This window comes from Micromonospora sp. SCSIO 07396 (assembly GCF_053667945.1).
This window is the reverse complement of sequence record NZ_CM132210.1, coordinates 3,573,653-3,631,323: the sequence shown is the minus strand read 5'-3', so window position 1 is coordinate 3,631,323 and position 57,671 is coordinate 3,573,653. Positions and strand designations below refer to the sequence as shown.

The following is a 57,671-nucleotide window of genomic DNA, read 5'->3' as shown; positions in this document are numbered from 1 at the left end:
AAGGCTTCGAGCCCCGCCCCGGACAGCAGGCCGTGCGCGGTGCGCAGATACGGGCGGCACTCCCGCCTGCGGCCCTCGCGCCGCAACCACTGTCCGTACAGCAGATGGGCTCTGGCCCGGTAGGGCACCAGCGGGCTCCGCTGGAGGTGTTCGACGGCGTTGCGGTACTGCTCCTCGGACCCGGTCACCAGCCCTCGGGCCAACGCCGCGACGCCCAGGCCCGTGGCGGTGCCGCTGGCTTCGGCGCGTTCGGTCAGCGATTCCAGGGCGGTTGCGGCGACGGCGGTCTCGCCGCAACGGACCGCGGCCTCCACCAGTTCGGGCAGTGCGAAGCTGGCCAGGAAGAGGTCGTCTGCGGCGACGGCCTGCCGGGCGGCGTCCAGGGCGGCCGGGTGGTCGGCGAGGCCGTTGTGCAGTACCGCCGCCGCCCAGTGGATGTTGGCGACCAGGAGGCCGCTGCCCTTCGCCGTCGCCGCGATCATGGAACTCTCGAAGAGTTGCAGGGCCTCCTTCCGGCGACCGCGCATCGCGGCCAGCTGAATCCGGTGGAACGGCAGCGGTGGGCCGCCGATCACCTCGGCGATCGCCTCCTCCTCGGCGATCGCCGCCATCGCCGAGCCGAGGTCGCCGGCGAACACGCTGTGCGAGCCGGTGTGGGCGAGACCGAGTCGCAGAAGCAGTGGCGAGCCGGACTCGCGGCCGGTCCTCGTCAGCCACCCGGTGATCGTCGCGTGTAGGTGCGGGTCCCACATCTCACCCGCGAGCATGAGGGCGAGCGCGGGTCGTTCGATCCACAGCGGATTGTCGGGTCCGTCGAGGACCTGCCGGATCAGCGGAACGGCGACCCGGTGCCCCTCATCCTTCAGCAGGATCAGCAGATCCAGGGCATCGGGTGGGCGCGGCGTCGACACCGAGGAGCGGGCCGCGGCCAGGACCGTCTCCATCACGCCGCTGGCCCGGCCGACGAGCAGGCTCATCTCGAGTGCGTCGAGGAGGCACCTGCGGGACCGGTCCGGGTCCAGGTCCGCGAGACGGCGCGCGGCACGGATCATGAACGCCGGTCCGTTGTGGTCGTGGTGGCTCTGGAAGGCCACCTGCCCCCGCAGCAGATCGGCGTACGCCTGCTGCGACTCGTCGAGCACCGCGTTCTCGACGGCGCCGAGCAGTGCGGCGGCCCGCTGGGGGTCACCCGCGCCGAGCCTGGCCTGTGCCGCCTCGAGCGTCCGCTGGACCCGTCCGGTGGCGTCCTGCGACAGCTCTCCCGCACGTTCGAGGAAGGCTGCTGCGGCGACCACGCCGCCCCGCGCCCGGGCACGGTGGGCCGAGCGGGCGAGTTCGGCGGCCACGTCGTCGTCGGGACCGGCGGTGCCCTGGGCGCGGTGCCACGCGCGCCGGTCCGGGTCCGAGACCGCGCTGGTGACCTCGGCCAGCACGCGGTGGGCCGTGTACCGCTCGCCGGCCCGCGCGGCCCGGTAGACCGCCGACCGGGCCAGCGGATGGCAGAAGCGGATGCGGGTGGAGAACTCGATCAGTCCCGTGGCGGCCGCGGCCACGCTGGCCGTCGGTACGTCGACGCCCAGCCTTCCTGCGGCGGGCCACAACAGGCCGGGGTCGCCCGTCGGATCGGCGCTCGCGACAGTCAGCAGGAGACGGACCTCGTCGGACAGGTGCGCCAGCCGGGCCTGGAACCCGCGCTCGATCCGGGCGGGCACCGACGACGTGTCCGGTGGGCCGTAGCCACCCGACCTCGGCAGTTCGAGCAACGCCAACGGGTTCCCCCGCGCCTCGGCGACGAGCCGGCCGAGCACCTGCTCGTCGATCAGCAGGTGACTGTGCGCCGCGAGCAGCGCCCGCGCGTCGACGTCACTCAAGCCGCCGACGGGCAGGACCGGCAGTTCGTCGAGTCCGCCCGGGGTCGGCGTCCGGAGCGCGAACAGCATGGCGACGGGCTCGGCGGACACCCGCCGGCCCACGAAGCTCAGCACCGACGCCGACGCCGCATCCAGCCAGTGGGCATCGTCGACCACACACAGCAACGGGCGGTCCCGGGCCGCGGAAGCCAGCATCTCCAGGGTCGCCAGACCGATGCGGAACAGGTCCGGTGTGCCTGCGGTCAGCCCGAAGGCGGTCCGCAGGGCGTCGGCGTGCCGGACGGGCAGGTCGGCGAGATGGCCCAGCACCGGCACGCACAGCTGGTGCAGGGCGGCGAATGGCAACTCCCGCTCGAACTCCGCCCCGGACGCCAGGAGCACCCGCCACTCCGACGCCGCCCCCCGGGCGTGATCCAGTAACGCGCTCTTGCCGATGCCCGGTTCGCCGCGCAGCACCAGCGCCCCGCCCCGGCCCGACCGTGCGGCGTCGGTCAGCTCGTCGAGCAGTCTGAGTTCGTTCTCCCTGCCGACCAGCGGGCCGCGAGGCGCAGCTGTGGTTCGCACCCAGGCAGGTTAGCCGTGCGGGCCCCGACCCCGGCCGCCCGAGGCCGCGTTCGTCCTCGATGTGCCCGACGCGGGCCGCACCCTCGTCGCCGCCGGACTCGTCTCACTGCTGACCGAGCCCGCAGGCGGTGTCCGGCGAGGACTCCGCGGCGAGGAGGGCGAGCAGCTTCTCGATGCGTTCCGTGCCCGGCTGGTGGCCGGTCCGGGCGTGCGACCGGGCCGCCAGTCGCGCGCTGCGCCGGGCGGCGGCCACGTCACCGGAGCGGTACTCGGCCGCGGCGCGGGCGGCCAGCGCCCGGCCTTCGAGCAGCAGGTAGCCGCACTGCCGGGTGATGGACAGCGCCGCATGACACCAGGACGGTGCCGAAGCCTCGTCGATCTCGGCGAGGCTGACGGTGACATCAGCCTCGATGTACCGGTCCGCGGTCGAGCGCGCGGTCCGTAGGGCGTCCAACAGGGTGCCGGTCCTGCCCTCGACGACGCCCAGGACGTGCAGAGCGAGCGCTTCGACCCGGGGCTCGACCGGCGCACGCGCCATGTCGAGCGCCTGCCGGGCGAGACCGGCGGCCTGTGGCTGGTCGCCCCGGTCGCAGTGCACCCGGGCCAGCGCGCACAGCGTCGTCGCACGACCCCGGCTGCCCGTCTGCTCATGCAGTTCCAGGGCCTCGGTCAGCGTCCGCAACGCCTCGTCGGACCGGCCGAGAAGGTGATGGACGACGCCCAGGTTGCTCAGGATGAGCGCCCGGCTGGAGGGTGTCCCGCCCTGGTGTGCCAGGGTGAGCGCCGCGTGGTGGTGGTCGGCGGCTTCGCGCAGCCGTCCGAGGTCGGCGCAGACCAGTCCGAGGTTGTTGTGGTTGACGGCGACGCCTGCGGTCCGGCCGTTGCGCCTGTTGAACTCCAGCGCCTGCTCCATGACCCGCAGTGCTTCACCCGGCTGGCCGGTCATCCGATGGACCGGGCCCAGGTTGCCCAGCGCGGCTGCCTCGCCGTCGCGCCATCCCGAACGGTTCGCGCAGCGCAACGCGAGCCGATAGTCGTCGATCGCCTCGGCGAACCGTTCCAGCCGCCAGTGCAGGGCGGCGAGACTGAGCCGGGCCGCCGCCTCGGCCTGTCCGTGCCGGTCGGCCTGAGCGGCGCAGAGACCGGTCTTCGCGACCTCGGACCACTGCGTGGTGTGCATTCCCAGCCACAGGTATCCGCGCAGCGCGTCCGCCAACGACCAGGCGACGGTGTGCAGTTCCTGGTGCGCCGCGTGCCGGGTCACGGCGACGAGGTTGTGCCGGTGCGCGTCGAGCCAGGCGAGGGCGTCGACGTGGGTGGTGAACCGCATCGGTGGGCTGGCGGGCGCGGGTAGCTGGGTGGGCACGCGCAGCACCTGCGGATACAGCCGGTCGGCTGCGGCGGACACGCTGAAGAGGTACCAGGACAGCAGTTCGACGAGTGTCTCCTGATCGTCATCGATCTTCGCCAGTTCGGTCACGTACCGGCCGAGCAGGTCGTGGGTGCCGAAATGACCGGGCGTCCGCTCCTGGGCCAGGTGCGCGTCGGCGATACGGGAGAGCATGTCCGCCGCCTCGTCGACCCCGCACCGCAGCATCGCGGCGGCCGACTCCGCTGTCACGTCGCAGCCGGGCACCAGCCCGAACAGCCGGAAGAGCCGCTGGAGTCGCGGCGGGAGCGTCCGGTAGGAAGCGGCGAACGCCGAACGTACCGCCAGCTGTTCGTCGTCCCGGACGGTCAGCACGGTCAGCGGGTCGCCCGCCCGAAGCCGTGCCAGGTACCCGCTGACCTTCTCGTTGGGCCGGCCGTGCAGGTCCGCTGCGGCGATGCGCAGGGCCAACGGCAGGTGCGCGCAGTCACTGGCCAGTTCCGCGAGGGCGTCCCGCTGCGCGGCGACCCGTTCCGCGCCGACGACGCGGGTCAACAGCTCGGTGGCCTCGTGCGGCGCGAGCACGTCCAGGGACAGCCGCTGCGCGTCGTGCCGGGCGGCCAGCCCACCGAGGCGGTCACGGCTGGTGACGATCACCAGGCAGCCGGCGCCGCCGGGCAGCAGCGGCCGGACGTGTGCGGTGTCGCGGGCGTTGTCGAGCAGGATCAGCATCCGCCGGTCGGCGAGCACGCTGCGGTAGAGATCCGTCGCCTCGTCGACGTCGTCAGGCACCTGGGTGGGCGGCACACCGAGCGCGCGCAGGCAGCGTGACAACGCGTCCAGCGGCGCGACCGCGACGCCGGGCGAGTAGCCGCGTAGGTCCAGGAAGAGCTGACCGTCGTCGAAGAGGGGCCGTACCCGGTGCGCCCACCGGACCGCCAGCGCCGTCTTGCCCACCCCGGCCGTGCCGATGACCGCGACGACCGCCAGTGCGCCGTTGTCCCGGGCCCGGCTCAGCATCGTGTCCAGCGCGGCGAGCGCGTCGCCGCGGCCGGTGAATGTGGCCAGGCCGGCGGGCAGTTGGGCGGGCCGCTGACCGGTTCCGGTCTGGGGGGCCGGTGGCGTGGGCCTGCCCGGCGGGAACTGTTGCCGCAGCACCCGCACGTGGGCCTCCGCGAGCCGCGCGCCCGGCTCGATGCCCAGTTCGTCGGCGAGGAGGCGACGGATCCGCTCGTACACCCGCAGCGCCTCGGCCTGGTGCCCGGACCCGGCCAGTGCTGTCATCAGCCGTACGGCGAGACCCTCGTGCCACGGGTTCGCGGTGACCAGCTCGCGCAACGGCGCCACCGCGGCGGCGTGCCTACCGAGCGCGAACTCGGCGTCGAACAGGTCCTCGGACGCGGCCAGCCGTTTGTCGTGCAGGCCGGCGGCGGCGGCCGGTACGAACGCGGCGGACGCGCCCGCGAGTGCCGGGCCACGCCACAACGCCAACGCCTGGCGTAACAGGGTGGTGGCCCGATCGTGCCGGCCGGAGTCGGCGTACCGACGCGCGGTCTCGGCAAGCCCGGCGAAGACCGCCACGTCCAGGTCGTCGCCGGCCAGTTCAAGCCGGTATCCCCCGGAGTCCGAGTAGATTGTCTCGGGTATGCCGGCCGCGCGGGTCAGCCGGCGTAACCGGGAGACGCAGACCTGGACCTGTGCCCGTGCGCGGGTGGGCAGAGCTCCGCCCCACAGCGCCTCGGCCAGCTGTTCCGCCGACACCACCACGTTGGCGTTGAGCAACAGGTACGCCAGTACGGCGCGTTGTTGGGGTCGTCCCAGCGGCACTCGCTCGCCCCGCACCACGGCCTCGACCGGGCCGAGCAAGCGCCATGTCATCCAGCCCCCACATCGACGTATCGATAGTGATTCTAGGCGTTGCGGCCAGGGCGGCTATCGGACGGCTAGCCGATGGCAAGCCGGGCCGCGCAGCCTGATGGAGCCGGGCGGACGGCCCGGAACATGAGGTGAAGGAGCTTCAATGAGACGAAGAATCCGTGCGGCTCTCCTCGCGGTGACGACGCTGGGCATGGTCGTCGCGTCGGTCGGGGTCGCACAGGCCGGCGAATCGGCGCAGCCGCCGCAGTCGTCCCAGTCGTCGCTGCGCGACGCACGGGCCGCCGCAGCGGCGTCGAACGGACTGGGCCCCGCCGCGAAGGGCGGGATCGGCACCGCCGCCGCGTGGTTCACCGGCACCGTCGCGGCCGGCGGCACTCAGGGCTGGACCTGGACCAACGCCCCGGCCGACGCCGCCTACGTGGTCGGCTACAACCCGGCGGGCGCCACCACGTCGGCCACCTGCCAGTTCGAGACGATCAGCAGCCGGTACGTCCAGCTGTCCAGTGGGGAGCGGCAGTTCCAGTTCACCCTGAAGAACGTCGGCTCGATCGCCTGTGGCGCGACGGTGCAACTGGCGGCGGTGACCAGTTCGTCCCTGGTCTCGACCGGTGGCGTCAATCCGGGTGGCACCCAGACGTACCTGTGGAACGTCCCCTGGAACACCATCTGGGTGGCCGGTCTCAACCCGAACGGGGCCACCAGCTCGGCGGCCTGCCAGTTCCAGGTGACCCGCATCTGGACCGTGCAGCCGGGCAGCTCGCTCCGGCAGATCTGGGTGGAGGTCAAGAACGTCGGGACCATCACCTGCCAGGCCGACGTCCGGCTCGGCTCCACCACCATCGGGTCGCAGTTCTCCATGGCGACCGTGAGCCCCGGCGGCACCTGGTCCACCACCTGGAACAACGCGAATCCCGTCAGCTCGGCCTACGTGATCGGCCCGTCGCCCCAGGGCAGTGCCCCTACCTACTGTCAGTTCGAGGTCACGCGCGTGGTCTACGTCCAGCGCATCAACAGTGACGGATCCTCCCAGCGTCAGCTCGCGATGTGGTTCAAGAACCTCAGCACGCTCTCCTGTGGAGGAATCGCCTACCTGCAAACCATCGCGGCCTGATCCCGCACCCGTCCCTGCGGTCACCGCGCGACGACCACCGTCGTCGCGCGGTGACCGCGCCCCTTTCCGTCACCACTCGTGCCCGGGCTCCGGGCGGACCACTCCGCCGGGGGCATCGGCCCGGGTCCGTCACCGCACGCACCTGGTCGGCGGTGGCTGCCCACCTGACACCTAGCGGCGCAGCCAGGCCCGGACCGCGCTGTCGGCACCGACGATCAGGTAGTCGGCGCGGCGGTCACCGTTGACGTCGGCCAGGCGGACCTGGTCGCCGGAGGCACCGATGCCGGTGGCGATCTCCCCCGCGAGGGTCCACCCGCCGGCGGGATCGTTCAGCCAGGCCCGCACCCGGCCCGCATCGTCGACGGCCAGGTAGTCGGCGCGGCGGTCACCGTTGACGTCGGCGAAGCGGACCTCGGCATCCGTGACCCCCACCCCGGTGGCGATCAGGCCCAGATCGCCCCAGGGCGCCCCGGAGCCGCCGCGGTTGTTGTGCCAGGCCCGAACCCGGCCTGCGGCATCGACCACCAGGTAGTCGGCCTTGCGGTCACCGTCCACGTCGGCGAAGCGCACCTGCGAACCGGCGACGCCCACCCCGGCCGCGATCTCGCCCACGGAGTTCCAGACCCACCGGCCGTTGCCGTCCTTCCCGCCGTTGAGCCAGGCCCGGACCCGGCTGGAGTCGTCCACGACCAGGTAGTCGACGCGGCCGTCACCGTTGATGTCGGCCAGCCGTACCCGGTCACCGGTCGACCCCACCCCGGGTGCCGCGATGCCCTGGTAGACCCAGCCCCAGTTCTGGTCGCCGTCCCGGCCGGCGTTCAGCCACGCCGCGATCCGGCCGGTCTCGTTCACCACCAGGTAGTCCTCGCGGGCGTCCCCGTCCAGGTCGGCGAACCGTACCTGGGCCCCGGGCACGCCGGCACCGGGCGCGACCGTTCCCTGCCACGCCCACCGGTCGACACCGCTGAACCGGTCGTTGAACCAGGCGGTGATCATGCCGTTCTCCCGGATCGTCAGGTAATCGGCCCGGCCGTCCCCGTTGATCTCGGCCATGGCGACCCCGGACCGGGCCACCCCGACACCGGAGGCGATCTCACCCTGGTACTTCCACCCGCCGACGCGGGTGGCGAAGTCGTTGAGCCAGGCCTTGATCCGACCGGCGTCGTCGATGAAGAGGTAGTCGTCGCGGCCGTCGGCGTCGAGGTCCTTGAGCACCAGCCCGTCCCGGGTGACTCCGGCGGCGGTGGCGACCTGTCCCTGACCGATCCAGGCCGACCCCGTGCCGCCCCGGTTGTTGAGCCAGGCAGTGACCGTGCCTTGGTCGTCGACCACGAGGTAGTCGTCGCGGCCGTCGCCGTCCAGGTCGGCGAACCGCACCCGGTCCCGGGTGGCGCCGACACCGGTGGCGACGACGCCCGCCCCGATCCAGCGTGAGCCGGTGCCGGGCTGGTAGTCGTTGATCCACGCGCTGACCCGCCCGGCGTCGTCGACCACCAGGTAGTCGGCCTTGTGGTCGCCGTTGAGGTCGGCGAAGCGCACCTGGTCGCGTGTCGCGCCCACTCCCGAGGCGACGACGCCGGCGTACTTCCAGCCCCATCCGTTCGGTCCCGGAGCGTTCAGCCAGCCCGAGACCTGGCCGCCGGCGTCGACCACGAGGTAGTCGTCGCGGCCGTCCCCGTCCAGGTCGGCCAGCCGGACGTGGTCCCGGCTCGCCCCGACGCCGGAGGCCACCACGCCGGCCCAGTTCCAGCCGTCGTCGCCACCATCGCCCGGCGACGGCGTCTCGGCGGCACACGCCTTGGCGGTGCCGGACACCGTGGCCGGCGGGGCGATCCAGTGCTCGTGTAGCGCGTCAACGATCGCCGCCCGCCACGCGGCGGCCATCTTGCCGAACCCGGCGGCGTTCGGGTGGAGGTTGTCGGTCATGTCGGCCGCGGTGACGGCGGACATGTCGACCGTGCGTACGTACCTGCCCTGCGCGCGCAGGTTCGCGACGATCCCCGGGATCTGCCGGTTGTAGTCCTGCACCCGCGCGTTGACGGCCGGATCGTTGGACAGGATCAGGGTCGCCACCAGCACGGTGGTCTCCGGGGCCTGGTCGAGCACGTCCTCGATCAGCGCGCGCAGGCGCTTCGGGGCACCCTCGGCGCCCTCGGAGCTGCGCATGTCGTTGGTGCCGATGTGCAGGGTCACCACGTTCGGGCGGTAGGACGGGATGGAACAGCTCGTCGCCAGCTTGTCGATCTGGTCGATCCGCCAGCCGGGGTGACCCTCGTGGTCGGGGTCGGCGAAGTCGCCCTGGCGCATGGAGCCGACGAAGTCGAGCGATGTCGTCACCGACTGCAGGGAGTCGAACAGTTCGCGCCGGTACCCGTTGTTTCCCGCCGCGCCGACGCCGTAGGTGATGGAGTCGCCCAGCGGCATCAGCCGCAGGTCGGTGCTGGGATTGGAGCGTGGCGGCAGCCGGGTAGGGCGCGGCGACGGGTCACGGTCCGGCGGCGTCGTCGGACCGGGTCCCGGGGCCGGGCTCCGCGGACCGATGCGCCAGCGTTGGGAGTGGCTGTCGTCGCAGACGGCGGCGATAGCCGGGGCCTCGGCCCGGTCCGAGGCCTCCAGGCACAGGTGGGTGGCCTCGTTGCGGAACGTCACCTCGGTCGGGAGGTTCGGGTCGTCCGGTTGGGAGTCGGCGATGTACTCCACCCGCCAGCGGTGCCCCTCGCCATCGTTGGTGGATCCCGGGTCGTCGCAGCGGTAGACCACCGCCTGCTTGGGCTGCGCGTCGTCGTCGCTGCGGTAGACGTCGAGGCAGTCCTCGGTGGCGTGCTCGGGCCGCAGCCGGACGAGGTTGTCCCCCTGGTCCACGGTTTCGAGCCGCCAGCGCTGGTTGCTGACGTCCCGGGGCGGATAGGTGATCACGGGGGAGTCGTCCCCCGACAGCCCTCGGAAGACGTCGAGGTAGCTGCCGGAGGTGACGGACTGGATGGTCTGGTTGGTGACCGTCGTCTCCCACTGGCTCTCGGGGATGCGGGCGGTGACCTCCCAGATCCGCTGCGGCCTCTTGTCCGGGTCGCAGTACTCGGTGACCATCGGCTGACCGTCGAGCTCGGGCATGCTCAGGCAGGCGTCCGGGTAGGAGACGTTGCGCCACATGGCCGGGCCGCCCTCCGCCGGCGGGTCCTCGATCGCCCACCGGGCCCCCGGGTCGTCGCAGTCCACCGGCAGCACCGGGTTCAAAGTCCGGTCCTCCAGCGGCTTCGCCATGCCCACGCACTGTTTCGTGCGGCGGTTGCGCAGGACGTTCCAGAAGTCCTCGGCGAGCAGGTGCTCGAACACCTGGTTCTCGTTGTTCTGCCGCCGGTAGGCGACGAAGGTGCCGTTGGCGGTCTGATCCAGGAACTCGCCGTGATCACTACGGATCAGCACCGGGTTGACGTGGATCGGCCGGACCGGTGCCGGCGGGATGGGTACCGTGTTGTAGAAGACCGGGCGGTGGTCCGACCGCGGTGTTTCGGGCGACCAGGCGACGAAGAGCAGGCCGGGAACGTTGCTGACCGCGAAGTCGAGTTCGCTCCGGCTACCCGTGCCGGAGTCGACGTGGGTCCACTGTCCGGTGCGGAAGAGGTTCTCGTTCGGCTCGAGGTGCAGGCTCAGGTCCCGCGCCTCCTGGGTGGTGCGGTTGATGATGTTGACGTTGTAGTCACCGGCCATCACGAAAGACTGCCCGGGCCCCATTCGGGCCCGCGCCCGGGCCAGCAGGTCCTGCACGTCACTGCCGCGCGCGTGGACGTTGAAGTACCAGACGTTGCCGAACCGGAGCCCCAGCAGCGGCCGGAAGCGGTAGGCGTTCGGGTCGCCGGTAACAGGGTCCGCCCGGAAGCGGGGGTTCTCGACGACCATCACGTCGTCGGCGGGCTGGTCGGTGATCGTGACGAGGTTGACCCGGCCGCCCTCCCAGAGCATCACGTTGGTGTGTTCGATCCATTGGGGGTCGGTCTGGAAGAAGTAGACGTGGTGGAGGGGGCCGCGTGAGGAGCCCTGCGGGGCCCACCGGGAGTGCTGTACGTACTGGACGCCGCGGGGCACGCTCGGCCGTCGGATCGCTATGTCCTCCACTTCCCCGTTGAAGGGAACGGGGAGACTCGGGCCGGCCTCCTGGATCATGACCACCGGGAAGCGGGCCGCCATGTCGGCGACCTGGTGGCGCCACCGGTTGCCGTTGTCGCTGCCCTGCATGTTGTAGCTGACGAAGGGCGACAGGCCGTTGGGGTCGACGGCGTGTGCCGGCGCGCCACCGCCGATCGTCACGGCGAGGCCGGCCAGCAGGGCGGCGACCAGACCGCCCGCCAGACTACGACGGGAGGACCCGTTCCGCCGGCCGGTTCGGGTCGATACCGATGGATGCTGGGACGACGACATGGACGCCTCCGCCTGCCGGGCCGGTCACGGACGGCCACCCGCTCGGCGCTCCTGCGCCGTCAGCGGGGAAGGCGGACGGCGTAGGGCCGGCGCGGTTCCCTGCCGCCGGAGAGCGTATCGCCCGTCGGGTGGTCAAGCTGACCCGCAAAGCCCGGCTCCGTGGTTGAAACGGACCACGGCGACCGGGCCGTCCGCAGGTCCCGTCGTCGGGGTTGGCCGGGAGCCGGTAAGGCTACGCTGCAACGAACGTGATTTCGATGAACCCGAACCTCACTCGATGACGCGAGGCCGAGAGCGAAGCGGGGACCGTCGTTGCCATCCCGGCCGGTGCGGCTTTGCCACAATGGACGGAGCGCTAACTACTCCGAAGGGACCCCGGTGAAACGGCGACTTCTGTCCGTACTGACGATCGCGGCTGTCAGCCTCACCGGCGTGGCCGTGGTGGCCGCGCCGGCCCATGCCAGCGACGCGCCCGGCTTCGTCTGCAACCTGACGCAGAACACCTGGCTGCGGGCCGCACCGCACGGCTACGTCCTGCGTACCCTGACCGCCGGTCGAGGGTTCCGCGCGCACGCGGGCTGGGGCGAGGACAACGACAACTGGGTCTACGGCCACGGCGCCGAGGACCCGTCGCTGGACGGCTGGGTCCCGCTGGGCAACACCACCTGCTGAACGGCCACGATCGGGCGGATCGTCCAGGAACAGCCGGTTGGATGCCCGCAGTTGCGGGTCGAGCCGCCCGGCGGAGTCGATGACGAGCTCGATGGTCACGACCTGGGACGGCCCCGGGACGGGTTGACCACGAAGCCGCACCCCGCCTGTGAACAGGGCCGCAGGCCGTTGCCAACGGTGCTCACCCTCGGACAACGCGGGGACAGCCCTTTCCGCAAGACAGCACTGACGAGGACAGTGTGACCCTTGCCTCACCATCGATCAGTCCCTATGGTTGATGGAAAGCGCTTTCCCGTCCCCGTGCTCATGCTCGAAAGGGTGAACCCAGATGAGACGCAAAGTCGCCTCGCGGTGGCTGGCCGGTGGTGCCACCGTGGTCGCAGGTGCCGTCGTCGCCCTGGCGCTGCAGATCCCCAGCGCCTCGGCCGGCACCAACCTGAGCCTCGGTGCCGGCGCCGACGGCTCCAGCAAAGCCAGCGGTACCAGCTACGGCAACGTGATCGACGGCAACGCCAGCACCTACTGGTCGCCGGCCGGCTCGACCGGCACGGTCTCGGTCAAGTGGGACAGATCCACCACCGTGTCCTCGGCCGTCATCGTGCAGGCATCGGGCGGCGGATCGATCAGCGGCTGGCAGCTCAAGAACTATGACACGGGCGCCGTCCTGGCCAGCGGCAGCAGCGCCCCGGGCACCGTCAACTTCTCCTCGACGTCGCTGAAGAAGATCTCCTTCGTCATCACCGGCGCGTCCGGCACCCCGCGGATCGCCGAGTTCGAGACGTACGCAAGCGGCGGGTCGAACCCGACCACCAGCCCGACCTCTGGCCCCACCAGCGGTCCGACGGCCAGCCCGACCAGCAACCCGGGTACGCCGACCGGCGCATGGCCGTCGTCGGCCGGCTCGGTGAGCATCTCCGGCACGGTCAACGTCTCCGGCACCTTCGACGGCGGGATGAAGACCTACTGCTGCATCGGCGACGGTGGGCAGAGCGAGTCGCAGGACCCGATGTTCAAGATCGCCAACGGCGGCACGCTGCAGAACGTCATTCTCGGCTCGCCCGCCGGCGACGGCGTGCACTGCGAAGGCACCTGCACCCTGCGCAACGTGTGGTGGAACGACATCGGTGAGGACGCCGCCACCTTCAAGCAGACCAACGGCGGCACCTCGTACGTCATCGGTGGCGGCGCGCGCAGCGGCAGCGACAAGACCTTCCAGCACAACGGCAACGGCACGGTCAACATCTCCGGCTTCTACCTGAAGGGGTCCGGCAAGCTGTACCGCGGCTGCGGCAACTGCACCACCTCGTACACCCGGCACGTGCGCATCGACAACGTCCTGGTCGACGACATCGACATGCTCGCCGGCATCAACAGCAACTGGAACGACACCGCGACCATCACCCGCGTGGTGGTGATCGGCTCGGCCACCATCTGCGGCAAGTACAAGGGTGTGCCCAAGGGCAGCGAACCCAGCTACCTCGGTGAGGGCTGGAACGACGCCAACTGCAAGGTCAACAGGAGTGATGTCATCTTCCGGTAGTCACCCCGGATGCGCTGCGGCGAAGAGGGGCACCCGCCACCCGGGCGGGTGCCCCTCCCGGGGCGTGGTGGGTGCACGGGTGCCGGCCTGCACGCCTGCGACCGTCAGGTCAGCAGCGGCAGCGCCCGCTGGCGGACGTCGACGTAGCGCTCGTACACCCCGGGGGTGCCGGCAGCGGTGATCTCCTCGGCCGCGACCGGCCACGGCGGCGGCTCGGCGTCGCCGGACAGCGCCCAGGCCGCCTGCCGCGCCGCGCCGAGCGCCACGTACTCGGCGGGGCGCGGCACGCTCACCGGCGCGCCGAACAGCGCCGGCGCGACCGCCCGCACCGCGCGGGACCGGGCCGCGCCGCCGATCAGCAACACCCGGTCGATCGGCACCTCCTGGGCGCGCAGCGCGTGCAGGGCGTCGGCGATGCCGCCGAGCATGCCCTCCACCGCGGCCCGCGCCAGGTTCGCCGCCGACGCGTTCGCCCGGGTCAGGCCGGCGAGCACACCGCGCGCGTCCGGCAGGTTGGGGGTGCGTTCCCCGTCCAGGTACGGCAGCAGCGTCAACCCGCCCGCGCCGGGGTGCGCCGCGAGCGCCAGGTCGTCCAGCTCGGCCAGGGACCGGCCGAGCAGGTCGGCGACGGTAACGAGCACCCGGGCCGCGTTGAGCGTGCACACCAGTGGCAGGAACCGGCCGGTCGCATCGGCGTACCCGGCCACCAGGCCGCTGGCGTCGGCGGTCGGCACGTCACCGAGCCCGTACACACACCCCGAGGTGCCCAGCGAGACCGCCACGTCACCCGGCCGCAGACCGACGCCGAGCGCCCCGCCCATCGTGTCGCCGGTGCCCGCCGAGAGCAGCGCGCCGGCGGCGGTCTCCCCGACCACCTCGGCCGGGCCGGCGACCCGGGGGAGTGCCACGTCCCGGCCGAAGGCCAGCCGTACCAGGTCGTGCCGCCAGGTGCTGGCGGCCGGTGACCAGTAGCCGGTGCCGGACGCCTCGCCCCGGTCGGTGGTCGGCGCGCCGCCGTCCGCGCGCAGCCGGTGGGTGAGCCAGTCGTGCGGCAGCAGCACCGTGGCGGTGCGGTCGGCGAGGTCGGGCTCGGCGCGGGCGAACCAGCGCAGCTTGGTGACGGTGAAGCTGGCCACCGGCACCAGCCCGACCGCGTCGGCCCACGCCTTCGGGCCGCCGAACTCGGCGGTCAGGTCGACGGCGTCGCCCGCCGAGCGGGTGTCGTTCCAGAGGATGGCGGGCCGCACCACCTCGCCGGCCTCGTCGAGACAGACCATGCCCTGCTGCTGCCCGGCGACGCCGATCGCGGCCACGCCGTCCAGCAGGCCGGCGCTGGCCTGCTGGTAGGCGGCCCACCACGACCGTGGATCGACCTCGGTGCCGTCGGGGTGCGGGGCGCGGCCCGTGCGGAGCACCTCGCCGGTCTCGGCGTCGCAGACCACGACCTTGGTCGACTGGGTCGACGAATCGACCCCGGCGACGAGGGTTCTCCCGCCAGCCATGGCGATGCCTCCGTAGCTCGGTGGGCCCCGACTCTACGTCCAGCGGAGTGATTAGTTCAATGGCCTTACATAATTCGACGTCGCTGTTGCCGTCGTCGTGCCGAGCGGGCAGCCGGAGGCCGTCAGCGTCGTCGGGGGTTCCGACGAACTCGATGGTCGTTCTGGCGTTCCGGGCCGTACCGCTCGACGAGCACGGTGCCGATCGCGGCCAGGTGGTCCAGCACCCCCGCCGGGCCGGTCACCTCCAGGTAGTCGACCAGCCCGGCAAGCTCACCGGCGAGTTTGCGTTCGTCGTTGCCCCGGATCACGACCTCGACGCGGCCGTCGGTCGTGGCACCTCCCACGTCGAGCCGGGTGCCGAACCCCAGCCGGAGCACGCCGATCCCGTGGGGCGCGCACCTCGCGTACGCCTCGACGGGTGTTCGCCTGCGTTCGACCTCGTCGGCGATCTCGCGCCAACTGCGGGCAAGGTCGAAGTCCCCGGGCCGGTGAACGGGATCGGCGGTCGGGCCGACGGACGACACGCGGTCGATCCGGAAGGTCCGCCGGCCGGCCTCCGTGCCGGCGACGAGATACCACGACGGGCCCTTGGCGACGACGCCCAGCGGGTGGACGGTCCGTCCGGTGGCGGTGCCGTCGCGGTCGACGTAGCCGAGCCGGACCTGAACGCCGCGGATCACCGCATCCTGGAGTTCGTCGAGGAAGCGCGGCGGTCGGGGCTCGACCCGGCTCGACCCCCATCGATGCGGGTCCGTGACGAGCGACGACGACGCCGTTTCGGCCTGCGCCCGCAACGGCTCCGGCAGGGCGTGGACGAGCTTGCGTAGGGCCGCTTTCACCGTCGGCGTGACGGCCGAGGCCGGACCGGCGACCAGGAACAGGGCGCGGGCCTCACCCGCGGTCAACCCGGACAGGTCGGTGCGGGCGCCACCCACGAGCCGCCAGCCGCCGCCCCGACCCTGCACGGAGTACACCGGCACGCCGGCCATACCCAGGGCGTCGAGGTCACGGCGGGCGGTGCGTTCGGAGACCTCCAACTCCCGGGCGACCTCCGCCGCGGTCACCTGTTCGCGCTGTTGCAGCAGAAGGAGGATCGCCACCAACCGGTCGGCTCGCACCCGGACAACCCTGCCACGGAAACCGGTCAGGAGGTGACCGGTATCGGTCGCCAGGATGCCGGCATGACAATCGAATTTCCCGAGCCCACCCGCGTTGCCGTCAACGGTGTGGAACTCGAAGTCTTCGAAGCCGGCCGGCAGAACGCGGGGAACCCCGTCGTGCTTTGTCACGGCTGGCCGGAGCACGCCTTCTCCTGGCGCAACCAGGTGCCGGCCCTCGCTGCGGCGGGCTACCACGTCATCGTCCCGAACCAGCGGGGCTACGGCAATTCGTCCCGTCCCGCCGACGTGACGGCCTACGACATCACGCACCTGTCGGGTGACCTCGTCGCCCTGCTCGATCACTACGGCTACGAGGATGCCACCTTCGTCGGCCACGACTGGGGCGCGTTCGTCGTCTGGGGTCTGGCCCTGCTGCACCCGGACCGGGTCAACGGCGTGGTGGCGCTGAGCGTGCCCTACCAGGAACGTGGAGAAACGCCGTGGATCGAGGCCATGGAGGCCGGGCTCGGGGGCGACTTCTACTTCGTGCACTTCAACCGGCAGCCGGGCGTCGCGGACGCCGTGTTCGCGGAGAACCCGTTCCGGTTCCTGCGGAACCTGTACCGGAAGAACCTGCCTCCCGTAGCGCCGCAGCCGGGCAACGCGCTGATCAACCTCGCCCGGATGGAAACCCCACCGGGGGAGCCCGTGATGAGTGACAGCGAACTGGCCGTCTTCGTCTCCGCCTTCGCGTCGACAGGCTTCACGGGCGGAATCAACTGGTACCGGAACCTGGACCGCAACTGGCGGTTGCTGGCGGACGTGGACCCTGTCATCCGACAGCCCGCCCTCATGATTTACGGCGATCGCGACCCGGTCGCGAGGGCGGAAAGGCTGACGACTTTCGTGCCGAACGTGGACGTGGTCAGTCTGGATTGCGGTCACTGGATCCAGCAGGAAAAGCCGCAGGAGACGACCGAGGTGATTCTGACGTGGCTGGACCAGCGCAGCAGCACGCCTTAGGCGGTGCCGCTTCGCGTTCTTCAACTGCCCGTCAGTGCGTTGCGCAGATGCCGTACGGCGTAGTGGGCGCGCGATTTGACGGTGCCGGCAGGAATGTCGAGCAGGGTGGCCACCTCGTCGACGGAGAGTCCTCTGACGTACAGCTGCAGCAGGACCGACCGGTGTGCATCGCCGAGTTCGCCGATGGCGCGTCGCAGGGTGAGCGCGGCGACCGCCGTGTCCGCCGTGGCGTGGGGCGAGGGGGGCAGGTCCAACTCGGCGAGGTCGACCTCGACCGGCCGCCGCTGCCGTTTGCGGTACGCGTCGACCGCGAGGTGTCGGGCGACGGTGAACAGCCAGCGCCGCTGCGGCTCCCCGCCTGCGGGGAGCCGCTCCCGGCTGCGCCAGGCCCTCAGCATCGTCTCCTGTAGCAGATCCTCGGCGGTGCAGGGAGAGCCCGGTGGCGTCAGCCGCCGGAGGTAGTGCAACAGCGCGCCGCCGTTGTCGCGGTGGAGTTCCCGCATGTGGGCGTCGACGGCGGTGGTTGTCGGCATCGTATTTCCCCTCGTTGTCCAGCGCGGTGCCGAGAGCGTAGGGGGCCGCCGGTAAATTCCTACTCCATTGCCAGTTAATTAGCGCTCAATCAGTCGTTCGAAAGCTCTGCCGATTGGGCCGAAAGGGCGTCACGCAGCCCAGCCCGTGCCGAGACGCCCAGCTTCGGGAAAATTCGGTAAAGGTGTGCGCCGACCGTGCGGTGCGAAATGTAGAGTCGCTCGGCGATCTGTTTGTTGGTCAGGCCGCTGGCGGCCAGGCCGGCGATTTCGAGCTCCTGGCCGGTGAGGCCCGCAGCCGGTTGCTCGGCGACGACGGGCTGGTAGCCGGTGGCCCGCAGCTCCGCGGTGGCGCGGACCAGCCACGGGTCGGCGCCCATCGCGGCGAAACCGCTGCGTGCGGCGAGCAGATGGGTGCGGGCGGCCGAGAGGTTCCGTCGGCGGCGCAGCTTCTCGGCGAAGGCGAGCCGGATCCGCGACGCCTCGAACAGCCAGCGCTCGGAGGCTGGGTCGTCCAGGGTCTGTTCGAGCCGTGTGCCGGCGTCGTCGCTGTCGAGCACGAGCGCGTCGACGCCGTATTGAAGCAGCCTCATGCGGGAGGACAGGGCGGCCACGTCCGCCTCCCGCATGGCGTCGGCGTGTGCCCGGGCCTCGGCCGCACGTCCGGTGCGCAACGCGGCTTCGACCAGGTCGAACATCACCCACGTGCAGTTCGGTACGTTCGCGGCGAGGACGCCGGCGGGACTGGACGCGGCAGCGTGCCGGAAGGCCGACTCGAAATCGCCCGTCGCGGCGGCGGCCAGCGCACGCGGGTGGTGGGCGATGGCTGCGGCTCCGGCGACCCCGCGCGGCAGCGCCCAGTGGGTGATCTCGTCGGCCAACTCGTACGCTTCGTCGGACCGGCCGCGGCCGGCCGCGACGATCGCCCGGGTGTAGAGGAAGTACCACCTCAGGAAGGTGAGGCCGCTGTCGCCGCAGACCTGCTGCGCTTCGACGGCCAGGGCTTCGGACTCGTCCCACCGGCCGGTGAGGAAGCCGTCCAGGCAGAGATGCATCATCGCGGACAACTGCCGCCGTGGCGCCCCTCCCTCCCGCCCCTGTCGCACGAGCCGCCACGAGTACTCGCGGTTCTCGCCCAGCCGGTCGAGATAGATCGAGGCGGTGCCGATCCGCATGACCCGGGTCAGGTCCGCCTCCTCGGGCAACGTGGTGATCAGCGCCTGGAGGTCGGGCAGCGCCGCGGCGCCGGTGCGTACCGGATCGGGGAAGGTCCTGCTCATCACCGACAGGAGGTCGCCGGGGCCCGGCCGGAGCAGGCCCAGGAGCCGGTGGAAGGTGGCCCAATGATCGGGACTGCCGGCGTACCAGGACAGCAACAGCAGCGTGTGCATGGCCTCGTCGAGTGCGGGGTCGTCCGCGCGCCAGCCGTGCGCGCCCGTCTCGATCGCACCGGCGAGAAGGCGGTGGGCGGTGTGCACGTCACCGTCACCATTGATCATCAAGAGGGCCGCAGCGCCGGCCGCGTGCAGGGTGCCGGCCGCGTCGACGCTCATCTCCCGGGACCGGGCGAGCAGGGTGGTGGCGTCCCCCGAGCCGCCGGCCTCCGCGCCGATGTACGCCGCCTCCGCGAGCCGTCGTGCGGCATCCTCCCGGGTGCCGCTGAGGTCCGCCGCGCGCACCAGGGCAGCGATGGCGGCCAGGGCGTCACCCCGTTGCAGGACTCGGTGGGAGGCGCGTTCGAGTTCCGCCGCGACCGCCTCGTCCGGCCCGGCGGTGGCCGCGGCGAGATGCCAGCTCCGACGTTCCAGATCTCCCGGCAGGGCCTCGGCGATGCCCAGGTGCGCCCGGCGGCGCTCCTCGTGCGTGGACATCGCGACGATCGTCGACTGGATGAGGGGGTGCCGGAAGGTGAGGCGACCGGTCGTGTCGTCGACCCGTACCAGTTGGGCTCGTTCGGCCGGTGCCAGCGCGGTGAGGTCGGTCATGCCGCGCAGGGTGCGCACGTCGCCGCTGCCTTCGAACGTGGCGAGCAGCAGCAGCAGGCGGGTGGCGTCGGGCAGGCCGGCGATGCGGTGGGCGAAGCTGGCCTGCAACCGGTCGCTGAGGGGCACCACGTCCGAGACGTTCGCGGGATATGTGGGACCGGCCAGGGTGGCCGGCAGTTCGACCAGGGCCAGGGGGTTGCCCTGGGCGAGGTCGAGCAGGCGTTGCCGGGCGCGCGCCGTCATGGTGGGGAAGCGGACATCCACCAGTCGGGCCGACGCCTCGGTGCTCAGGGGCTCGACGGTGACCCCGGTGAGGCCGCGGTGGTCGAGGAAGCTCTCGGTGCCGGTTCTCCGGGCGGCGATGACCCCGACGGATGATCTCGGAACCCGTCGGGTGATGAAGCCGAGCACCACCGCGCTGGACCGGTCGGCCCACTGTACGTCGTCCACGATCAGCAGCACGGGCGCCTTCCTGGCCACGGTGGTGAGCAGGGACAGGGCGGCGTTGCAGACCAGCAGTGCCGCGGGTGCCGGGCCGGGGCCGAAGCCGAGCGCCACGGTGAGCGCGTCGCGCAGCGCCGGCGGCAGCCGCTGTATCTCGCCGTACAGCGGCAGTAACAGTTGGTTGAGCAACGAGTAACTGACGTCCGCCTCGAACTCGGAACCGGACCCGCGCAACACCCGAAAGTCGGCGGCCTCGGCCATGTCCGCCGCGGCGGCGAGCAGCGCCGACTTGCCGACACCGGGTTCGCCCCGGACCATCCGCACGTTCCCGTCGTGCCGCACGGACTCCAGGAAACGACCGATACGCGCCAGTTCCACGTCGCGTCCGAACAACAGTTCGCGGGATGCCGTCACAACTGGCACTACGCGTTCGCACCGCGCGGGTTCAGCTGCCCCCGCCGGACGGACTCTAAGCTGGGAGCCGTGATCGTCGACCGCTCGCCATGCTGACGGCACCCGGCACACCGGCCGAGGGTCCGCCGGTACGCTTCGCCGTGCTGGGCCCGGTGCAGGTGTGGCGTGACGGAGTGGAACTCGATCCGGGCCCGCGCCAGCAGCGGCTGATCCTGGCGCTGCTCCTGGCGCGGGCCGGCCGCCCGGTCGGCATCACGGATTTCGTCACGCTGTTGTGGGACGAGCGGCCACCCCGCAGCGCCGTGAACATCGTGCACCTGCACCTGGGCAGCCTCCGGCGACTGTTCGAACCCGGCCTGCGACCCCGCGCGTCCGGTCGTTGGCTGGTGGGCGACCCGGCCGGCTACCGCATGCTGGTCGACGCGTCCGGGCTGGACCTGCTGCGGCTCCGCGACCTGGTACGACGGGCGCGCACGACCGACGACCCCGCCGAGGCGTTGGCGGCCTACGTCCGGGCGCTGGAGCTGTCGCGTGGGCCGCGCGCCGGCGCACCGGATCTGATCAGCCGTCCGGTCGTCGATTTCGAGGCGGTCGACAACGAGTACGCCGACCTGGTGGGCGAGGCCACCGATCTGGCACTGCGCACCGCAACGGCACGTGTGGTGCTGCCCATGCTGCGGCGTGTCGCCACGCAGCGTCCGCTGGACGAGGCCGTGCAGGCCAGACTGTTGCTGGCATTGTCCGCGGCCGGGCAACAGGCCGAGGCGGTGGCCCGGTACCAGGAACTCCGCGGCCGGCTCTCCGGTGACCTCGGGATCGATCCGGGCCGTGAGCTCCAGGAGGCATACCGGCAGGTGCTGCGACGCGGCGCTGCGGGCAGCACCGGGCCCTCGGCGGATCCGCTACGCGACGAGGGCCCGACGGCGGGCAGCCCTTTCGTCGTTGCGGCCCAGCTCCCGCCCGACCTGCCCCACTTCGCCGGCCGGCAGGCGAGCCTGCGCCGGGCAGGTGCGCTGATCCACGGCCGTGCCGCGGCCGGTGCGCTGCGGATCGTGGTCATCGAGGGCATCCCCGGTGTCGGAAAGACCACCCTGGCGACCCACCTCGCCTACCGGGTGGCCGACGAGTTCCCCGACGGTCAGCTCTACGCGGACCTCAGGGGACTGGACCCGGACGCCGCGTTGGCGCCGGGAGACGTGCTGCAGGCGTTTCTGCACGCGCTCGGCGTTCGTGGCCCGGACATCCCGGCGAACGACCTGGCCCGGTCCGGGCTCTACCGCAGTCTCCTGGCGGAGCGCCGGGTGCTCATCGTGCTGGACAACGCCCGCGACGCCGAACAGGTCCGGCCGCTGCTCCCCGGTGCCCCGGGAAGCCTTGTCCTGATCACGAGCCGGTACCGCCTGGCCGGTCTCGCCGCGACACACGGGGCTGACATGTTCACGCTCGACGTTCTGCCGAACGACGAGGCACGTGACCTGCTGGTCGCACGCCTCGGGCCCGTACGTGCTGCGGCGGACCGGCAGGCGTTGGACGACATCGTCAGCCTGTGTGGAGGCCTTCCGCTGGCCCTCGCCGTGGTGGCGGCCCGGACCCTGGCCCGCCCCGGCTGTGGGCTACCGGCCGTGGCCCGTGAGCTGCACGACACCCGGGGCAGCCTCGACGGGTTCGGCGTCGACGATCCGGACACCGACCTGCGCGCCATCTTCTCCTGGTCCTACCGTGGGCTCACTGCTTCGGCGGCCCGCCTCTTCCGGCTGCTGGCACTGCATCCGGGACCGGACGTCACGCTCCCGGCAGCGGCGAGCCTGGGCGGCCTGCCCGCGCGCACCGCCCGCAGCGTGTTCGGCGAACTGGTGCGCAGCAGGCTGGTCACGGAACGCCAGCCCGGTCGCTACGGTTCCCACGACCTGATCGCCGCGTACGCGCGGGAGCTGTTGCTCGACACCGACACCGTCGCGGAGCGGGACGCGGCCGTGGACCGGTTGCTCGGGTACTACCGGCAGGCGGCCTACGCGGCCAATCGTCACATCAACCCCGAGATCGACGCGGATCCGCCCGCGATCCACGACGGGGTGGTCGTCGAGAGCCCGGACACCGACAGGGCGGCTGCCGACTGGTTCGCCGCCGAACGCGAGGTGCTCAAGGCCGTCATGCGTCAGGCGAACGACAGCGGCCGGGTGTACGACGCCTGGCAGCTGGAGCTCACGGTGCAGGGGTACTACCAGCGGGCCGGCTGGTGGCAGGAGTGGGCGACCGTCGTAGGCGAGTGCCTGGACGCCGCTGTCGACGCCGGCGACTCGGCCGGAGCGGCGGAGATGCTGCGCAGTCTGGCCGGTGCCCGTTTCTACCTCGGCGACAGCGCGTCTGCGCTGGACCTGCTCGAACGTGCCCTCGTGATCTTCACCGAGCTGGGCAACGCGTCCCGGGAAGCGCTGACGCTGCGCAACATCGGCGAGGTGAGCTTCGCGGTCGGCGATTACGACCGCTCTGTCGCCTGCCATCACCGGGCGCTGCGCATCGCGGAGTCGCTCGGGGAGCAGATGACGCAACTGGATGTGCTCTGCCGGCTCGCCGACACCCAGTACGAACTGGGCGAGCGTACGTCGAGTTTCGAGACCATCGGGCGTGCTCTCGCCATGAGCGAGCAGCTCGACCACGACGGCCGGCGCAGCGAGTGCCATCTCCGGCGGGCCAACCTGTATCTCCGCGAGCGACGGTACGCCGAGTCGCTGGCGGACTGGACCGCGGCCGACGAGCTGGCCACCGCCATCAACCATCGCGTGCGGATGGTCCGGGCGAAGCTGGGCCTCGGGGACACCGCCTATGCGATGGGCGACCGGTCCGCCGCGCGGACGGCCTGGCTGGCGGCTCTCGTCGTGGCCGACGACGCGGACCCGGACCAGGAGGCCGGGATCCGGCGTCGCCTGGCGAAGCTGGGCCACCGCACCGACGACGCGCGGGCGTAGCGGGGCGGGCGGCTGCCGGCCCATCCGTCGAATGACCTAACCGGGACGTCCGCCGGCCTCGACCGCCCCGTGCTCCGAAGTCGTGGGGCGATGGCCGGTACCGACCCCGAAACCAGGGTGATTCGGATATTCAGGGCCAGCTTCTGCCCCGAGCGGCGCGACCGACCGCGCCTGACCGCAGGCGAATGACTGATTCGGTGCGCCGTGCGGGAGGCGACTCTGGGTTCACCGGCGGCCCGCCGTCAGATCGCCTCGAACATCGAAAGCAGCGCGCACATGAAACCCACAGTCGTCCTGGTCCATGGGGCCTTCGCGGAGTCCGCCATCTGGAACGGCGTCATCCGCCGGCTTCAGGCCGCCGGTCACCGCACCGTCGCGGCCGGAAATCCGCTGCGCGGTCCGACCGCGGACGCCGCCGCCGTGTCCAGCCTGCTCGGCACGATAGCGGGTCCGATCGTGCTGGTCGGTCACTCGTACGGCGGTGCCGTCGTCTCCGGTGCCGCCGTCGGCAACGACAACGTCAAGGCCCTCGTCTACGTCGCCGCCCTGGCTCCGGACCGGGGTGAGACCGTGCCGGACCTGACCGGCAGGTTCCCCGGTGCCACCCTCAGTCCCCACCTCTACGAGGTGCCGCTGGCCGACGGCACCGCCGACCTCTACGTCCGGCCGGACTGCTACCACGAGTTCTTCGCCGCGGACCTGCCCTTCGACCAGGCCGATCTCGCCGTGGCGACCCAGCGGCCGTTGAACAGCAGAGCCCTCGCCGAGGCGTCCGGCGAGCCGGCCTGGAAGACGGTCCCGTCCTGGTTCGTCTTTCCGGAGCAGGACCTGACCATCCCGCGGGGAACGTTCCGCTTCATGGCCGGGCGTGCCAACGCGCGCGAGTCGGTCGAGGTGGCCGGCGCGTCCCACGCCCTGCCGGCGTCGCAGCCGCAGGCGGTTGCCGACGTCATCCTCCGCGCCGCGGCCGCGGTCTGACGCCGCGCCAGCCTGCGAAGCGACGACGCCCGTCGCCACCCGACCTGCCCCCGACGGACGACCCGGTGCGGTCGGTCCGTTGCGAAATCGAAAGGACGATCCCATGAACCTCCCCTTCCTCCGGATGTCGAGGCCGCTGCTCGGCGGGGCAGCCGCCGTCGCGGGTGTCCTGACCGCCGCGCTCGTCGCCGGATCCGCGCACGCGGTGCCGGGACACCGTCCGTGGGTCAAGCCCACGGTGGTGCTGGTGCACGGCGCGTTCGCCGACTCGTCGAGCTGGAACGCCGTGGTCAGGGACCTCAAGCGGGACGGCTATCCGGTGGTCGCCGCGGCGAACCCGTTGCGGGGGCTGCACTCAGACGCCGAGTACCTGCGCAGCGTGCTGGACAGCGTCCAGGGGCCGGTCGTGCTGGCCGGTCACTCCTACGGCGGTTCGGTGATCAGCGAGGCCGCCGACGGGGACCGGGATGTCAGGGCGCTGGTCTACATCGCCAGCTTCGCCCCGGACCGCGGGGAGAGCACCTCGGGGCTGGCCGCGAAGTATCCGGGCGGGCAGCTGGGTCCGGCGCTGGTGAGCGTGCCGGTGACCATTGCGGGCGCCGGGGCGGGCACTGACCTCTACATCGAGCAGGACCAGTTCCGTCGGGTGTTCGCCGCTGACGTGCCGCGGCAGGTGACCGATCTGATGGCGGCCACCCAGCGGCCGATCACGAGCGCGGCGCTCGACGAGCCGGCCACGAGGACGGCGTGGAGGTCGATCCGCTCGTGGTTCCTGGTGACCCGGCAGGACCTGGCGATCCCGGCCGAGTCGATGCGGTTCATGGCCGGGCGGGCCAAGTCCCGCACCGTCGAGATCGACGCCTCGCACGCCGTGACGGTCTCCGAGCCGGAGGCGGTGGCAGATCTCATCGACGAGGCCGCCCGCGCCACCACCCGCTGACCGGCCCCGTCAGCCGCCCCGGCATGCCGGCTTCCCCGGCCGCCGTTCAGGCCGGGGCGGCATCAACAGACTCACGACAGTTCCCGGTGGACGCAGGAGGGTGGGGATCGTGTCCGTCAACCATGACGACGAGACGCCGCTGTGGTTCGGTGTGCTCGGGCCCGTACGGGTCTGGCGTTGGGGCGTACCGGTGGATCTCGGGCCCCGCCAGCAACGGCTGATCCTCGGTCTGCTGCTGGTCAACGCCGGACAGCCCGTCGGGGTCGGCGAGATCCTCGAGGTCATGTGGGGCCGGCAGCCACCGCAGAGCGCCGTGAACGTCGTGCACCGGTACGTGGGTGCGCTACGACGTCTGTTCGAGCCCGGCCTTGCGGCGAGATCCGCCGGACGGTGGCTGCGGGGCGACGCCGGCGGGTACCGGATGCAGGTCGACCCCGACGACCTGGACCTGTTGAGACTACGCGCGCTGGCCGGACGGGCCCGGTCGGCCGAGGGCGCCGGCCGGTTCGTGGAGGCCGCGTCGGCCTACGAGGAGGCCCTCGGGCTGTGGCGTGGCCCGTGTGGTGGGGCCGCGCAGCTCGGTGCGAACGACCACCTGGCGTTCGACGCCGTGGACCACGAGTGCGCCGACCTGGCCCGCGAGGCCACCAGATTGGCGTTGCGCCTGGACCGGGCCCGATCCGTCCTGCCCGTGCTGCGGCGCGTGGCGGAGCACCGCCCGTGGGACGAGGCACTGCAATCCCAACTGCTGCTCGCGTTGTCCGCCGGTGGCCAGCAGGCCGAGGCGATCGCGCTGTTCCACACCGTCCGGCACCGGCTCGCCGACGAACTGGGGGTGGATCCGGGCGGGGAGTTCCGCGAGGCCTACCAGCAGGTGCTGCGGCGGGACACGGCTGGATCCGTGGCCACGGGAAGCGGGAGTTGGTCCACCTGAACGAGGACGACGAGGCCAGGAAGGCGGCGCACCCGGGCCTGCATGCACCGCGCACAGCACCGACGGTGGCCGTCGGGGCACCGAGACTCCGCCCGGGAACGACCGGCGCGGCAACGAAGGGAAGAATGCCATGAGCACCACCGATCGAGAGATCCGCAACGTCGTACTCGTGCACGGCGCGTTCGCCGATGGTTCGGGCTGGCGCGGCGTGTACGACAACCTGACATCCCGGGGATTCCGGGTCACCATCGTCCAGAACCCGCTCACCTCGCTGGAGGACGATGTCGCGGCGACCGTGCGGGTGCTCGACCGACAGGACGGTCCGACGATTCTCGTCGGTCACTCCTGGGGCGGCACGGTCATCACCGAGGCGGGAGTGCACCCGAACGTCGCCGGGCTGGTCTACGTGTCGGCACTGGTGCCCGACGCCGGCGAGACCTCCGCCCAGCAGTACGAGGGTTTCGCCCCGACTCCGGAATTCGTGATCGACGTCGTGCAGGGATACGGCTACCTCAATCCCGACACGTTCAGGGCCGGGTTCGCGGCGGACGCCAGCGACGCCGACGCCGCGTTCCTGCGCGACTCGCAGGTGCCCGTCAACATGGCGGTGTTCTCGGCGGTGGTGACGAACGCCGCCTGGCGTGACAAGCCGAGCTGGGCCGTCATCGCCACCGAGGACAAGGCGTTCGACCAGGCGATGCTGCAGCACATGGCCAAGCGGATCAACGCGGAGGTCACCAACGTGTCGGCCAGTCACGCATTGTTCGCGACCCAGCCCGGTGTCGTTTCCGACGTGATCGTCAGCGCCGCGCGCAGCGCCGCCGCCGGCGTTCGTTGACCCCCGAGCACCACTGATCCGGGGCCGGCTCACCCCGGTGAGCCGGCCCCGAGCCCTGCGGAGGATGACCACATGTCCACCCTGTTCCAGGTGGCGCTCTGGATCGAACTGCTCGCCGCAGGGCTGGGCGGTCTTCAGGGCGCGCTGTTCGCGGCGGGAGAGCGGCGGCGTCGCATCGACGTGTTGGGCGTCGTCGTCATCGGACTCGCCGTGTCGCTCGGGGGGAGCCTGCTTCGCGACATGGTGCTCAATCAGCCGCCCGTCGTGGTCTGGAGAAACTGGTACCTGCCGGTGGCCGGCGCCTCGGCGGTCCTGGGCATGCTGCTGCAACCGGTGATCGTCCGGGTGGCTTGGCTGATCACCGGGTTGGACGCGGTGGTGATGGGCGTGTTCGGCGCGATCGCGGCCTCGAAGGCGTTGTCGGTCGGTGTCGGCGGAGCCGGGGCGCTGGTCGTGGGGGTCATCGGCGCCATCGGCGGCGGGATCCTGCGCGACGTGATCCTGGGACTGCCGATCTCCATCCTGCAGGTCGGCACCCTCTACGCCGTGGCCGCCGGGGCCGGCACCGGGACGCTCGTCCTGCTGACCGCATCCGGCACGCCGATCCTGATCGCGGGGCTCGCCTGCGTCGTCGTGACGATGTCCGTACGGCTGTCCGCCGTTCGTTTCGGCTGGACCTTCCCCGAACAGCGTGCGGTAGGCCCCCGACGCCCGAATACCGGTCCCGACGGCGTCGGTGGCAGCAGGCAGCGGCACCGCCGTCACCGCGCAGGACGGTCGGCCAACCGGTCGGGTGCGTCCTTCGGCGGTAGCGTGGACGGGTGAGTGAGTCTGGGCGGTTGAGCGACCGCGAGCGCCGTGCGTGGTTCGGGTTCCTGACGATGCAGGAGGACGTCCGGCGTCACCTGAACCGCCAGTTGCTCCGTGACGCGGATATCTCGGTGGCGGAATTCGCCGTGCTGAGCGTCCTGCGCATGTCCCCGGCCGGTCCGATGCGGGTCTTCGAGCTGCGGGAGGCTCTCCGGTGGGAGAAGACCCGGGTGATCCACCAGACGTCGCGCATGATTCGACGGGGGCTGCTGGAACGTCAGACCTGCGTCGAGGATCGACGTGGCACGCGCATCGCCTTGACCGATGAGGGGCGTGCGGTGATCGACAAGGCGACGCCCCTGCATCTGCGGTACGTGCGTCAGATCTTTCTCGACCTGCTCAGCCCCCGGCAGCTCGACACCCTCGCCGTGGTCTCCGAAACCGTGCTGGACAACCTCGCGAGCGACGCCTTCGAGGACTGATCAACCGCAGGTCAATTAGGTGACAAGTCACCGCACCTGGGCGGTGATGCCTGCGGACATGCTGCGGCTCAGATGGCGTTTTGTCCCGGATCTATCCCTGACGGAACCCACTACAGCGCCGTGATGGTGATGTGTCACCAAACACATGATGATGACGTGTCACCTAAAAATGGCTACGGTCGGTCGAGGTAAGCCGCCCGTACCCCGCCGGGGCCACCAAGGTTCCGCAACCGAGGAGAAGACCACAGCCATGTCCGACGTCGTCACACTCGCCCTGATCTACTACTCGTCGACCGGCACCGGCACCGAGATCGCCAACACGATGGCGGACGCGGCGCAGGCCGCCGGGGCGCAGGTGCGGGTCCGCAAGGTCGCCGAGCTCGCGCCGCAGGCCGCGATCGAGGCGAATCCCGTCTGGGCCGCCCACCACGCGGCCACTGCCGACGTGCCCACCCCGACCCCCGACGACCTCACCTGGGCCGACGCGGTCATCTTCGGCTCACCCACCCGCTTCGGCAACATCGCGGCCCAGTTGAAGCAGTTCTTCGACACCCTGTCGCCGGTGTGGCAGGCCGGTGGGCTGGCGGACAAGGTCTACAGCGGCTTCACCTCGACCGGCACCCGGCACGGCGGGCACGAGTCGACCCTGCTCGCCATGTACAACAGCATCCACCACTTCGGCGGGATCATCGTGCCGCCCGGATACACCGACGCGGTCAAGTTCGTCGACGGCAACCCCTACGGCACGTCGCACCACGCCGCGTTCGGCCCCGACCTCGGCTCGATCGACGACGACACCCGCAACTCCGCCCGCCACCAGGCCGAACGGGTCGTCCGGATCGCGCGGGCCCTGAAGTCCGGGCGTGCCGCCTGACCGGTCGGCCGCCGCCGGCGCCCGACCAGCGTCGAGCAGCCGGGAACCACAGAAAAGGCCGTCACGGTACGGCAGAGAGGAGCCACCATGGCACGGTTGGCAGGAAAGACGGCGGTGGTCACGGGCGGCGCGATGGGCATGGGTGCCGCCACCGTGCGGCGGTTCGTGACCGAGGGCGCGAACGTGGTCGTCGCCGATGTGAACCTCGCGGCGGCGCAGGCTCTCGCCCTCGAACTCGGGCAGCGGGCCGTCGCCGAGGAACTCGACGTCCGGTCGGCGGACCAGTGGGCTGCCCTGGTCGTACGGACGGAGGCGCGCTTCGGTTCGCTGGACATCCTGGTCAACAACGCGGGCATCGCCGATCCGGCTCCGCTGGAGCAGTGGGACGCCGCGCGGTTGCAGCGCACGCTGGACGTGAACCTGATCGGCGTCTTCAACGGCATCCAGGCCGTGGTCCCGGCGATGAAGCGCGCCGGCGGCGGATCGATCGTCAACATCGGCTCCGTCGGCGCCCTACAGGGTGTGCCGAGAATGTCCGGCTACGTGGTTTCCAAGTGGGGCGTACGCGGCCTGACCCGGACCACCGCGCTGGAGTTGGGCGTCCACGGGATCCGGGTGAACGCCGTCCACCCCGGTCAGATCCGCACGCCGATGACCGACGGCGTCGTCTTCGACACGGCCAACGTCGCGCTCGGCCGGGTCGGGGAGCCGGACGACATCGCGAGAATCGTCCTGTTCTTCGCCAGCGACGACTCGACGTTCGTCACGGGCAGCGAAGTGGCCGGCGACGGTGGGCAGATCGCCGGACCGGCCGACTACCAGGGTCTGCCCCGGTAGCGGACCGCCACCCACGACAGCGGCCATCGGACGATCACCGGGCGCACCGGGACCGACAGGTGCTGCCCGTGCGGGACGGGCCGGCATCGTCGATGCCGTTACACAAGCAGATCAGTAGGAATAAACACGTCCTAGGTAGCTTTTCGGGGGAGCCGCCGATGATCGGCGGTATTCCGCGCCCCGCACACCGCCGGGCGGCGAATCGTCGAAGAGGAAAGAGCGAAACAATGAGGACAATGCACCGTCTCGTGCGCGCGGTCGTCGGCTCTGCCGTAGCGCTGGTCATGGCCGCCGGCGGAACTGCGGTCAGCAGCGGTCCGGCGTCGGCCACCATTCCGACGGACCAACTGCGGCAGGTCTACCTCATCATGGAATACGGCCCCGGCGACAACCAGATGATCAGGTACTCCAGTTTCCTCGCGGCGGTGCGGAACGCCGTGTCGGACTGGGCCGACAGTCGGGGCGGACTGGTGACCCAGACGAACCGGGCCCTGCTACGGGTCACGCTCGAGTACGCAGCGCAGGACGTCGATCTGTGGATCGACCCGCAGAACCTCTACGTCCTGGGCTTCTCCACCCAGCGGGGTGCCACCTACGCGTTTTCCGACCAGGCGGGAACCCTGCGGGACAGGTTCAGCCGGACGACCAACAGTAGCTGGTACGGAGTCGACACCAACGTGCAGACGCTCTACTTCACCAGCAACTACGGCAGCATCGAGGGAGCTGCCAACCGCAGCCGGACGGCGATGCTCGCCAATTTCCAGGACGTCGCCGGCTCGATCGGGTCGCTGGCCCGCATGGAGAACCCCACCGCCAACCCCGGTGGCCGGCAGCAGGAGGCGGCCAGGTCGTTGCAGACCCTGATCGGGTTCGTCTCGGAGGGTGCCCGCTTCAACGACATCGAGGGCATCTTCCGTCAGGGGATGCGTAGCTACAACAATGCTCCCATCACCCTTCGGCATGCTGAGCTGGAGAACCAGTGGAGTGCGATTTCCAGTGCCATTCTGGGATGGAGCTACGGCGCGACCAACACCTACACCGTACGGCTCGGCGGCAACTCCACCCACGTCATCTCGACGATCGCCCAGGCGCGGCAGTACGTACGGGTGGCCCAGTACTGACCCACCGCCTCGCACGACCCGGCAGACAGCGAGTGGAGAACCGGATCCATAGGACGGCCCCGGACCTCGCTGAGGAAGCAGGGACGCGTCCGAGGTGACGCGTCCGGTCTGCCCGGGGCCTGCGGTGGAGCCGGTGCGGTTACGGCGATACCGACGGTCAGCGGCGAGGCCGGCACCCGGAGATCAGCGATCCCGGGGTGCCGGCCTCGCCGCTGGACCACGCGCCCCTCGCGCGGTGACGAGCCAGTTGAACTGCGTGTTCACGGCGAGCGGCGGTACGGACGGCCCAGATGACCTGCGCGCGTCGTCGTTGCGCGCGCCCACCAGCGACGACGGGCCCGTTTGGTAGCCTCGCGAGGTGAGTTCCCCCCAAGCGGACCGGTCAGGGCTGCCGGCCTCCCGGTAGCCCCGATGCCCCAGTCCCTGCTCTGACGATCCGCGCCGATCCGGTCGGCGGCGACGTCGTTCGAGTTCCTGCGCATCCGAAGCACCGGCAGCGCCACACGCCTGCCACCCATCACGTTCCCGCTTCGGAAGGCACCCTCATGCCCGTCCTCCTCTACCTGCTCGCGGTCGCGGTCTTCGCCCAGGGAACCTCGGAGTTCGTCCTCGCCGGCCTCCTTCCCGGCATCGCCACCGACCTGGAGGTCTCGCTCGGCCGAGCCGGGTTTCTCACCTCCGGCTTCGCCCTGGGAATGGTCGTCGGCGCGCCGGCGACGGCCGCCACTGCCCGCCGGCTCCCACCCCGCTGGACCCTGACCGGGTGTCTGGCCCTGTTCATCGCCGCGCACGTCATCGGCGCGATCACCGACAGCTTCGCCATCCTGGTGGCCTCGCGGATCGGCGCGGCGCTGGCGAACGCCGGGTTCCTCGCCGTCGCCCTCTCGACCGTGACGCGCATCGTGCCGGCCGAGCGGCACACCCGCGCGCTGGCAGTCATCCTCGGCGGCACCACCCTCGCGCTGATCGCCGGAGTGCCCGCCGGCGCCTTCGTCGGCGAGGTGCTGGGCTGGCGTGCCACGTTGTGGGCGATCGCGCTGCTCTGCCTGCCCGCGCTCGTCGCGGTTCTGGCGGCCACGCCGACCCACCCCCGGCAGAGCGCCGGAACGGGGGCCGGGAGCGCCATCGGCCGCGAGTTGGCGAGTCTGCGTCGGCGTCCGGCGCAGCTGAACATCGTGCTGGCCGTGCTGGTCAACGCCGCGACGTTCGGCACCTTCACCTACCTGGCGGCGATCGCCACCGGGCCGGCCGGGTTCACCGACCGCACCGTACCGCTGCTGCTCGCTGTCTTCGGGATCGGGGCGTTCCTCGGTGTCACCGTGGCCGGGCGGTTCGGCGACCGGCACTGGCGACCGCTGATCACCGTCACCGGGCCGCTGCTCATGGCGGGCTGGGCGCTGCTGGCGTTCACCGTCGCCAGCCCTGCGGCATTGTGGCTTTTCGCCCTGACCCAGGGTGCGTTGTCGTTCGCGTTGGGCAGCACGCTCATCGCCCGGATCGTCGCCACCACACGCGACGCGCCCACGATGGGTGGTTCCTTCGCGACCGTCGCGTTGAACGTCGGTGCGGTCACCGGACCCCTCGCCGGCGGTTTCACCATCGAAGCGCTCGGCGTACGCGGCCCGGTCATCGCCAGCTGCGTGCTGGTGATTCTCGCCGTCGGCGTCTGGTTCACCTGTCGAACTGCCTACCGGGAGGATCGAGGCTCACCGGGGCGATTGTCCTGAGGAAGCGAGGATCCTGCCGCTCGGTAGCATGCGCGCATGTATGCGCTCTACGCCTGGGGAAACTTCATCAGCGAGGTCGGACTCGACCGGCGGCCGGCCTGGCTCGACCCGGCGGTGCTCAGCGGCGAACGGCAGATCGTCGACGACGGCCTGATGATCGGCGACACCGACACGCTACCGGTCGACGGTCCCGGCACCCTCTTCGCGATCGATGACGACGACGAGAACCTCGTGCCCGGTAGTGAACTCGTCGGCCGCGACCTCAGCGGTGTCACGTGGCGGGTCTCCCGCATCCGCGCAGCCACTGACGGCACCCGCGAGGACGCCCTGCGCATCGTCGCGGCGGCCGAGGAGGACGGCGACTACTACGAGGAGGACGAGCGGCACGAGTACAACTCGGTCCCGGTCGGCGAGATCGTCACTCTCTGGGAAGACGCTCACGGCCAGTGGACGCTGGCCCTGGTCAAGCTCTGAAACAGGGTGACCACGGACGGCACCCGGCACCGTGCCGCGCCCGAACGGCGCGGCACGGCGTACGGTTGAGTACGCACTACTCAGGACATGCCTGCGCCGGCTCCCTAGGTTCGCCCCCATGATGTCCTCTCCCACTGCCACTTCCGCGCCTGCCTGGTTCCGGCGCGCACTGACGACCTTGACCTGCGGTGCCCTTCTGTTCCCCACGGCCCTCGCCTCGTCGGCCCACGCCGCCGACGGCCGACGCGGCGACAGGCTCGCCGACCTGCGGGTGTGCGACCTGTCCGCCTGCTACCTGGCGGTGGGGGTGGTGGACTCCGACGGTGACGGCGTGGCCGACGCCGACGAGACCGCTCTCGGCTACGACCCGCTCGACCCGGCGAGCACCCCGCCGCTGTCCCTCGTCCTGGCCGCGACGATCGACGGGAAACTGCCGACCTACGAACTCGGGTACGGCACGTGGGCCGTGTTCCCGGAGGAGTTCGTCAAGGGTCTCGAAAAGAAGTGGCTCAACCTGCAGGACCTGCCAGGCGGTGTCGAGCCGGGCCTGCCGTCGGAGGTCTTCGGGATCCCTACCCGCAGGGGGAGCATGGCGCTCGCCGGGATCGACGACGGGCTGCTCAAGGGCCTCGGTGTCGAAGCACCGTGGAAGACCGGTCTGACCTTCGGCCTGACCCTCGACAGCGGCGGCAGGACGATGGGGATCGACCTCGGCCGGTTCAACGGCAGCTGGTACGGCGCGTACGACGGGGTGACCGCCTGGTGGGCGGCCAGCCACGGCGGCGAGAAGAACACGAGCAGCGACAACGGCACGCGGGCCACGGAGTACGGCGACGGGTCCTCGTCGAGGACCACTCCCGGGACGCCGGGGTGCGAGATGATCTGCACGTCGAGCAGCCGGACCGAGTATTACGACCCGGAACTGAATACGGCAGGGTCGTCGACCGACGAGGCGTACTACGACCTGAGTGGCAGATACCACACCGAGCGGACGCAGCGCGACCAGAACGGGAACGTCGTCAGGGAGACGGAGACCGTCCACACGGGAAGCAAGGACGGCGGCACGACGATCACGAAGGACACCACCGAGTACGAGCGCGACCAGGACGGCAAGGTCACCGGTACGACGAAGACCCACACCGAGCGGACGGTCGACAAGAACGGCAAGGAGACCTCCTCGACCACCAAGACCCAGAAGTGCGATGCCAAGGGCGAGAACTGCACGGATGCGATGACCACCGGCGAGGAGGGCACCGGCCCGGCCCTGCCCGGCACGGCCTGGCTCTCGCACCAGGAGACGGCCGCCGCCATCGAGAAGCTGCTCACGATGAAGGGCTCGACGGTCACCCCGGTTCAGGACGCACCCTCCGTGGTCGGCGTCCTGACCGACGACGACGTCACCGCCGCCATGCACCGCCGGGACCTGATCTCGCTGTTCTCGGGTGACGACGACAGCACCCACGTCGGGGCGCTGGTCCTCGGGACCGGCTGGAACACCGCCGCGCCCGAGACCCGCCCCGACCTGCCCAACCCGCTCGACGGGGCGACCGGCGGCGGGGCCCCCGGGGGCTGCGGCGGCGGCACCTGCTGAGACCGCCGTCCGGCGGCGGCACGGCGGCTGTCGCCGACGCCCGCCGTGCCGCCGTCGGACACCGCGACTACCGGCGCGGTATCCCGTACCGGGTGAGGTCGCCCCGGGAGTTGATTCCGAGCTTCGCATAGGCGCGGAACAGATGGTTCTCCACCGTCCGTACCGACAGGACCAGGCGTCCGGCGATCTCGGCGTTCGTCGCCCCACCCGCGGCGAGCTCGGCGACGAGGCGCTCACGGGAGGTCAACGGGTCGGTGGGCACAGGCGACCGGCCCAGCAGGGGAGTCGGCGGGTCACCCACCTCGTGCGCGAACTCGGCGGCCCGTCGCCGGGCCGCCGCCGCAGCCCGGCCGGACGCGCACCGGGACGCCGCCGCCGCGGCCTCCGCCGCGTACAGGGGCGAACCGGTCGCCTCGAAGGCCGCCGTGGCCTCCAGCAGGGTCACCGGGCAGGCACGTTCCAGCCCGGTGGCCAGGGCCAGCCGGGCCACCCCGACCGGGGACCCGACGGCGAGCGACGCCAGCCTGGCGCGTACCCCGGCGGTGTCGTGCATCCGCAGGCGCTCGTGCAGGATCCAGGACTCGGCGGCCACCGCCCGGTCCCGCGCGGCCCTGGCCTGACCCTGCCGCAGCAGGTCGCCGGCCAGGGCATGCCGACCCTCGGCGTACGCAGCCCAGCCCAGCGCGATCGGCACGGTGTGGCGCAGGAACCCCAGGCCCGCCTCAGGTGAGCGCAGGTGTGTCACCCACGCCTGCTCCGGGGCCAGACCGCGTGAGCCGTGGGCCACGGTCAGCACGGACAGGCAGACCCGGGTGCAGTCGGTCATCCCGGCGGCCACCGAGGTCACCAGGCTCCGCCGGGCCCAGAGCGTCGCCTCGTCCAGGTGCCCCGCCTGCAACCGGGCCGCACCGACGCACACTGCGGCCCAGGCACGCTCGAAGACCACACCGTCGGCCAACGCGCCCTGGTACGCGCGTTCGGCGGTGTGGGCGGCGTCGTCGAGCCGACCGTGCTCGCGCAGGGCGTGACTCGCGTACACGAGCAGTTTGTCGCGGGTCCCGGCGGTCGCCTCCGGCCCGGCGGCCGTGACCTCGTCGAGCAGCGCCTCGACCACGGCCACCGCCTCGCCGGTCCGCCCGAGGTGGGCCAGGGCGTTGCTGCGGCTCGTCGCCAGCATGGTCCGGACCGGCAACGGCAGCGTGTCGCCGTCCGCGACGCCGGACGCGAGTGCCAGCGCCTCGTCGGGGAACCCGGCGTACGCCAGGGCGTCGGCCTCGGCGACCGCGAACAGGGCCCCGACCGGCGCACCGGTGGGATACCGGGCGGACTGCTGCCGTAGCACGTCCCGGGCGGCGGACAGGTCGTGGCAGCCCCAGAGGACCACCTTGTGCAGGGTCACGGCGAGCAGGGCGGCGTCCCGGCCCGGTGGGGTGCGGCCCAGCGCGTCGCGCAGGACGGTCACGGCCTCGTCGGCACGCCCGGTCTCCCAGAGGTTGACCGCGAGGACGAGGGCGGCACCGACGGCGACCTGCGGGCGGGCGGTCCACACCCCGGGGACCCGGTCGAGGCACGCCCGGGCCAGCCGTACCGCGACGTCCGTCGCACCACCTGCGGCAGCGACCCGCGCCGCGGCCAGCAACGGCCCCGGCTGCACGGCCTCTCCGGCGTCCAGGCTCAACACGGTGCACCGCACCTGGTCGTGCGGAGCGAGACTCCGGGTGACCGCGAGGTGCTCGCGGAGCACCGCCCGCCGCCGGGCCGGCGACAGCCCCTCCCACAGCACCTCGGCGAACAACGGGTGCACGAACCGCGCGGTCTCGGCCGCCCAGACCGCGATCCCGTGGGCGACCAGGTGCTCGGTTCCGGCGAGGTGCCCGGCCTGCGTGATCTCGTCGTCGTGCGCCCGGCCGGTGGCGGCCAGGAAGCGGGCGGCGGCGACGGCGTCGTCGGGCAGGCCCGCCAGGCGGGCCGGCAGGAGACTACGCAGCCCGATGGGTACCGGCAGCGGCCCGACGGCGTGCCAGCCGACCGCCGACCGGTGCAACGCGCCGCTGCGCCGCGCGCTGTCGAGCAGTTGGGTGACGAACAGGGCGTTGCCGCCGGTCCGCCGCCACACGTCGTCGACGACCCCGGCGTCGACCGGCCCGTCGAGCAGTGCGTCGACCAGTTCCTCCGTGCACGTGCGGTCAAACGGCGCAACGGGCAGGAGCACGGTGTTCGACGCCGCCGCGAGTTCGGCCACGGCGGGCGGCACCCGACCGTCGGCGGTCCGCACGGTGGCGACCAGGGTGCGACCGGCGTCGCGGGCGACCCATACCGCGACGGCCAGGGAGACCTCGTCGCAGCCGTCCAGGTCGTCGACCGCGAGCACCGTGCCGGCGGGGACCGCCCGCAGCACCTGGGCGACCATCTCCGGAAGCGACGTCGTCGCCGGGTCGACCAGGTGCGCCAGGGCCGCCAACGGGACGTGCGACAGGCCCCTGGTGCCCCAGGCGCGGACGGCGGGAACAGCCGTGGACACGGCGTCGAGCAGCCGGGTCTTGCCCACGCCGGCCTCGCCGGTGACCAGGACCACGTCGGTCCGTGGGTCGTGCACCGCAGCGAGCACGTCGCTGAACTCCCCGGTCCGGCCGATCATCGTCATGCCGGGATCATCTCCCCACCCCCGCCGGTGGACGAAGCGTGCGGCCGGTCCCCTCGTGGCGGCGACGGCACTGCGCTGCCTGCATTGTGGCCGCAACGAACCGGTACGCCAACAATGCGCCTCAATCGGAATCCCGACCGGCCGGGGCGGGTGACCATCGTGTCCACCGCCCCGTCCACACACCGTCGCGCATGCTGGCCGGGTCCCGCGGGAATTCTGGGTGAACGAAAACGCCGTCCCGAATTGGCGGCATTAGCCCGGCATGCTCGATCTACGTCCGCCAGGGAATCCGACGTTGGTCGGTCCTCCACCGACAACGATATTATCGATCACATCGAATCTCCGGTCTGTCGAAGGGGCGAATATGTCCACACTGGTTCGCACGGTCATCGCGGCTGCCGCGCTGGCGTTCGTCGTCGCCGGTGCCCAGGCGGCGCTGACGTAGGCACCTTCTGGTGACGTGGTCGCCATGTGCAACCACGCACCCCGTAGTTGCCACAGCTGATCCGCCCGGCCGGCGCGGGTGGTCCGCTCCGGCGTCATGGTGTCGGTGCCGCGCCGCGGCGGCACCGTTCACGACCCCGCAGTGCGGCTACCGGACCAGCACGGCGGTGAGAAGTCGTTCCGGAGTCTCCAGTTGCGGCAGATGACCGGCATCCGGCAGCAGCGTGAACCGGGCGCCCGGGATGGCGTCAGCGTAGGCGCGGCCGTAGGTGGCCGGCCGTGGACTCCGGCGATCAGCGTGCGCGGCGGTAGTGCACGGCCACCGCACCACAACGGAGCGGCGCCGCCGAGAGCAGTTCGAGCCGGCGCGTGGCGGGCAGTCCGCCCTGGTAGAGGGTCGGGCCGTGGCCGGCGATCCGGGGATGGACGAGCATCCGGTACTCGTCGATCAGGTCCAGCCGGTCCAGTTCGGTCGCGAGGGTGCCGCTGCCGAGCAGGACCCCGGCCGGGGTCGCGTCCTTGAGCTTCTGCACGCCCTCGCGCAGGTCGCCGGCGATGTGGTGGCTGTTGGTCCACGGGAATTCCGTGCGCGTCGTCGACACCACGTACTTGGGTTTGGCCTCCAGCTTGGCTGCCCATTCCCGCATGGCCGGCGGTGCCTCCTGGTCACCCCGGGCGATGACCGGCCAGGCACTCTCCATCATCTCGTAGGTGACCCGACCCCACAGCATCGCCCCGCTGTCGTCCATGAGCCGGGTGAAGAAGGCGTGCGTCTCGTCGTCGACGACCCCCTCCTGGTGGTCGACACAGCCGTCCAGGGTGATGTTCAGGCTGAAGGTGAGCAGTCCCATGGCCGGCGAGTCTAGCGCCACCGACGCCGCCGCCCCGGGTGACGCCGCCGGTCTGTCCCGACGCGACGGGGTGGGAGACCACGGGCGTCGGGTGCGGGCAGGCCGTCCTCATCGGGTTCCTCGACCGTGGCGCTGGCCGTGCTCCGCCCGGCCTCCACGCTCGGCCGACGTCGAGGCCCGCTGTCCGAGGGAGGGAGTTCCGTCCACATCGTACCGGGCACCCCTACCCGACGGGAGGCCCAAGGAGCACGACGGCCGTGGCGCCCTGGCCCTCACCGAACTCCCAACCGGCGATCACCCTGCTGCCCGGCAGGTCGGCGATCGGCCGCAGGTCGGACGGGCACTCACCGGGGCCGAGATAGTACGCGCCGGCCATCCGTGCCCAGCGGGCGTCGAGGCACAGCCCACGCAGGTGCCGCCGCAGCGCCTCGTCGCCGATCTGGTCCAGGGTCGACTCCCAGCGGGGGTCGACCACGCTCACCCCGGCCTCGACGTACCCGTCTCGCACGAGGCTGTCGCCGATGTCGCACAGGCCGTCCGGAGCGCTCATCGTCCAGGTCGCCGCGCGCATCGCGTCCAGCAACGAGCCGTCCGTCCGCGGCCGCAGGAGCAGATGGGGGTACTGCCGGTAGCCGTCGGGGCTGAGCTCGTCGAGACCCAGCGAGCCGTCCCGCAGCGCCCGGCCGATGTCCCTGCCCCACACCACGGCCCGGTCGTCGTCGGGCCCGGCGGTGATCAGCGGCTGGAGCGCGGCGGGCCGTACGTCGGTGGCGACGAACGCCGACCCGGCCAGGTCGGGCACCCACCGGTCCGGATAGAGCTCGTCACCGCCGAGGTCGCCCGACCTGCCGTCGACGTCGGCCACGAGATCTGCGGGATCGAACTCTTCGAGCGCCTCGCCAGCGGTCTCGTCGTCGTAGTGGAACACCGCGTACGTGCCCGCCGCGTCGAACTCCGCCAACGGCCGGCCGAGCAGCAGGCCGAACGCCTGACCGAGCAGGTCGTCCCAGTGGGACACGCCGTCTCCTTCCGGTAGCTGTTGTTCAGCGGGACCGGCCACCCGGGACCGCTGACCGGTGATGATGCCAGCCCCGCAGCGGGGCCCGCACAACGCCGGTACGCCAGCCGGTTGCGCCCCTGCCGTCCGTGCCCCGTGATCCGTGCGTCGCCCGGTCGCCCGGTCGCGCGGCCGACCCTGCCGGTCAGGACGCGGGTGGCGGTCCGTCGGGCCGTCGCCCGTCCGTGATGTCGGCGTGGCCCTCCTTACGCAGCCCGGAGCGGTAGGCGCGGCGCATCACCACCCGCAGCGCCCGCGACAGCCCCGGGGTCGCGCTGATGACCCGCAGCAGCGCGGCAGGCGGCCCGCCCGGCGCGTCCGCCGAGCTCACGGCGAGATGCGCCGGCCCCGGTCCAGTCCGCCATCACCCGGGAACCACAGGCCGAGGCCCGCGGCCTGCCCGCCGACCGTCGTCAGGCCGGAAGCTCAGTCAGCGTCAGGCAAGTCGTACCGCCCGTACGCCGCCGAACACGGACGCAGAGCCTCCTCGTCGAGGTGGTCCCGGGCGGTGGCGCGGCCCAGGTTCCACTCCTGCCACGCGTCGCGCCGGTCGGACCCCGACGAGGGTGCCGAGCCGCCGTTCAGTTCGTCGGCGATCGCGGCCAACGCGCAGGAGCGGTACGGCTCCGGCAGCTTCTGCAGCGCCGCAACGGCGTCTGCGGACAGGGTGCTGAGGTAGTGCACATCGATCCCGTGCTTCGCGGCCCGGTTCACGTTCTGTCGGGCGATGAACGCGTCGGGATTGAGCACGGCCAGGCCGATCAGCGCGCCGACGGCCGTGGCGAGGGCGGCCCGGGGCACCCATCGTCCCCGCAGCGGGATCCCGGCCACCAGGATGAGCAGGAAGAGCGCTCCCAGCCACAGTTCGCCGACGGTCACCAGCAACCGTTGCCTGGTGAACCCGTACGCCTGCTCGTAGGCCGCCATCCGGGAGAGGGCCGAGGCGACGATGACCAGGGTCAGGGCCGACAGCAGTCCCAGCAGCGTGCGCAGCAGCACCCGGTCGGACACCGTGGCCCGGGGCGCGATCCGGGTCGCCACGCCCACCACGATCACGGTGAGCCCGGTGACCACCAGTAGCTGCCAGAAGCCGGCCCGGGCGTACTCGGCGTACGTCAGTCCGGCGGTCTTCGCCACGTGCTCACCGCCGCCGAACAGGACCGTCGCCTGGACCGCGACGAAGCCCGCGAACAGTGCGACCAGTCCGCCGACCGGAACGGCCCACTCGATCCGGCGGACCAACTCCGGCCGCGACTCCGGTTCGGGCCCGGTCGTGCCGGTCAGCAGACCGTGAGCCGCGACCGCCGTCACCACGACGGCGGCCACCGCCGACCCCAGCCACCGCACCAGGGTGCCGCCGTCGACCGACGGGATCAGCACGGACAACACCTCGGCGAACGCCGCGTCCGCCTCGGCCAGCAGGAACCCGAACACGGCCAGCAACGCCACCGCCACCAGCCCGGCGACGGTGGTCCGCCGGACCGCGCCCCGATCCTGACCGTGGATCCTGACCGCGTCCCTGAGCAGCCACCGCAGCGCGGCCGGCACCGAACCGACCACCCGCAGCGGGGCGGCCACCAGACCGCCGACCGACCAGCGATCGGTCAGGGCCACGCAGCCGACCACCCCGGCGGCAAGCACGCACAGCACGAACAGCCACCCCGCCGCGCGCACCGTACCCACGGCGATCAGCGCCACCACGGCCACGGCCTCGCCGGCCCGGACCGCCGTACGACCGGACCACGCAGAACCGCGGCCGGCCGAGACCACCGTCGCGGCGGCCACGGCGAGAGCGGTCAACAGCCACCCGACGCCCGGCCGGTCCCACGACAGCGCGACGGCCGCCACGATCGCGGCACCCGCGGTGGCGGTGATCGCCGCCCGGGACGGTGGCGCGGGCGTTGCCTCGGGTAGCCCGGACCCGGGCGACGAAGGCTTGGTCGACGACGACGCCGAGGACGACGGCTCGGGTGGTTCGCCCGGTGGTGGCGTGGCGCTCGTGACGGGCAACGACATCAGATCCCCTTCGGACGCGGTGACGCGGCTTGCGGATCTGTGTCTACTGGGCGGCGCGTTGTCCGGCTTCGGCAGTGCGGTATGGACAAACAACAGTGGACAACCGACTCGACCGTTTCCGTGGTTCGACGTTGTCCGCTTTCCGGGGGTGGGAACTAAACAACCGCCGACCAGGCGATTCGACGACGGCCGCTGATAGCATTCGCATCTGTCGTTGGGGGTGGGGAAATGCCGCGTCCGGAGCGTCCGGTGGATCCGGGCGAGGGACCGGCGCAGCGGTTCGCCGTCGCCCTACGGGAGCTGCGGCAGTCAGCGGGCAATCCGACGTACCGCGTGCTGGCCAAGCGGGCGCACTACTCGGCAACCGCGCTGGCGCAGGCCGCTGCGGGTGACCGGCTGCCGACCCTGGCGGTGGCGGTGGCGTACGCGCGCGCCTGCGACGGCGACCCCGACGAGTGGACGGCCCGCTGGCGGAGTGCGGTCGCGGAACTGGACGCCGCGACGCCACCGACGACCGGTGCCTCCGATCCGGTCGGGGACCGGCCGCCCTACCTGGGCCTGGCCGCCTACGGACCCGACGACGCGGACCTGTTCTGCGGTCGGGACCGCCTCGTCGCCGACCTCACGGACCGGCTGGCCCGACACCGGTTCGTCGCGGTGGTCGGGCCGTCGGGCTCGGGCAAGTCGTCCCTGCTGCGGGCCGGTCTGCTGCCGGCCTGGTGCGCGGACGAGGAGCTGCGGACCGTGGTGATCACCCCCGGTGCCCACCCGGTGCGGGAGCTGGCGGACAACCCGGTGGCGGGAACCGACGGTCTGCTGATCGTCGACCAGTTCGAGGAGGTGTTCTCCCTCTGCGCGGACGAGTCCGAGCGGGAGACCTTCATCCGCGCGTTGCTCGCGGTGGCGGGCGAGGCGGGCGGCCGCACCCGGGTGGTGATCGGGTTGCGGGCCGATTTCTACGCACACTGCACCCGCGTGCCCGAGCTGGTGGCGGCGCTGCAGGACGCGCAGCTGCTGGTCGGCCCGATGACGCCCGAGGAGCTGTCGGTCGCCGTCACCGAACCGGCGGCCCGGACCGGGCTGATGGTGGAGAAGACCCTCGTCGCCACGATCATCGCCGAGGCGGCGTCCCGGCCGGCGGTGTTGCCGTTCGTCTCCCACGCCCTGTGGGAGACCTGGCGGCGGCGGCGCGGCGCCGGGCTGTTCCTGGCCGGCTACGAGGCGGCCGGCGGCCTGGACGGCGCGCTCGCGCAGTCGGCCGATCGGGTGTTCGGGGAGCTGGACGAGGAGCACCGCCGGGCGGTCCGACGGATCCTGCTGCGGCTGACCGCGCTGGGCGACGGCACCGAGGACACCCGCCGGCGGGTCGCCCGCGCGGAGCTCGGCGACGACGCCGTCACCGCGTACGTCCTGGAACGACTCGCGGCGGCCCGGTTGGTGACGCTCGGCGAGGAGACCGTGGAGATCGCCCACGAGGCGCTCATCCGGGGCTGGCCGACGCTCCGGGACTGGCTCGCCGCCGACCGCGAGTCGCTACGCGCCCACCGCCGCCTCACCGGTGCCGCCACCGACTGGGCGACGCACGGCGAGGACGACGCGTTCCTGTACCGGGGCAGCCTGCTCGCGGGCTGGGCCGACCGGGACACCGAAGCCCTCAACGGAACCGAACGCGATTTCCTCGCCACCAGCCTGGCCCGGCAGACCCGCGAGCACACCCGCCGCCGGCGGCGGCTGCGGGTCACCATCGGCAGCCTGGTCGCGGGCCTGGTCACGGTCAGCCTGCTGGCCGTCCTCGCCGTGGTGCAGACCGTCACGGCGAACGCCCAACGCGACCTCGCCGTCGCCGACAGTCTGGCCGCCCGGTCACGTGCGGTGCTGGCGACCCAGCCTGACCTGGCGAACCTGTTGGCGCTGGCCGGGCTCGGCCACTCGGTGACGGCGCAGACCGTGGCCAGCGCGCAGGCGGCACTCTCAGCCCCGATGCACGTCGCGCGGCCACTGATCGGGCACTCCGGCGCGGTGACCGCCGTCGCGTACAGCCCCGACGGCGGCACCGTCGCCACCGGCGGCGACGACGGCACCATCCGGCTGTGGACCGCCGGCCCGACCGCCGCGCTCACCCAGGGCAGTGCCGTGACGGCGATCGCCTTCACCCGGGACGGACGTCTGCTGGCGACCGGGGGAGTCGACGGCACCGTGCAACTGTGGGACGCGACCACCCACCGACCCCTCGGCACGTTGACGGGTCGCGCTGCGGTCGACACGGTGGCCTTCCATCCGGACGGCACGACCATCGCGACCGGGCACGCCGATGGTGCCGTCCGGCTCTGGGACACCCGCACCGGCCATTCCCGGCCCGTGCCGGTCGGCCACGACGGCCCGGTGAACGCGGTGACCTTCGACCGCACCGGGCTGATCCTGGCCACCGGCGGGGACGACAACACCGCCCGGCTGTGGAACACGGCGACCCGTCAGACGACGGTCCTCTCCGGGCACACGGGCGAGGTCTTCGCGGTCGCGTTGAGCCCGGACGGCACGACCCTCGTCACGGGCTCCGCCGACGGCACCGCGCGGATCTGGAACGTCACGACCCACGAGTCCCGGGCCAGTCTCGTCGGGCACACCCGCGTCGTGCGGGCCGTGGCGTTCGGAGCGGACGGCCGCACCGTGGTGACCGGAAGCTGGGACGGCACCGCGCGGATCTGGGACACCATCACGCACCAGCCCCTGGCCATCCTCACCGGCCACACCGACGAGGTGCTCGCCGTGGGGACGAGTCCCGACGGTACGACCGTCGTGACCGGCAGCCGGGACGGTACCGCCCGCACGTGGGACACGACGACGAGCAGTTCCGTCGCCACGCTCGGCGGCCACACCGGCTACGTCGACGCGGTGGCGTTCAGCCCGGACGGCCGAACCGTCGCCACGGGAAGCAGGGACGGCACCGTCCGCCTGTGGGACACCGCCCGGCAGGGGCAGCTCGCCGTCCTCGACGCCCGGGCCGGCTTCGTCTTCACCGTGGCGTTCAGCCCGGACGGTACGACCCTTGCCACCGGTCACAAGGACGGCCGGATCCGACTCTGGGACACCGGCACCCGCCGACGCAAGGCCACCCTCACCGGGCACACCGACGGCGTCGCCTCCGTCGCCTTCAGCCCCGACGGCCAACTCCTGGCCAGCGCGTCCACCGACGGCACGGCCCGGTTGTGGGACCTGGCCACCCGACGTACGTCCGCCGTGCTGACCGGCCACACCGGCTGGGTGGACGCCGTGGACTTCAGCCCCGACGGCAGCACCGCCTCGACCGCCTCGACCGACGGCACGGTCCGGCTGTGGGACTCCGACGCCGGCAGCACCATCGTCACCCTGGCCCCCAGGACCGGCCACCTGAACGCGGTGGCGTTCAGCCCGGACGGCCGGACCCTCGCCATCGCCCCCGCCGACGGCACCGCCCTGCTGTGGGACATCGCCGCCCGTCGGGTGGCGTCCGTCCTGACCGGACACACCGCGGAGGTGAACGCGGTCGCGTTCAGCCCGGACGGCCAGACCATCGCCACCAGCGGTCGGGACGGCACCACCCGCCTGTGGGACCGCGACCGTGGCCGGACGATCGTCGTTCTCACCGGTCACGTCGGCTGGGTCACGGCGGTGGCCTTCAGCCCGGACGGCAAGACGCTGGCCACCACCTCCTGGGACCACACCGCCCGCCTCACCCCCACCCCGGACACCTGGCCCGCCGAGCTCTGCCGGCGGGCGGGACGGAACCTGACCGACGACGAATGGGCCTACCACGTCGGGTCGGAGCCCTACCGGCGTCTCTGCCCCGAGCTACCCTCCGGGCAGGGAGCCGACCCGACCGCGCCCGCATCCACCTACCCCGACCTCCGGCCTTCCGGTGGCTGACTGGTTCGGCGTCTGAGCTTCAGCCCGGTCAGTTTCCCGCTGATCCCACCCGCTGTGCTTCGGCGATCGCCGCTTCGACGGCCTGCCGTGCGCCGCTCGTGCGGGTGACGACCTGCATCAGCACCTGCTTGATGCCGTCCAGGGCCTGGAGCAGTGGTCCGGGTTGGCCGCCCTGGAGGATCGTGGTGACGAGCTGCTGGGTCTCACCGATCCGGGTGATGGCACCGCCGGCCGCGTCGCGGGCGCCGCCGACGGCGCTCTGCACCGGCGTCAGTGCGGCGATCGTCTCCTGCGGGGTGGCCTGCTGGGGTACGGCGGCGACGGCCTTCGTCGCCTCACCGATCGACCCCCCGAGCCGCCCCAGGCCGCCCTGAACATCGGAAAGGGCGCTCCGCACCCGGGCCACGCCCGCCGCGACAGCGAGGAAGCCGGCGCTGGCGGCACGCATCGCCACCTCCTGCGCCTGCCGGTCGGCGGCGGCGGTCAGCCCCTGCGCCCGCTCGACGCCCGCCATCAGGGTCTTGAGCTCACCGGTGATCTTCTCAATGTGTGACACGTGGGTGACGTCCCCAATCGATGACGGCGAACCGTGCACCTGACGCTACCGAAGACACTCCAGGGTCACCAGAGACAGCGGCAGATGCCTGACCCGGTCGACCGGCCGTGGCGGGTGCCGGGGGCTCAGGAACCCGCCACGTTGGCCGGCGCGGTCCAGCCGGTGGCTCGGATCCACCCGACCAGGTCCAGGGCGGCCGGCTCGATCGAGCGCACCACCGCGCGGTCCGAAGGGTGTTCCGCCGCCTCCGCGAACTGGCGGAACATCGCCTGGTCGAGCTCGTTGGGAAGCACGCTCAACGGGAGGGCCTCGTACCGCGCCGGGAGCCCGGCGTGCGCGCCGAACGCCGCGGCGATCCGGGGGCCCGTCAGCTCGTCGCCGACGAGTTCGACGGCTCCGCCGGGCACCTGCGCGGTGTCGAGCAGGAGCGCGGCGGCGACCCGGCCGATGTCCCTGATCGAGATCATCTTCAGGGCGACGTCCTCGGGCAGTGGCATCCTCAGCACGATCTCCCCGTGCTCCAGGCTCGGTGCCATCACGCTCGCGAAGTTCTCCATGAAGGCGGTCGGGCGAACCATCGAGGCCCGCAGGCCGGAGGTTCTCAGGTGCTCCTCGATCCGGTGCTTCGAGTCGTGGTGCGGCACGCCCGACTCCCGGTCCGCTCCGTAGACCGAGTTGAACACGACGTGCGGGACGCCCGCCTCGACCGCCGCGTCGACGAGCGCCTTACCGATGCGGACCTCCGCCTCGACCTCTTCGAGGCTGTTCGCCTCCGGGGTCATGAAGTAGAACCCCTCGACCGTCGCCAGCGCGGCGGCCAGCGACGCCGGGTCGTCGGCCCGGGTGGCCGACAGTTCGACGCCGCGGGCGGCCAGCGCCTGAGCCCGGTCGGACTGCGGGTTGCGGACCAGAGCCCGCACCTGCGCCCTGTGGTCCAGCAGCGCGTCGACCACCGCCCCGCCCTGTTGCCCCGTCGCGCCGAAGACTGCAATCGTGCCGGTCATCGCTCTGCCACCCCTCACTAGTTCATGCCATGAACGAAACTAGTTCATGGCATGAACAACGTCAAGGTGTCGGGTGCCGGGACCTCACCGCGTGGCTGGTGGGTTCGCCGCGGTCGAGGAGAGGTCCGAGGTGTCCACGACGGCGGTGGCCAAGCGCTCGAAGTCGCGCTGGTCGTCGGTGTCGAGGTTCCTCGCGATCTCGGGCAGACGCTCGACCACCTGGGCGTAGAAGGCCTCGGCGAGGACCTTCCCTGTGGGCGTCGCGCTGAGCATGACGACCCGTCGGTCCTGCGCCGAACTCGCCCGGCCGACCAACTCGCGCCGCGCGGTGCGATCGACCAACTGGCTCAACGCGTTCTTGGTCATCCCCAACGACGCGGCGAGGTCCGCCATCTGCCGCGGCTCGTTCCGGACTGCGCAGAGCAGGGTGGCCTGTGCGGGGGTCAGGTCGAACTCGGCGCAGATCTGCGCGTACTTGCGTTGGATCACCACCGAGAGCCAGAAGAGCTTGTCGCCATAGCCCACGCCGGCCTCCCTCGTCCGATGACGAACGGCCAGCCTACCCGTCGCGGGCCGGCAGACCACGCCACTCACCGGGGATGCACACCTCCACGAGACCGGCCGGCGCGCCTGCACCACCACCTTGCGGTTCACCTGGTCGGAGCGGTTCGCGGGCGGGCGCACGCGAACCCCACCGCCACGACGCGCCTACACCAATCGCATCGAGCCGGACGCCTTCACGACATTGCCGGGGCCCGGCCTTGCCACGAACCCGTAAACCGCAACACCGGATCGTATCTCGTGAACAACGCTGTCAATCCCAATTCGCTTGGCAGACGAAGCCGACCACAGAGCTGGTGGAGCCGGTGGAATCAGTCACCACCACGCGGCTCGTCACAGACTGTCCGATGTGGCAATAATCAAAGTATTGATTCGAGTAGGGGTCGATGGGTAGCATGTGGCCGTCTCTGTACCAGGTGTAGGTAACGGGTCCGACAGTGCCACTGGGGGATACGAGGCAGTAGTATTCCCCCTGTCCGGATGGGCAGCTGTGCCCGGTGATTATGGGGGCGGCTGCTGCCGGGGACGCAGGGGTCAGGCTGGTCGCCAGAATGGCAAGTGTCGCGACCAGGAGTGCGAGAAGTCGTTTCGCAGGTTGTGTCAACTCTACCTCCAGGGTGCGGCCGAATCAGGTGTCCCTGTCTCCGATAATGGCAGCATCTTAACTAAGTTATTTGATGTACGTCAATTGCTGCAATGTTAGGTCGTGCTGCACATGTCCTATTTTCCCGGATCGGAACAAGTGGCATCTTCGGCGCGACCGTCGACTTCGAGAGCCATGTCGGGGACACGCCACCGACCCGAACCCACCGGACCAGGAGGTTGATGAAGTGTTCATCGCGAACGTGCGGGGCAGCTGGTATCTCGTCGTCCCGCAGGGCACCGCCAAGCTGCGGGCGGTGGTCCTCGGTGGCGACAGCAACGCCGCCGCCGCCGGCCTGCCCGTGCTGAACTTCACCTGGGATCCGTCGATCAACGCGCTCCGGGCGGCGGTCGACGGCATCGGTTGATGTCGTGTGTCGGTTCTTCGGTGAGGTGGTCGACCCCGGCCTTCGCGGGCTCGACCGCGGTGAAGCCAGGAAGGCGATCACCTCGGTGACGTCCTCCGGCTGGGCGACGCGGCGCAGCGGGATGAGGGGGACGTACCCGTCGAGATACCCGACGGGGGCGCTGGTTCAGACCGGGCCGGGCGCGACCGCGTAGACGCACACGCCGGCCGGGCCGTGCTCGGCGGCCCGGTCGCGGGTCAGGGAGTGCATCGCTTGTCAGGCGACGCCGACCGGGAGGGCGGGACCCAGCAGCAGGCCGCCGTCGAGTACGAGTTCGGTCCCGGTCGCGAACGACGCGTCCGGTGAGGTGAGGTAGAGCAGTGCTGCGCTGACGTCGGCGGGTGCGCCGAGGCGCGGGATCGCGAAGGGCCCCGGGTCGTAGAAGTCGGAGATCGGCCGTTCGCCGGGTGCGGCTGGTTCGTGGATGAGGGCGGTCGAGACGACTCCGGGGTGGATGGCGTTCACCCGGATGTTGTCCCGACCCAGTTCGAGTGCGGCGCTCAGGGTCAGGCCCCTGATCGCCCATTTGCTCGCGACGTAGGAGGCGTAGCGGGCGGTGCCGCCGTACGCCATCGTCGAGCCGATGTTGACGATCACGCCGCCGCCGGCCCGTCGCATTGCGGGGGTGACGGCTTTGACGCCGAGGTACTGCCCGGTCACGTTGATCGCGAAGGTGCGGTCCCAGAGGGCGCGGTCGGTGGACTCGATCGTGGTGGCGGGGTTCTGGACACCCGCGTTGTTCACCAGGATCGTCAGCGTGCCGAAGGTGTGCTCGGCTGCCGCGACGGCGGTTGTCCAGTCGTCTTCACGGGCGACGTCCAGGCGGACCGCGAGGGCCCGTCCGCCCAGTTCCGCAGCGAGTTTGGTGGCCTTGCTCAGGCTTCCCGCCGTACTGCCGATGACGACGTTCGCGCCCTCGGCGTGGTAGCTCCGGACGTGGCTTTCGCCGAGTCCTCCGGTGCCGCCGGTGACCAGTACGGTCTGATTGGTGAAACGTGACATGACGTGTCCTTCGAAAGTGGCCTTGGTGAGCTGACCGACTCACCTCACCACCCGAGACTATGCCCGGCGAAGTGATGAGTCAAGTGACTCACCTCGCCATCGGGCATACTGTGCTCCATGAGCACCGAGCCGTCGGCGTACCACAGACGCGTCGCCGAAGAGAAGCGCGCAGCCATCCTCAAGGCCGCCACCGGCCTGTTTCTGACCGCCGGCTACGACGGAACCTCCCTTGCCAGGATCGCGGAGGCGGCCGGGGTCTCCAAGGCCACGCTCTTCAAGCAGTTCCCCACGAAGGCGGCGCTCTTCGACGCGATCGTGACCGAGTCCTGGCAGGTCGAGGAGGCCCACGCACCGGAGCCGTCGGCCGAGGACCTGGAGGCCGGTCTGACCACGATCGGTCACCGGTACGTCGAACTGCTCACCCGCCCGGGGATGACCGCGCTGTTCCGCATCGTCATCGCGGAGCTACCGCGTTTTCCCGAGCTCGGCGAGGCGCAGTTCAGCCGAGGAAAGATGCCCTACTTCGAGTCGGTCAGCCGCTACCTCACCGCCGCCGACAGGGCCGGCTCGGCGAAAGTCGACGACCCTGATCTCGCGGCCACCCAGTTCCTCGGGATGATCTCCAACTTCGTCTTCTGGCCAACGCTCCTGCTCACCGACTGGGCACCGCAGCGGACCGCGATCGAACAAGCGGTACGGGAAGCGGTCAGCACCATGTGCGCCAGGTATCAGCCCTGACCGCGACCGGAGGCGTCATCGTGAAGCCAATGTCCTAGGACGCCCTGGAGGGTGTGGGGCATCAACCACAGGGGCATCCGCCATATCGGACGCACGGTCACGGGAGTGCCCGTAGGGAAACCTGAAGGGGCCTTGGCCGGGTCACAGGCCGTCCAGCAGCACCTTGATGACCTCCATCAGTTGCTCGCGCAACTGGTCGGCTGGCATGTCCTGATAGTGGTCCGACAGCATCACCAGGGGGCCGAAGATCGCGCCCAGGGTGCTGCCGAGCCGGACCCTCACCTTCGGGTCGAGCGCCGGGTCGGCGAAGAGTGCCGACAGCTTCGTGTTCTGTGCCGCCAGCCGGGCACCGACCTCGGGGTCGTTGGCGAACAGCGCGTGGAAGACGTCCTCGTTGCGTTCGAGGACCACGAGCATCTGCCGGTGCCGCAGGGCGATGTCGATGATCTGCGGCAGGGCCCGCTGCCAGGCGCCCGGGTCGCTGCCGGCCACCACCAGCCGGTCGGACGCCTCGGTGAGCACGTCGAGGGCCCGGCCGATGACCGTGCGGGCGATGTCGTCCTTGGCGTGGAAGTGGTGGTACACCGCCGCTTTGCTGACGCCGAGCCGCTCCGCGATGTGCCGCAGCGACGTGCCCTGGTAGCCCTGGCGGGCGAACAGCTCGACGGCGACGTCCACGATGCGCTCCCGCATCGGCTCGGCAGTGGGGCTGGCGGCGGTCACCGCCACAGGGTATAACTTGCCGAACGGCAGGTTTCGCCTTGCCGATCGGCAAGGAACAGTCTCGACTCCGATGGTGAGGACCGATGGTGAAGAGTCGCCTGCTCGACCGCCTGCTGGTCGCCGCCCGGGTTCACGCGGTCGAGCCGCTGGGCCCCCGCCTACGGCTGGTCACCCTGACCGGGCCCGATCTGGCGGGTCTCGACTGGCTGCCCGGCCAGCACGTACGCCTGCAACTCGCCCCGGGGCCGGCGGCCGTCGACTGGCTGGTCGGCACCCTGCGCACCTACACGGTGTGGAGCTACCAGGACCAGACCATGGAGCTGGTCGTCTTCGACCACGGGGACGGCCCCGGTGCCGAGTGGGCACGCACCACCCGGCCCGGCGACGAGCTGATGCTGATGAAACCCCAGGGCACCTTCGTCACCGCCCCGGCGTCGTACCACCTCTTCGCCGGGGAGGAGACCGCGCAGGCCGCCTACGGTCCGATGCTGCGCGCACTGCCGGCCGACGCCCGGGTCTTTGGCCGGTTCGAGATCGACTCCCCGGACGAGCGGCTGAACCTGATCGACTCCCACAGCGGGCACCCGGACCCGAAGAGGGGCAGGGACCTGGAGTGGAGCTACCGCCGGGGTCGGTCCGCGGCTTCCTCGCAGACGCTGGTCGAGGCCGTCCGAGGACTGGAGCTACCCGCCGAGCCCGGCCGCGCCTACCTGGCCGGGGAAGCCCGGACGATCCAGCTGATCCGCCACCACCTGGTCAAGGAGCGGAACTGGCCGCGCCGCAACGTGATCACCAAGCCGTTCTGGACCCCGGGACGCAAGGGAATGGATTAGCGCCGTTCCGTGAACCCTCAACGTCGGCTCACCTACACCGACACCCCGCCGAGAAAAAGTTCCGGGTGACGGCAACCTCCGGGCGGTGGATCGCATGTACCCGGATGTCAGCAACGATCGCCACGATCCATAGGGGTCCGGAAATGTCTGCACGTCGCCTTCTGCTGCTTCCTGCCGCCACCGTCCTGTTCGTACTTGCCGCCTGTTCCACCACGGAGGCACCCGGGGCCGGCGCCTCTGCCTCTCCCACCTCGACCACCCCGACGGCAGCCAGCCCCAACGCGACCGCATCCGCCCCGGCCGCATCCGCCCCGGCGGACGCCGCCGGGGGTGTCACGAGCGCTGACTGTCCCTCGGGGACGGACCTGCAGAAGCTGATCGAGCTGCCGAAGGGCATGACCTTCGGCAAGGTCGAGTGCGTGAAGGGCTGGGCGGGGGCCGTCCCGCAGGGCCCGAAGACCGGTGACGGCGTCTACCTGTTCCACTACACGGCCGGTACGGGCTGGAAGTACTACGGCGAGGGCAGCGGATACGACTGCACGGACCTCGGCCTCGACGAGCCGGCGCCGTTCTGCATCTCCGGCTGACCGCAGGGACCGGGTTTGCGCGCTGTGGCGCACACTGGCTACGGTGTGCGCCACAGTCAGCCGGCCGCACCGACGCCGTCGCGCCCTGACAACCTGTGCCGGTACGTCGGGGGATGCGAGCGGGCATGGCGGACTCGATCGACGACCAGTTCCGGGAGTTCGTCCGGACCCGCTCGCCGGCCCTGCTCCGAACGGCGTTCCTGCTGACCGGCGACCGGCACCTTGCCGAGGACCTGGTGCAGGACGCACTCGCCCGCACCCACCGGGGCCGGCGACGGCTGCACGATCCGGGACACTTCGAGGCGTACACCCGTACCGCGATGTACCACCAGCAGGTGAGCTGGTGGCGGCGACGCAGAGTGGCCGAGTCCCTGCCCGGGGAGCTGGCCGACGTGGCTCAGCCCGGCAGTGACCACGCCGGCCGTACCGACCTCAAGCTCGCCCTGCACCAGGCGCTCGCCCAGCTCACCCAGCGGCAACGCGCGGTGCTGGTGATCCGCTACTTCGAGGACCCCAGCGAGGCCGAGGCCGCGCAGCTGTTGCAGTGCTCGGTCGGCACGATCAAGAGTCAGACCAGCAAGGCACTGGCCCGCAGGCGGGAGGTGGCGCCCGAGTTGCTCTCGGCCGTGATGGAGGAGGCCGGATGACCGACAACCTCGGGCCGCTGCGTCAGGCCATGTCCGAGCTGAGCGAGCACGGCGGCAGCGCCGACCTGTACGAGGGGACCCTGCGCAGGTCGCGGCAGTTGCAACGGCGGGCGGCCGTCACCACGGGCGTCGCAGCCCTGACGCGGGTGTTCGCCGTCGGCGGTACGGTCGCCTTCGCCGTCGACCACTGGCCCGACCGGTCGGCGTCTCCCGCAACCACCCCCGGGCAACCCGACTGTCCGACTGTCGAAACCCTCGGGGACCTGGTCGAGCTGCCCAAGGACTGGTCCTTCGCGTCCGCCGACGTGCAGTGCGCGCAGACGTGGGCGGCAGTGGAGGTGAAGCGCCCGGCCGGCGGCAACGTCCGCTACCTGTTCCACTACACGGCCGACGCGGGTTGGCGGTACCAGGAGCAGGGCACCGAATGGGACTGTGAAGAGCTCGGCCTGACCATGCCGGCACCGTTCTGCACCTCCTGACCGCCCGTCCGCAGGACCGGGGAGCGGTGTCGAGAAACCACGTTGTGACGCGGGGACCACCCGCCCTACCGTGTCCGACATAGACCTGTGCGGATCGACTGTCGGGGGACGTGTATGCGTGCGATGGCCGCTGTGGTGGTCGCCTTCCTCACCGTGGCCGTCACCCCGGCCGCGCCGGCCAGCGGGGCGACCCTCGCCTGGCGTTCCTGCCCCGGTGTCGACGACAGCCGCCTGCGCTGCGCCACCGTCCAGGTACCGCTCGACCACGCGCGGCCGGCCGGCCCGACGATCGACATCACGATCTCCCGGCTCCCCGCGACCGACCCGGCGCTGCGCCGCGGCGTACTGGTCACCACCGGTGGCGGGCCGGGCGGTGCCGGCGTCCCCGAGCCGCTGAACCTCGCCGCCGTCGTCGATCCCGCGGTGCTCGCCCGCTACGACATCGTCGGGTTCGACATGCGCTTCGTCGAACGCAGCACCCCGATCACCTGCGGCCAGCCGGAGGAGGAACCGGGCGGCTACTGGGTGCGCACCGCGACGTACCAGTCCCTGGCGGACACCGCCGCGCAGGCCCGCGCGTACGCCCGCGCCTGTGCCCGGCACGCCGGCTGGGCGCTGCCGTTCGCCACGACCGCACAGGCCGCCCGTGACATGGACACCATCCGGACAGCGCTCGGCGAGCGGAAACTGTCCTTCCTTGGGGGTTCGTACGCGGCGTTGCTCGGCGTCGCGTACGGCATCCTGTTCCCGCGTCGGGCGGACCGGTTCGTGCTGGACAGCCCGGTCAACTACGACCTCGCCTGGCGTCGGTACGAGCTGGCACGGATCCCGGCCTTCGAGGAGAACTACGCCGCCTTCACCGGGTACCTCGCCGACAACAGCGCAACGTTCGGACTCGGCGCGACGCCGACCGAGGTCGCGGACACCCTCAGCCGGGCCCTCGCCGGGGCGGCGACCGAGCCGATCGTGGCCGGAGACCACGCCTGGACCGCCGGTGAGCTGGGCTCCCTGACGGTCATCGCGACGTACTTCGAGCACCTGTGGCCGGTGGTCGCGACCGACCTCGCCGCCATCCTCGCGCACCGCCCGCCACCGATCCCCCTCGACCCGCGACCGGCCCCGCTGCCCGGCACCCCGGGTGTGCCGGCGGACAACCACACCGCGGTCAACACGGCATTCCGCTGCGGCGACAATGCGTGGCCGCGTGACCCGGCGACCTACCGCCACGACCTGGCCCGCCTCGGCACCCGCTATCCCGTCTTCGGCCCGTCGATCGCCAACCTCAACCCCTGTGCCTTCTGGCCGGTCAGCCGGGACAACACGCCGCCGCTCGCCGGCAACCGGGCACCGGCGGCGCTCGTCGTCGCCGCACTGCGCGACGCCTCGGTGCCACCGGCCAACTCGATCGCGACCGCCCGGGCCATCACCGGATCCCGGCTGGTCACCGTGGACAGGCGGACCCATGCGCCGGTGCTCAACGGTCCGGCCGACACTTGCCTGGCGGGCGCGGTCACCGCATACCTGGTGCACGGGCAGCTGCCGGAGCACGACACCGCCTGCTGAACGTGCTCGTCACACCGGCCGAGACGACGAGGGGAAGCGCCTCCACCGTCCTTCGGAGACGACCTCGACGGTGCCGTCGGTCACGGTGATGGCCGTCTGGTCGTCGACCGCGTACGCGGGACCCGCGATCTCGGCCGCCCACCTCCCGGCATCCGCCACGGCGTTGTCCGGTTCGAGACCCGGGTGCGGGAAGATCGGGAAGTCGACGACCCCCGGCGTGCGATCGTCGGGTGCGCACTACCACTCGACGAGGGTGGAACCGATCCGGGGAGTCAGCATCATGCGCGCCGCGCTCAGCCCCGCCCAGAGGGTGTCCAGCAGCGACGGCAGGAGATCCGCCAGCCCGGACCGCCGCATCCGGTGGCACAGGTATGCCGCATCGCCGCCGGTCGAAGCCGAACGCCCGCCGTCGTAGGTGGCCCTCACCGACCGGCCGGCTGACCGGTGCTGCCCGCGGCCTCCGGCTCGGAGGCGTCCCGCGCTGCCCCGACCGGGTTCGCGGCGTCCCGGGTCGCGGTGGTCTGCAACTGGTACGACCGGTAGGTCAGCCAGAGCGCCACCAGCCCGGCGACGGCCGCCGCCACGCTGGCGATCTGGTCGGCGAGGTCCGGGCCGAGCGCCAGCACCCCGACGACGATGACCAGGACCGCCAGCCCGCCGAGCGCCACGGTGCGGACCTGCTGTCGGGCCAGGTGCGCCGTCCAGCGGCGCGGGATCACCCTGGTGGCCAGCTCCGCCAGGATGATGCCGGTCATCACCAGGATCGGCACCTGCCACGGCTCGACCTTCACGGACCCTCCTCCACACCGTCTGCGGTCATGCGAGCGCCGCCTTCATGGCGGCGATGAATTCCGAGGTCAGGCCGGACTCGTTGGCCAGCAGCCGGGCGGTGTGATCGACGAAGACCTCGGCGAACGCGCGGTACCCCGGATGCATCGGTCGGGGGCGGGCATTCTCCACCGCACCCCGTAGTGCTTCCAGGTGCGGGATGACCGCCCGGAGGTTCGTGTCGTTGTACGCCTCGGCGAGGGTCGGGGCGAAGCCGTGTCCGGCGAGGACCTTCTGTGCCGCCGTGCCGGTCATGAAGTTGATGAACCGGGTGGCCTGCTCGGGATGCGGGCAGGTGCGCGCCAGCGCGAGACTCTGGCCGCCGAGCACCCCGTAGGCCAGCGGGCGCACCTGGATCTTCCCGGCCAGCAGGTCAGGGTCCTTCCGCAGCTGGAGTTCGCGGTACTTCACCGGCCAGTTGCGCATGAACGTCGGCTTCTTCCCCACGAACTCTTCGAGGCTGGCGTTCTCGTCGCTGGAGCGGGTGACCTTCCCGGCCTCAATGGCCTCCTGCAGTGGTTGCAGCGCCCGCTGCCAGGGTTTCAGCTCGAACCGGATCTCCCCGGTCGGGCTGAGGAGGTCGGATTCCACGGACAGGGCGTGCTCCAGGATGTTGACCAGGAAACCCTCGTTGTAGTTCGACGAGTTGGGGCTCAGTTGACCGACGAACGAGTCTTCGCCGGCGGTTCTGAGCACGCCCGACAGGTTCACCCGACCGGCCTCGGTCCCGGGGTTGCGCCAGAACAGCATGCCGACATCGGTGTTCAGTGGCACGGCCCAGTAGCTGTCCGGGGTGTTCGCGACCTGGTGGAGGTCCTTCACCGAGGTCAGGAAGTTCCGGTCGGCCAGCCGGATCGGGGTGATCAGCTTCTGCGCCGCGAACTCGGGAATGTCGACGACGTCCAGGTTGAGGATGTCGGCACCGCCGTTACGGGCTGCGGTCAACAGTCTGGTGCGTTCGTCGCCGGATCCGCCCTCGATCTCGTCGGTCAGCCGGGCCGGGGTGTCGGGGTTGGCCTGGTTCCACATGGCCAGCAGGAGTTTCCGGGCACCGGTGGGGTCGGTGCCGGTGGCGAGCCGAAGCTCGACCGGCGGTGGGCGGTGCCCGCCGGGCAGCAGGTAGACCGCCGAGGCGCTCAGCGCGCCGCAGGTCAGCACCCCGCTGAGGAAGGAGCGCCGCGAGTACTGCTCGGTC

At 71.5% G+C, this 57,671-nt stretch carries 46 protein-coding genes (2 of these 46 running past the window's edge); 26 read left to right on the top strand and 20 right to left on the bottom strand.

Annotated elements, in window-relative coordinates; genetic code table 11:
• Positions 1-2,435: the 5' portion of an ATP-binding protein gene (locus ACWCHM_RS15645; protein WP_454222902.1), read on the bottom strand. The gene continues 256 nt to the left of window position 1, outside the view; only the first 2,435 of its 2,691 coding nucleotides appear in the window; the start codon lies at positions 2,433-2,435; its stop codon lies beyond the left edge, outside the window.
• A gap of 103 nt (positions 2,436-2,538) precedes the next feature.
• On the bottom strand, positions 2,539-5,682 hold the full coding sequence (locus ACWCHM_RS15640; RefSeq protein ID WP_454222900.1) for a BTAD domain-containing putative transcriptional regulator: 3,144 nt from the start codon (positions 5,680-5,682) through the stop codon (positions 2,539-2,541).
• Positions 5,683-5,824: 142 nt separating this feature from the next.
• Between ACWCHM_RS15640 and ACWCHM_RS15635 the strand changes: the two genes are divergently transcribed.
• A complete protein-coding gene (locus ACWCHM_RS15635; protein ID WP_454222898.1) occupies positions 5,825-6,793 on the top strand; it encodes a hypothetical protein in 969 nt (322 codons plus the stop codon).
• Between the two features lie 171 nt (positions 6,794-6,964).
• Here the strand turns inward: ACWCHM_RS15635 and ACWCHM_RS15630 are convergent, their stop codons facing one another.
• Entirely contained in the window at positions 6,965-11,209 is a 4,245-nt protein-coding gene (locus tag ACWCHM_RS15630; RefSeq protein ID WP_454222896.1) for an FG-GAP-like repeat-containing protein, read from the bottom strand.
• Positions 11,210-11,587: 378 nt separating this feature from the next.
• On the opposite strand from ACWCHM_RS15630, the gene ACWCHM_RS15625 reads away from it, so the two are divergent.
• Both ACWCHM_RS15625 and ACWCHM_RS15620 read left to right on the top strand, forming a co-directional pair.
• Complete coding sequence (locus tag ACWCHM_RS15625) at positions 11,588-11,881, top strand: hypothetical protein (protein WP_204960859.1); 294 nt, start codon at positions 11,588-11,590, stop codon at positions 11,879-11,881.
• A 328-nt stretch (positions 11,882-12,209) separates the two neighbouring features.
• Positions 12,210-13,421 (top strand): pectate lyase, encoded by a 1,212-nt coding sequence (locus ACWCHM_RS15620; RefSeq protein WP_454222894.1) that lies wholly within the window; start codon positions 12,210-12,212, stop codon positions 13,419-13,421.
• A 104-nt stretch (positions 13,422-13,525) separates the two neighbouring features.
• On the opposite strand, the gene xylB is transcribed toward ACWCHM_RS15620, so the two are convergent.
• Positions 13,526-14,923: a xylulokinase gene (gene xylB / locus ACWCHM_RS15615; protein WP_454222893.1), complete on the bottom strand. Its 1,398-nt coding sequence runs from the start codon at positions 14,921-14,923 to the stop codon at positions 13,526-13,528.
• 122 nt (positions 14,924-15,045) lie between these two features.
• Complete coding sequence (locus ACWCHM_RS15610) at positions 15,046-16,023, bottom strand: helix-turn-helix transcriptional regulator (protein WP_454222892.1); 978 nt, start codon at positions 16,021-16,023, stop codon at positions 15,046-15,048.
• Between ACWCHM_RS15610 and ACWCHM_RS15605 the strand changes: the two genes are divergently transcribed.
• Positions 16,000-17,046, top strand: a complete 1,047-nt coding sequence (locus ACWCHM_RS15605; protein WP_454222891.1) for an alpha/beta fold hydrolase — start codon at positions 16,000-16,002, stop codon at positions 17,044-17,046. The two genes, ACWCHM_RS15610 and ACWCHM_RS15605, sit on opposite strands and share 24 nt — an antisense overlap.
• 20 nt (positions 17,047-17,066) lie before the next feature.
• Here ACWCHM_RS15605 and ACWCHM_RS15600 read toward each other — a convergent pair whose 3' ends face one another.
• Entirely contained in the window at positions 17,067-17,579 is a 513-nt protein-coding gene (locus ACWCHM_RS15600; RefSeq protein ID WP_281898588.1) for a sigma-70 family RNA polymerase sigma factor, read from the bottom strand.
• Between the two features lie 89 nt (positions 17,580-17,668).
• Positions 17,669-20,530, bottom strand: coding sequence for an AAA family ATPase (locus ACWCHM_RS15595; protein ID WP_454222890.1), 2,862 nt, complete (start codon positions 20,528-20,530; stop codon positions 17,669-17,671).
• Between ACWCHM_RS15595 and ACWCHM_RS15590 the strand changes: the two genes are divergently transcribed.
• From ACWCHM_RS15590 to ACWCHM_RS15530, 13 genes are all read left to right on the top strand, one after another.
• Positions 20,509-23,385: an AfsR/SARP family transcriptional regulator gene (locus ACWCHM_RS15590; RefSeq protein ID WP_454222889.1), complete on the top strand. Its 2,877-nt coding sequence runs from the start codon at positions 20,509-20,511 to the stop codon at positions 23,383-23,385. The genes ACWCHM_RS15595 and ACWCHM_RS15590 overlap by 22 nt on opposite strands.
• A gap of 276 nt (positions 23,386-23,661) precedes the next feature.
• Positions 23,662-24,363: an alpha/beta fold hydrolase gene (locus ACWCHM_RS15585; RefSeq protein WP_204960866.1), complete on the top strand. Its 702-nt coding sequence runs from the start codon at positions 23,662-23,664 to the stop codon at positions 24,361-24,363.
• Between the two features lie 103 nt (positions 24,364-24,466).
• A complete protein-coding gene (locus ACWCHM_RS15580; RefSeq protein ID WP_454222888.1) occupies positions 24,467-25,303 on the top strand; it encodes an alpha/beta fold hydrolase in 837 nt (278 codons plus the stop codon).
• Between the two features lie 109 nt (positions 25,304-25,412).
• Complete coding sequence (locus ACWCHM_RS15575; protein WP_421488699.1) at positions 25,413-26,237, top strand: AfsR/SARP family transcriptional regulator; 825 nt, start codon at positions 25,413-25,415, stop codon at positions 26,235-26,237.
• Between the two features lie 130 nt (positions 26,238-26,367).
• The gene (locus ACWCHM_RS15570) at positions 26,368-27,075 is read left to right on the top strand and encodes an alpha/beta fold hydrolase (protein WP_204960868.1); all 708 of its coding nucleotides are present in this window, start codon (positions 26,368-26,370) and stop codon (positions 27,073-27,075) included.
• A 72-nt stretch (positions 27,076-27,147) separates the two neighbouring features.
• Positions 27,148-27,900, top strand: coding sequence for a trimeric intracellular cation channel family protein (locus ACWCHM_RS15565; RefSeq protein ID WP_204960869.1), 753 nt, complete (start codon positions 27,148-27,150; stop codon positions 27,898-27,900).
• 14 nt (positions 27,901-27,914) lie between these two features.
• Positions 27,915-28,367 (top strand): MarR family winged helix-turn-helix transcriptional regulator, encoded by a 453-nt coding sequence (locus ACWCHM_RS15560; protein ID WP_454222886.1) that lies wholly within the window; start codon positions 27,915-27,917, stop codon positions 28,365-28,367.
• Positions 28,368-28,617: 250 nt separating this feature from the next.
• Positions 28,618-29,241 (top strand): NAD(P)H:quinone oxidoreductase, encoded by a 624-nt coding sequence (gene wrbA / locus ACWCHM_RS15555; protein ID WP_204960871.1) that lies wholly within the window; start codon positions 28,618-28,620, stop codon positions 29,239-29,241.
• 87 nt (positions 29,242-29,328) lie between these two features.
• The gene (locus tag ACWCHM_RS15550) at positions 29,329-30,078 is read left to right on the top strand and encodes an SDR family NAD(P)-dependent oxidoreductase (protein ID WP_454222884.1); all 750 of its coding nucleotides are present in this window, start codon (positions 29,329-29,331) and stop codon (positions 30,076-30,078) included.
• Between the two features lie 236 nt (positions 30,079-30,314).
• On the top strand, positions 30,315-31,199 hold the full coding sequence (locus ACWCHM_RS15545; protein WP_204960873.1) for a ribosome-inactivating family protein: 885 nt from the start codon (positions 30,315-30,317) through the stop codon (positions 31,197-31,199).
• Between the two features lie 545 nt (positions 31,200-31,744).
• Positions 31,745-32,926 (top strand): Cmx/CmrA family chloramphenicol efflux MFS transporter, encoded by a 1,182-nt coding sequence (locus tag ACWCHM_RS15540; protein WP_454222883.1) that lies wholly within the window; start codon positions 31,745-31,747, stop codon positions 32,924-32,926.
• Between the two features lie 36 nt (positions 32,927-32,962).
• A complete protein-coding gene (locus ACWCHM_RS15535) occupies positions 32,963-33,400 on the top strand; it encodes a hypothetical protein (protein ID WP_204960875.1) in 438 nt (145 codons plus the stop codon).
• A gap of 178 nt (positions 33,401-33,578) precedes the next feature.
• Positions 33,579-34,991: a thrombospondin type 3 repeat-containing protein gene (locus ACWCHM_RS15530; protein WP_454222881.1), complete on the top strand. Its 1,413-nt coding sequence runs from the start codon at positions 33,579-33,581 to the stop codon at positions 34,989-34,991.
• Positions 34,992-35,058: 67 nt separating this feature from the next.
• Here the strand turns inward: ACWCHM_RS15530 and ACWCHM_RS15525 are convergent, their stop codons facing one another.
• From ACWCHM_RS15525 to ACWCHM_RS15505, 5 genes are all read right to left on the bottom strand, one after another.
• Entirely contained in the window at positions 35,059-37,635 is a 2,577-nt protein-coding gene (locus ACWCHM_RS15525; RefSeq protein ID WP_454222879.1) for a LuxR C-terminal-related transcriptional regulator, read from the bottom strand.
• 737 nt (positions 37,636-38,372) lie between these two features.
• Positions 38,373-38,930 (bottom strand): dihydrofolate reductase family protein, encoded by a 558-nt coding sequence (locus tag ACWCHM_RS15520; RefSeq protein WP_204960877.1) that lies wholly within the window; start codon positions 38,928-38,930, stop codon positions 38,373-38,375.
• A gap of 223 nt (positions 38,931-39,153) precedes the next feature.
• Complete coding sequence (locus tag ACWCHM_RS15515; protein ID WP_204960878.1) at positions 39,154-39,948, bottom strand: hypothetical protein; 795 nt, start codon at positions 39,946-39,948, stop codon at positions 39,154-39,156.
• A 184-nt stretch (positions 39,949-40,132) separates the two neighbouring features.
• The gene (locus ACWCHM_RS15510; RefSeq protein WP_454222877.1) at positions 40,133-40,318 is read right to left on the bottom strand and encodes a hypothetical protein; all 186 of its coding nucleotides are present in this window, start codon (positions 40,316-40,318) and stop codon (positions 40,133-40,135) included.
• Between the two features lie 95 nt (positions 40,319-40,413).
• The gene (locus ACWCHM_RS15505) at positions 40,414-41,835 is read right to left on the bottom strand and encodes a DUF4153 domain-containing protein (RefSeq protein WP_454222876.1); all 1,422 of its coding nucleotides are present in this window, start codon (positions 41,833-41,835) and stop codon (positions 40,414-40,416) included.
• 16 nt (positions 41,836-41,851) lie between these two features.
• On the opposite strand from ACWCHM_RS15505, the gene ACWCHM_RS15500 reads away from it, so the two are divergent.
• Together ACWCHM_RS15500 and ACWCHM_RS15495 are read left to right on the top strand one after the other, a co-directional pair.
• Complete coding sequence (locus tag ACWCHM_RS15500) at positions 41,852-42,199, top strand: hypothetical protein (RefSeq protein WP_454222875.1); 348 nt, start codon at positions 41,852-41,854, stop codon at positions 42,197-42,199.
• Between the two features lie 32 nt (positions 42,200-42,231).
• Positions 42,232-45,906 (top strand): nSTAND1 domain-containing NTPase, encoded by a 3,675-nt coding sequence (locus ACWCHM_RS15495; RefSeq protein ID WP_454222873.1) that lies wholly within the window; start codon positions 42,232-42,234, stop codon positions 45,904-45,906.
• A gap of 28 nt (positions 45,907-45,934) precedes the next feature.
• Here ACWCHM_RS15495 and ACWCHM_RS15490 read toward each other — a convergent pair whose 3' ends face one another.
• The 3 genes from ACWCHM_RS15490 to ACWCHM_RS15480 all read right to left on the bottom strand — a co-directional run bounded on the left by ACWCHM_RS15490 (position 45,935) and on the right by ACWCHM_RS15480 (position 47,991).
• Entirely contained in the window at positions 45,935-46,462 is a 528-nt protein-coding gene (locus tag ACWCHM_RS15490; protein WP_454222872.1) for a DUF6244 family protein, read from the bottom strand.
• A gap of 125 nt (positions 46,463-46,587) precedes the next feature.
• Positions 46,588-47,466, bottom strand: a complete 879-nt coding sequence (locus tag ACWCHM_RS15485) for an NmrA/HSCARG family protein (protein WP_454222871.1) — start codon at positions 47,464-47,466, stop codon at positions 46,588-46,590.
• A gap of 84 nt (positions 47,467-47,550) precedes the next feature.
• Complete coding sequence (locus ACWCHM_RS15480) at positions 47,551-47,991, bottom strand: MarR family winged helix-turn-helix transcriptional regulator (RefSeq protein WP_454222870.1); 441 nt, start codon at positions 47,989-47,991, stop codon at positions 47,551-47,553.
• A gap of 866 nt (positions 47,992-48,857) precedes the next feature.
• Here ACWCHM_RS15480 and ACWCHM_RS15475 point away from each other — a divergent pair.
• The gene (locus ACWCHM_RS15475; protein ID WP_454222869.1) at positions 48,858-49,037 is read left to right on the top strand and encodes a hypothetical protein; all 180 of its coding nucleotides are present in this window, start codon (positions 48,858-48,860) and stop codon (positions 49,035-49,037) included.
• Between the two features lie 255 nt (positions 49,038-49,292).
• Here the strand turns inward: ACWCHM_RS15475 and ACWCHM_RS15470 are convergent, their stop codons facing one another.
• A complete protein-coding gene (locus tag ACWCHM_RS15470; RefSeq protein WP_454222868.1) occupies positions 49,293-50,078 on the bottom strand; it encodes an SDR family NAD(P)-dependent oxidoreductase in 786 nt (261 codons plus the stop codon).
• Between the two features lie 117 nt (positions 50,079-50,195).
• Here ACWCHM_RS15470 and ACWCHM_RS15465 point away from each other — a divergent pair, with 117 nt between their 5' ends.
• Positions 50,196-50,816, top strand: coding sequence for a TetR/AcrR family transcriptional regulator (locus tag ACWCHM_RS15465; protein WP_454222867.1), 621 nt, complete (start codon positions 50,196-50,198; stop codon positions 50,814-50,816).
• A gap of 141 nt (positions 50,817-50,957) precedes the next feature.
• Here the strand turns inward: ACWCHM_RS15465 and ACWCHM_RS15460 are convergent, their stop codons facing one another.
• Positions 50,958-51,539, bottom strand: a complete 582-nt coding sequence (locus ACWCHM_RS15460; protein ID WP_421488685.1) for a TetR/AcrR family transcriptional regulator — start codon at positions 51,537-51,539, stop codon at positions 50,958-50,960.
• An 83-nt stretch (positions 51,540-51,622) separates the two neighbouring features.
• On the opposite strand from ACWCHM_RS15460, the gene ACWCHM_RS15455 reads away from it, so the two are divergent.
• The 5 genes from ACWCHM_RS15455 to ACWCHM_RS15435 all read left to right on the top strand — a co-directional run bounded on the left by ACWCHM_RS15455 (position 51,623) and on the right by ACWCHM_RS15435 (position 55,648).
• Positions 51,623-52,372, top strand: a complete 750-nt coding sequence (locus ACWCHM_RS15455; protein ID WP_281898549.1) for a siderophore-interacting protein — start codon at positions 51,623-51,625, stop codon at positions 52,370-52,372.
• A 395-nt stretch (positions 52,373-52,767) separates the two neighbouring features.
• Positions 52,768-52,959, top strand: coding sequence for a hypothetical protein (locus ACWCHM_RS15450; RefSeq protein WP_421488684.1), 192 nt, complete (start codon positions 52,768-52,770; stop codon positions 52,957-52,959).
• Between the two features lie 125 nt (positions 52,960-53,084).
• On the top strand, positions 53,085-53,606 hold the full coding sequence (locus tag ACWCHM_RS15445) for a SigE family RNA polymerase sigma factor (protein ID WP_421488683.1): 522 nt from the start codon (positions 53,085-53,087) through the stop codon (positions 53,604-53,606).
• Positions 53,603-54,085, top strand: a complete 483-nt coding sequence (locus ACWCHM_RS15440; protein ID WP_454222866.1) for a hypothetical protein — start codon at positions 53,603-53,605, stop codon at positions 54,083-54,085. The genes ACWCHM_RS15445 and ACWCHM_RS15440 overlap by 4 nt, the downstream gene beginning before the upstream one ends.
• A 123-nt stretch (positions 54,086-54,208) precedes the next feature.
• The gene (locus tag ACWCHM_RS15435; RefSeq protein ID WP_454222865.1) at positions 54,209-55,648 is read left to right on the top strand and encodes an alpha/beta fold hydrolase; all 1,440 of its coding nucleotides are present in this window, start codon (positions 54,209-54,211) and stop codon (positions 55,646-55,648) included.
• Between the two features lie 237 nt (positions 55,649-55,885).
• Here the strand turns inward: ACWCHM_RS15435 and ACWCHM_RS15430 are convergent, their stop codons facing one another.
• The 3 genes in view from ACWCHM_RS15430 to ACWCHM_RS15420 are tightly spaced (at most 25 nt apart) and all read right to left on the bottom strand, a layout consistent with a single transcriptional unit that may run on beyond the window.
• The gene (locus ACWCHM_RS15430; RefSeq protein ID WP_454222864.1) at positions 55,886-56,074 is read right to left on the bottom strand and encodes a hypothetical protein; all 189 of its coding nucleotides are present in this window, start codon (positions 56,072-56,074) and stop codon (positions 55,886-55,888) included.
• The gene (locus ACWCHM_RS15425; protein ID WP_421488680.1) at positions 56,071-56,439 is read right to left on the bottom strand and encodes a hypothetical protein; all 369 of its coding nucleotides are present in this window, start codon (positions 56,437-56,439) and stop codon (positions 56,071-56,073) included. Before ACWCHM_RS15425 ends, ACWCHM_RS15430 begins: the two co-directional genes overlap by 4 nt.
• A 25-nt stretch (positions 56,440-56,464) precedes the next feature.
• On the bottom strand, positions 56,465-57,671 hold the 3' portion of the coding sequence (locus ACWCHM_RS15420; RefSeq protein WP_421488679.1) for an extracellular solute-binding protein. Its footprint extends 2 nt past the window's final position; 1,207 of the gene's 1,209 nt are visible here — the last part of the coding sequence; the start codon is cut by the window's right edge — 1 of its three bases falls inside, at position 57,671; its stop codon occupies positions 56,465-56,467.

Excerpts from the sequence above, each read along its gene's own strand:
- ACWCHM_RS15640 (WP_454222900.1), bottom strand. The coding sequence starts at position 5,682 with ATGACATGGCGCTTGCTCGGCCCGGTCGAGGCCGTGGTGCGGGGCGAG.
- ACWCHM_RS15635 (WP_454222898.1), top strand. The coding sequence starts at position 5,825 with ATGAGACGAAGAATCCGTGCGGCTCTCCTCGCGGTGACGACGCTGGGC.
- ACWCHM_RS15630 (WP_454222896.1), bottom strand. The coding sequence starts at position 11,209 with ATGTCGTCGTCCCAGCATCCATCGGTATCGACCCGAACCGGCCGGCGG.
- ACWCHM_RS15620 (WP_454222894.1), top strand. The coding sequence starts at position 12,210 with ATGAGACGCAAAGTCGCCTCGCGGTGGCTGGCCGGTGGTGCCACCGTG.
- xylB (WP_454222893.1), bottom strand. The coding sequence starts at position 14,923 with ATGGCTGGCGGGAGAACCCTCGTCGCCGGGGTCGATTCGTCGACCCAG.
- ACWCHM_RS15600 (WP_281898588.1), bottom strand. The coding sequence starts at position 17,579 with ATGCCGACAACCACCGCCGTCGACGCCCACATGCGGGAACTCCACCGC.
- ACWCHM_RS15590 (WP_454222889.1), top strand. The coding sequence starts at position 20,509 with ATGCTGACGGCACCCGGCACACCGGCCGAGGGTCCGCCGGTACGCTTC.
- ACWCHM_RS15585 (WP_204960866.1), top strand. The coding sequence starts at position 23,662 with ATGAAACCCACAGTCGTCCTGGTCCATGGGGCCTTCGCGGAGTCCGCC.
- ACWCHM_RS15580 (WP_454222888.1), top strand. The coding sequence starts at position 24,467 with ATGAACCTCCCCTTCCTCCGGATGTCGAGGCCGCTGCTCGGCGGGGCA.
- ACWCHM_RS15570 (WP_204960868.1), top strand. The coding sequence starts at position 26,368 with ATGAGCACCACCGATCGAGAGATCCGCAACGTCGTACTCGTGCACGGC.
- ACWCHM_RS15565 (WP_204960869.1), top strand. The coding sequence starts at position 27,148 with ATGTCCACCCTGTTCCAGGTGGCGCTCTGGATCGAACTGCTCGCCGCA.
- wrbA (WP_204960871.1), top strand. The coding sequence starts at position 28,618 with ATGTCCGACGTCGTCACACTCGCCCTGATCTACTACTCGTCGACCGGC.
- ACWCHM_RS15550 (WP_454222884.1), top strand. The coding sequence starts at position 29,329 with ATGGCACGGTTGGCAGGAAAGACGGCGGTGGTCACGGGCGGCGCGATG.
- ACWCHM_RS15545 (WP_204960873.1), top strand. The coding sequence starts at position 30,315 with ATGCACCGTCTCGTGCGCGCGGTCGTCGGCTCTGCCGTAGCGCTGGTC.
- ACWCHM_RS15540 (WP_454222883.1), top strand. The coding sequence starts at position 31,745 with ATGCCCGTCCTCCTCTACCTGCTCGCGGTCGCGGTCTTCGCCCAGGGA.
- ACWCHM_RS15535 (WP_204960875.1), top strand. The coding sequence starts at position 32,963 with ATGTATGCGCTCTACGCCTGGGGAAACTTCATCAGCGAGGTCGGACTC.
- ACWCHM_RS15525 (WP_454222879.1), bottom strand. The coding sequence starts at position 37,635 with ATGACGATGATCGGCCGGACCGGGGAGTTCAGCGACGTGCTCGCTGCG.
- ACWCHM_RS15520 (WP_204960877.1), bottom strand. The coding sequence starts at position 38,930 with ATGGGACTGCTCACCTTCAGCCTGAACATCACCCTGGACGGCTGTGTC.
- ACWCHM_RS15495 (WP_454222873.1), top strand. The coding sequence starts at position 42,232 with ATGCCGCGTCCGGAGCGTCCGGTGGATCCGGGCGAGGGACCGGCGCAG.
- ACWCHM_RS15485 (WP_454222871.1), bottom strand. The coding sequence starts at position 47,466 with ATGACCGGCACGATTGCAGTCTTCGGCGCGACGGGGCAACAGGGCGGG.
- ACWCHM_RS15470 (WP_454222868.1), bottom strand. The coding sequence starts at position 50,078 with ATGTCACGTTTCACCAATCAGACCGTACTGGTCACCGGCGGCACCGGA.
- ACWCHM_RS15465 (WP_454222867.1), top strand. The coding sequence starts at position 50,196 with ATGAGCACCGAGCCGTCGGCGTACCACAGACGCGTCGCCGAAGAGAAG.
- ACWCHM_RS15455 (WP_281898549.1), top strand. The coding sequence starts at position 51,623 with ATGGTGAAGAGTCGCCTGCTCGACCGCCTGCTGGTCGCCGCCCGGGTT.
- ACWCHM_RS15450 (WP_421488684.1), top strand. The coding sequence starts at position 52,768 with ATGACCTTCGGCAAGGTCGAGTGCGTGAAGGGCTGGGCGGGGGCCGTC.
- ACWCHM_RS15445 (WP_421488683.1), top strand. The coding sequence starts at position 53,085 with ATGGCGGACTCGATCGACGACCAGTTCCGGGAGTTCGTCCGGACCCGC.
- ACWCHM_RS15440 (WP_454222866.1), top strand. The coding sequence starts at position 53,603 with ATGACCGACAACCTCGGGCCGCTGCGTCAGGCCATGTCCGAGCTGAGC.
- ACWCHM_RS15435 (WP_454222865.1), top strand. The coding sequence starts at position 54,209 with ATGGCCGCTGTGGTGGTCGCCTTCCTCACCGTGGCCGTCACCCCGGCC.